This is a genomic window from Psychroflexus maritimus (genome assembly GCF_011089875.1).
Classification (GTDB): domain Bacteria; phylum Bacteroidota; class Bacteroidia; order Flavobacteriales; family Flavobacteriaceae; genus Psychroflexus; species Psychroflexus maritimus.
The window spans coordinates 116042-173712 of record NZ_JAANAS010000050.1 but is presented as its reverse complement, the minus strand read 5'-3'; the positions used below and the strand labels follow the sequence as shown (position 1 = coordinate 173712).

47 protein-coding genes (1 of these 47 cut by a window edge) are annotated in these 57671 nt (G+C 34.0%); 34 read left to right on the top strand and 13 right to left on the bottom strand.

Annotated features, from left to right (window positions below; genetic code table 11):
- From G7034_RS07670 to G7034_RS07660, 3 genes are all read left to right on the top strand, one after another.
- Positions 1-1569: the 3' portion of an ABC transporter ATP-binding protein gene (locus G7034_RS07670; protein ID WP_246166794.1), read on the top strand. It extends 102 nt beyond the left edge of the window; 1569 of the gene's 1671 nt are visible here — the last part of the coding sequence; the start codon falls outside the window, past its left edge; it ends in the stop codon at positions 1567-1569.
- A 122-nt stretch (positions 1570-1691) separates the two neighbouring features.
- Positions 1692-2963, top strand: a complete 1272-nt coding sequence (serS, locus tag G7034_RS07665) for a serine--tRNA ligase (RefSeq protein ID WP_166400371.1) — start codon at positions 1692-1694, stop codon at positions 2961-2963.
- Positions 2963-4606 (top strand): Ig-like domain-containing protein, encoded by a 1644-nt coding sequence (locus G7034_RS07660; protein ID WP_166400370.1) that lies wholly within the window; start codon positions 2963-2965, stop codon positions 4604-4606. The genes serS and G7034_RS07660 overlap by 1 nt, the downstream gene beginning before the upstream one ends.
- Before the next feature lie 24 nt (positions 4607-4630).
- On the opposite strand, the gene G7034_RS07655 is transcribed toward G7034_RS07660, so the two are convergent.
- From G7034_RS07655 to G7034_RS07645, 3 genes are all read right to left on the bottom strand, one after another.
- The gene (locus tag G7034_RS07655; RefSeq protein ID WP_166400369.1) at positions 4631-6679 is read right to left on the bottom strand and encodes a ComEC/Rec2 family competence protein; all 2049 of its coding nucleotides are present in this window, start codon (positions 6677-6679) and stop codon (positions 4631-4633) included.
- 91 nt (positions 6680-6770) lie between these two features.
- Complete coding sequence (locus G7034_RS07650; RefSeq protein WP_166400368.1) at positions 6771-7262, bottom strand: C40 family peptidase; 492 nt, start codon at positions 7260-7262, stop codon at positions 6771-6773.
- Positions 7262-9172 carry a polysaccharide biosynthesis protein gene (locus G7034_RS07645; protein WP_166400367.1) on the bottom strand — a complete coding sequence of 637 codons (1911 nt, stop codon included), beginning with the start codon at positions 9170-9172 and terminating at the stop codon, positions 7262-7264. The genes G7034_RS07650 and G7034_RS07645 overlap by 1 nt, the downstream gene beginning before the upstream one ends.
- A 125-nt stretch (positions 9173-9297) precedes the next feature.
- On the opposite strand from G7034_RS07645, the gene G7034_RS07640 reads away from it, so the two are divergent.
- Complete coding sequence (locus G7034_RS07640) at positions 9298-10533, top strand: IS4 family transposase (RefSeq protein ID WP_166400366.1); 1236 nt, start codon at positions 9298-9300, stop codon at positions 10531-10533.
- Positions 10534-10956: 423 nt separating this feature from the next.
- The gene (locus G7034_RS07635; protein ID WP_166400365.1) at positions 10957-11940 is read left to right on the top strand and encodes a DUF4837 family protein; all 984 of its coding nucleotides are present in this window, start codon (positions 10957-10959) and stop codon (positions 11938-11940) included.
- Positions 11941-12020: 80 nt separating this feature from the next.
- Here the strand turns inward: G7034_RS07635 and G7034_RS07630 are convergent, their stop codons facing one another.
- A complete protein-coding gene (locus G7034_RS07630; RefSeq protein WP_166400364.1) occupies positions 12021-14393 on the bottom strand; it encodes a TonB-dependent receptor in 2373 nt (790 codons plus the stop codon).
- 352 nt (positions 14394-14745) lie between these two features.
- Positions 14746-15147 (bottom strand): alternative ribosome rescue aminoacyl-tRNA hydrolase ArfB, encoded by a 402-nt coding sequence (gene arfB, locus G7034_RS07625; RefSeq protein ID WP_166400363.1) that lies wholly within the window; start codon positions 15145-15147, stop codon positions 14746-14748.
- 60 nt (positions 15148-15207) lie between these two features.
- Between arfB and G7034_RS07620 the strand changes: the two genes are divergently transcribed.
- Positions 15208-15807 (top strand): DUF1684 domain-containing protein, encoded by a 600-nt coding sequence (locus G7034_RS07620; protein ID WP_166400362.1) that lies wholly within the window; start codon positions 15208-15210, stop codon positions 15805-15807.
- A 113-nt stretch (positions 15808-15920) separates the two neighbouring features.
- On the opposite strand, the gene G7034_RS07615 is transcribed toward G7034_RS07620, so the two are convergent.
- Both G7034_RS07615 and G7034_RS07610 read right to left on the bottom strand, forming a co-directional pair.
- Positions 15921-17819: an amidophosphoribosyltransferase gene (locus tag G7034_RS07615; RefSeq protein ID WP_166400361.1), complete on the bottom strand. Its 1899-nt coding sequence runs from the start codon at positions 17817-17819 to the stop codon at positions 15921-15923.
- A gap of 37 nt (positions 17820-17856) precedes the next feature.
- Positions 17857-18789 (bottom strand): PfkB family carbohydrate kinase, encoded by a 933-nt coding sequence (locus G7034_RS07610; RefSeq protein WP_166400360.1) that lies wholly within the window; start codon positions 18787-18789, stop codon positions 17857-17859.
- Positions 18790-19111: 322 nt separating this feature from the next.
- Here G7034_RS07610 and lepA point away from each other — a divergent pair, with 322 nt between their 5' ends.
- Positions 19112-20908: a translation elongation factor 4 gene (gene lepA / locus G7034_RS07605; RefSeq protein WP_166400359.1), complete on the top strand. Its 1797-nt coding sequence runs from the start codon at positions 19112-19114 to the stop codon at positions 20906-20908.
- 2 nt (positions 20909-20910) lie between these two features.
- Here lepA and G7034_RS07600 read toward each other — a convergent pair whose 3' ends face one another.
- Complete coding sequence (locus tag G7034_RS07600; protein WP_166400358.1) at positions 20911-21375, bottom strand: hypothetical protein; 465 nt, start codon at positions 21373-21375, stop codon at positions 20911-20913.
- Positions 21376-21663: 288 nt separating this feature from the next.
- On the opposite strand from G7034_RS07600, the gene G7034_RS07595 reads away from it, so the two are divergent.
- From G7034_RS07595 to G7034_RS07520, 16 genes are all read left to right on the top strand, one after another.
- Positions 21664-21957 (top strand): helix-turn-helix domain-containing protein, encoded by a 294-nt coding sequence (locus G7034_RS07595; RefSeq protein ID WP_166400357.1) that lies wholly within the window; start codon positions 21664-21666, stop codon positions 21955-21957.
- Positions 21954-23048 (top strand): AccI family restriction endonuclease, encoded by a 1095-nt coding sequence (locus G7034_RS07590; RefSeq protein WP_166400356.1) that lies wholly within the window; start codon positions 21954-21956, stop codon positions 23046-23048. Before G7034_RS07595 ends, G7034_RS07590 begins: the two co-directional genes overlap by 4 nt.
- A gap of 2 nt (positions 23049-23050) precedes the next feature.
- Positions 23051-24709 carry an Eco57I restriction-modification methylase domain-containing protein gene (locus G7034_RS07585; RefSeq protein WP_166400355.1) on the top strand — a complete coding sequence of 553 codons (1659 nt, stop codon included), beginning with the start codon at positions 23051-23053 and terminating at the stop codon, positions 24707-24709.
- Positions 24710-24999: 290 nt separating this feature from the next.
- Positions 25000-26532, top strand: a complete 1533-nt coding sequence (purH, locus tag G7034_RS07580; RefSeq protein WP_166400354.1) for a bifunctional phosphoribosylaminoimidazolecarboxamide formyltransferase/IMP cyclohydrolase — start codon at positions 25000-25002, stop codon at positions 26530-26532.
- Positions 26533-26584: 52 nt separating this feature from the next.
- Positions 26585-27613 carry a rod shape-determining protein gene (locus tag G7034_RS07575; protein ID WP_166400353.1) on the top strand — a complete coding sequence of 343 codons (1029 nt, stop codon included), beginning with the start codon at positions 26585-26587 and terminating at the stop codon, positions 27611-27613.
- 210 nt (positions 27614-27823) lie between these two features.
- Positions 27824-28657 (top strand): rod shape-determining protein MreC, encoded by an 834-nt coding sequence (gene mreC / locus G7034_RS07570; RefSeq protein ID WP_166400352.1) that lies wholly within the window; start codon positions 27824-27826, stop codon positions 28655-28657.
- Positions 28650-29153, top strand: a complete 504-nt coding sequence (locus G7034_RS07565; protein WP_166400351.1) for a rod shape-determining protein MreD — start codon at positions 28650-28652, stop codon at positions 29151-29153. Before mreC ends, G7034_RS07565 begins: the two co-directional genes overlap by 8 nt.
- Positions 29150-31018, top strand: a complete 1869-nt coding sequence (gene mrdA, locus G7034_RS07560; RefSeq protein WP_166400350.1) for a penicillin-binding protein 2 — start codon at positions 29150-29152, stop codon at positions 31016-31018. The genes G7034_RS07565 and mrdA overlap by 4 nt, the downstream gene beginning before the upstream one ends.
- Positions 31018-32262: a rod shape-determining protein RodA gene (gene rodA, locus G7034_RS07555; protein WP_166400349.1), complete on the top strand. Its 1245-nt coding sequence runs from the start codon at positions 31018-31020 to the stop codon at positions 32260-32262. Before mrdA ends, rodA begins: the two co-directional genes overlap by 1 nt.
- A gap of 292 nt (positions 32263-32554) precedes the next feature.
- On the top strand, positions 32555-33535 hold the full coding sequence (locus tag G7034_RS07550; RefSeq protein WP_166400348.1) for a ribonucleotide-diphosphate reductase subunit beta: 981 nt from the start codon (positions 32555-32557) through the stop codon (positions 33533-33535).
- Positions 33536-33639: 104 nt separating this feature from the next.
- Positions 33640-36087: a ribonucleoside-diphosphate reductase subunit alpha gene (locus G7034_RS07545; protein WP_166400347.1), complete on the top strand. Its 2448-nt coding sequence runs from the start codon at positions 33640-33642 to the stop codon at positions 36085-36087.
- A gap of 347 nt (positions 36088-36434) precedes the next feature.
- Positions 36435-36980, top strand: a complete 546-nt coding sequence (rfbC, locus tag G7034_RS07540) for a dTDP-4-dehydrorhamnose 3,5-epimerase (RefSeq protein WP_166400346.1) — start codon at positions 36435-36437, stop codon at positions 36978-36980.
- Positions 36977-37816, top strand: coding sequence for a dTDP-4-dehydrorhamnose reductase (gene rfbD, locus G7034_RS07535; protein ID WP_166400345.1), 840 nt, complete (start codon positions 36977-36979; stop codon positions 37814-37816). Before rfbC ends, rfbD begins: the two co-directional genes overlap by 4 nt.
- 6 nt (positions 37817-37822) lie before the next feature.
- The gene (gene rsmI / locus G7034_RS07530; RefSeq protein ID WP_166400344.1) at positions 37823-38491 is read left to right on the top strand and encodes a 16S rRNA (cytidine(1402)-2'-O)-methyltransferase; all 669 of its coding nucleotides are present in this window, start codon (positions 37823-37825) and stop codon (positions 38489-38491) included.
- 134 nt (positions 38492-38625) lie between these two features.
- Positions 38626-38874, top strand: a complete 249-nt coding sequence (locus G7034_RS07525) for a hypothetical protein (RefSeq protein WP_166400343.1) — start codon at positions 38626-38628, stop codon at positions 38872-38874.
- A 270-nt stretch (positions 38875-39144) separates the two neighbouring features.
- The gene (locus tag G7034_RS07520; RefSeq protein WP_166400342.1) at positions 39145-39342 is read left to right on the top strand and encodes a cold-shock protein; all 198 of its coding nucleotides are present in this window, start codon (positions 39145-39147) and stop codon (positions 39340-39342) included.
- Positions 39343-39393: 51 nt separating this feature from the next.
- Here G7034_RS07520 and G7034_RS07515 read toward each other — a convergent pair whose 3' ends face one another.
- Positions 39394-40074: a ComF family protein gene (locus tag G7034_RS07515; RefSeq protein WP_166400341.1), complete on the bottom strand. Its 681-nt coding sequence runs from the start codon at positions 40072-40074 to the stop codon at positions 39394-39396.
- Between the two features lie 155 nt (positions 40075-40229).
- On the opposite strand from G7034_RS07515, the gene G7034_RS07510 reads away from it, so the two are divergent.
- Genes G7034_RS07510 through G7034_RS07490 form a run of 5 tightly spaced genes read left to right on the top strand, consistent with a single transcriptional unit; the run spans position 40230 to position 45712 of the window.
- Positions 40230-41228, top strand: a complete 999-nt coding sequence (locus G7034_RS07510) for a hypothetical protein (RefSeq protein ID WP_166400340.1) — start codon at positions 40230-40232, stop codon at positions 41226-41228.
- A gap of 37 nt (positions 41229-41265) precedes the next feature.
- The gene (locus G7034_RS07505; protein ID WP_166400339.1) at positions 41266-42564 is read left to right on the top strand and encodes an MATE family efflux transporter; all 1299 of its coding nucleotides are present in this window, start codon (positions 41266-41268) and stop codon (positions 42562-42564) included.
- 24 nt (positions 42565-42588) lie between these two features.
- Positions 42589-43497 (top strand): sulfotransferase family protein, encoded by a 909-nt coding sequence (locus tag G7034_RS07500; RefSeq protein WP_166400338.1) that lies wholly within the window; start codon positions 42589-42591, stop codon positions 43495-43497.
- Positions 43498-43503: 6 nt separating this feature from the next.
- Complete coding sequence (locus G7034_RS07495) at positions 43504-44928, top strand: O-antigen ligase family protein (RefSeq protein ID WP_166400337.1); 1425 nt, start codon at positions 43504-43506, stop codon at positions 44926-44928.
- A complete protein-coding gene (locus G7034_RS07490; RefSeq protein WP_166400336.1) occupies positions 44918-45712 on the top strand; it encodes a glycosyltransferase in 795 nt (264 codons plus the stop codon). The genes G7034_RS07495 and G7034_RS07490 overlap by 11 nt, the downstream gene beginning before the upstream one ends.
- 29 nt (positions 45713-45741) lie before the next feature.
- Here the strand turns inward: G7034_RS07490 and G7034_RS07485 are convergent, their stop codons facing one another.
- A complete protein-coding gene (locus G7034_RS07485; RefSeq protein WP_166400335.1) occupies positions 45742-46824 on the bottom strand; it encodes a glycosyltransferase in 1083 nt (360 codons plus the stop codon).
- Between the two features lie 50 nt (positions 46825-46874).
- Between G7034_RS07485 and G7034_RS07480 the strand changes: the two genes are divergently transcribed.
- The 5 genes from G7034_RS07480 to G7034_RS07460 all read left to right on the top strand — a co-directional run bounded on the left by G7034_RS07480 (position 46875) and on the right by G7034_RS07460 (position 53224).
- Entirely contained in the window at positions 46875-47870 is a 996-nt protein-coding gene (locus tag G7034_RS07480) for an NAD-dependent epimerase/dehydratase family protein (RefSeq protein WP_166400334.1), read from the top strand.
- A 229-nt stretch (positions 47871-48099) separates the two neighbouring features.
- Entirely contained in the window at positions 48100-49086 is a 987-nt protein-coding gene (locus G7034_RS07475; RefSeq protein WP_166400333.1) for a UDP-glucuronic acid decarboxylase family protein, read from the top strand.
- A gap of 9 nt (positions 49087-49095) precedes the next feature.
- Entirely contained in the window at positions 49096-50460 is a 1365-nt protein-coding gene (locus G7034_RS07470) for an undecaprenyl-phosphate glucose phosphotransferase (RefSeq protein ID WP_187349881.1), read from the top strand.
- Positions 50461-50748: 288 nt separating this feature from the next.
- Positions 50749-52575: a M1 family metallopeptidase gene (locus G7034_RS07465; RefSeq protein WP_166400332.1), complete on the top strand. Its 1827-nt coding sequence runs from the start codon at positions 50749-50751 to the stop codon at positions 52573-52575.
- A gap of 64 nt (positions 52576-52639) precedes the next feature.
- Positions 52640-53224 (top strand): DUF3332 domain-containing protein, encoded by a 585-nt coding sequence (locus G7034_RS07460; protein WP_166400331.1) that lies wholly within the window; start codon positions 52640-52642, stop codon positions 53222-53224.
- Positions 53225-53290: 66 nt separating this feature from the next.
- On the opposite strand, the gene G7034_RS07455 is transcribed toward G7034_RS07460, so the two are convergent.
- From G7034_RS07455 to G7034_RS07445, 3 genes are all read right to left on the bottom strand, one after another.
- Positions 53291-53626 (bottom strand): single-stranded DNA-binding protein, encoded by a 336-nt coding sequence (locus G7034_RS07455; RefSeq protein ID WP_166400383.1) that lies wholly within the window; start codon positions 53624-53626, stop codon positions 53291-53293.
- Positions 53627-53893: 267 nt separating this feature from the next.
- Positions 53894-54796, bottom strand: coding sequence for a histone deacetylase family protein (locus tag G7034_RS07450; protein WP_166400330.1), 903 nt, complete (start codon positions 54794-54796; stop codon positions 53894-53896).
- A 23-nt stretch (positions 54797-54819) separates the two neighbouring features.
- Positions 54820-56034 carry a metallophosphoesterase gene (locus G7034_RS07445; RefSeq protein ID WP_166400329.1) on the bottom strand — a complete coding sequence of 405 codons (1215 nt, stop codon included), beginning with the start codon at positions 56032-56034 and terminating at the stop codon, positions 54820-54822.
- A 418-nt stretch (positions 56035-56452) separates the two neighbouring features.
- On the opposite strand from G7034_RS07445, the gene G7034_RS07440 reads away from it, so the two are divergent.
- Positions 56453-57671: IS256 family transposase (locus G7034_RS07440; protein ID WP_166399667.1), on the top strand; the 1219-nt coding region annotated here is incomplete at its 3' end.

Here is a 57671-nt window from a genome sequence, read left to right as displayed (position 1 = left end):
ATTCTTGGAATTGTAGGCGAATCAGGATCTGGGAAATCGGTTTCTTCCATGGCTATTATGAAACTTTTATCGCCTAATGCTTCAGTTGAAGGGGAGATTTTGTTTGCTGAAAAGAACCTTGTCCAAACTTCAGAAAAAGATTTCAGAAAGCTGAGAGGAAATGTAATTTCGATGATATTTCAGGAGCCTATGAGTTCCCTGAATCCTTCTATGCGATGTGGGAAACAGGTTTTGGAGATTATTCTTCAGCATCAAAAAATAAGTTCTTCAGAAGCTAAAAAACAAGTCTTGTCTTGGTTTGAAGAAGTCAAATTACCTTATCCCGAACGGATTTACAAAGCTTATCCGCATGAAATTAGTGGTGGACAAAAGCAACGGGTAATGATTGCTATGGCCATTGCCAATCATCCTAAACTGCTTATTGCCGATGAACCCACTACTGCTTTAGATGTGAGTGTGCAAAAAGAGATCCTTCATTTAATTAAACGCCTTCAGAAAAAAAGAGAAATGAGTGTGGTTTTTATTTCGCATGATTTAGAAATTGTAGCTCAATTGGCCGACCGTGTTTTGGTGATGTACCAAGGAAAACTGATAGAGCAAAATACAGTTGATGAAATTTTTAATCATCCTAAAGCAACCTACACAAAAGCATTATTGTCTTCCAAACCTACTACCGAAAAACGGTTAATACCACTTCCTACGGTGAAAGATTTTTTGGAAAATAAAGTAGATTTCCATGAGGAAAAAACAGAAGAACGAGAACAGCGTCATCAAAAAATCTATGGGCAAGCACCACTATTAGAAGTAAAAGATTTAGAAAAAAGCTTTTTTTCGTCCACTTCTTGGTGGAAAAAATCGGAAGAATTTAAAGCGGTGAATAAAGTTAGTTTTAAACTATACGAAGGCGAAACTATGGGTTTGGTAGGCGAATCGGGTTGTGGTAAATCGACCTTGAGCAATCTCATTCTTCGCTTAGACCAAGTTGACCAAGGAAGCATTCATTACAGGGGAACAGACATTACTCGGCTTGATGGTGAAGAATTAAGGCAATTACGGAAGGAAATTCAATTGATTTTTCAAGATCCTTTTTCGTCTTTAAATCCGAAAATAAAAATAGGTGAAGCCATTATGGAACCGATGAAAGTTCACGACTTGTATGCTTCGGCTAAGGAACGTAAGGAGAAATGTTTAGAACTTTTAGAGAAAGTGGGGCTTGAAGTTGGTCATTTTGACCGTTATCCGCATGAATTTAGTGGAGGACAACGCCAGCGAATTGGTATTGCGCGAACCATTGCCGTGAATCCAAAGTTGATTATTTGTGACGAATCGGTTTCAGCTTTAGATATTTCTGTACAAGCCCAGGTGCTTAATTTGTTAAATCAATTAAAGCAAGATTTTGGATTTTCTTACTTGTTTATTTCGCATGATTTATCCGTAGTCAAATATATGTCAGATCAACTTTTGGTGATGCAAAAGGGAGAGATTGTAGAGCAAGGAGAAGCGGATGAAGTGTATGCAAACCCACAACAAGCCTACACTCAAAATTTAATTGAAGCGGTGAAGTTGTAGCTTCAGAATTTTTCATTTACTCTAATTCCTTTTCGGTATTAAATTGCTTGAGAAAAGCTTTTGAAACATAAAATTACTAAATTTGCAACTTCAAAAATCCATACACACCTAAAGGAACAAACATGTTAGAGGTAAAAAAAATCATTCAGCATAAAGAAGCTTACACCGAAGCTTTGAAAAAAAGAAATTTTGATGCGAGTTCGTTATTTGACCAAATCATTTCGTTAGACGAAAAAAGACGGGCAACTCAAGCTCAACTGGATGAATTATTAGCGCAATCCAATCAGCTTTCTAAAGAAATTGGTGTGCTTTTTAAAGCAGGAAAAGCGCAAGAAGCCAACCAGCTTAAAGAGCAAACCGCTGATTTAAAAAATTCTACCAAAACACTGAATGAGCAAATGACACAAGCTCAAAAAGAGTTGGAAAACTTGTTGTATGAAGTACCAAACATCCCTCACCCAAGTGTTCCTGCTGGAAAAAGTGAAGCGGATAATGAAGAGCTTAAACGCGCTGGTCACGTTCCTGAATTACACGAAAAAGCCCTTCCGCATTGGGAGTTAGCAAAAAAATACGACATTATTGATTTTGAACTAGGTAACAAAATTACGGGTGCTGGTTTTCCTGTTTACAAAGGAAAAGGAGCCATACTCCAACGGGCTTTAATTACCTATTTCTTAGCAAAAAATGCCAAAGCTGGTTATACCGAATACCAAGTGCCTTTAGTAGTGAACGAAGCTTCTGGTTTCGGTACAGGGCAATTGCCTGACAAAGAAGGTCAAATGTATCACGTTACGGAAGACGATTTATATTTGATTCCTACTGCAGAAGTTCCACTGACTAATATGTATAGAGGCGATTTACTTACGGAAGAGCAATTACCCATTAAATGCACAGGTTTTACACCTTGTTTTAGGAGAGAAGCAGGGTCTTACGGCGCACATGTACGAGGTTTAAATAGATTGCATCAGTTTGATAAAGTTGAAATTGTGAACTTTGTTGAACCATCAACTTCTTATCAAGTGCTTGATGAAATGGTGAATCATGTGGAAGGAATTTTAACTGAGCTTAAACTTCCCTATAGAATTTTACGCTTATGTGGAGGCGATTTAGGATTTACCTCTGCTTTGACCTTCGATTTTGAAGTGTTTTCAACGGCACAAGATAAATGGTTAGAAGTTTCTTCGGTTTCTAATTTTGAAACTTTTCAAGCAAATCGTTTAAAAATCAGGTACAAAAACAAGGATAAAAAGAAAAATTTAATTCATACGCTTAACGGAAGTGCGTTGGCATTACCTAGAATTTTAGCAGGAATTTTAGAAAATTATCAAACTCCTGAAGGCATTAAAGTGCCAGATGTATTACTTCCATTTACAGGCTTTGACACCATAGATTAATGAACGGATTAAGGCATTTACTCGTTATTCTTTTTTTAGGGCTAGTTACCTATACTTTGTGGAGTTGTGCACAGCGTGGACGACCAGAAGGAGGCCCTGTAGATGAAGAGCCACCAAAAGTAATGAGTGAAAGTCCCGCCAATTTCTCTACTTTATTTAGAAAAAAAGAAGTCAAAATTACTTTTGATGAATACATTAAGTTAAATAACCCTAGGAATCAAATTATCTTTTCGCCACCCATAAATCCTAGGCCAGACGTCCACCCGCTTGGTCCAGCTTCAAAATTTGTACGCTTAGAATTTGATTTAGATTCTCTAGAAGAAAACACAACCTATACTATTAATTTTGGAACGAGTATAGAAGACAATAATGAAGGAAATCAGTTTCCTTTTTACAAGTATGTTTTTTCTACGGGAGATTACTTGGATTCATTAAACCTACAAGGTTACATTGATACGCCAGAAAAACGAGTAACGGATGAATTTGTTTCAGTTATGTTATATGCCGTCGATACCACTTATACAGACTCTATAGTTTTTAACGAAACCCCAAGATATATTACCTATACCCTAGACACGACAAATTATTATCGCTTAGAAAACTTGAAAGCTGGTGCCTACAAATTAAGGGCTATTTCAGATGAAATGAATACCTACAAATTCGACCCAAATCAAGATAGGATTGGGTTTTGGGAAGATACTATTTATCTGCCAGAACAAAACGAAGAGTTCTTCAACCTTTCTATATTTAAAGAAAGCCTTCCTTTTAAATCCGAACGCCCTAAACAAGAAGGTTTAAATAAAATAATTTTTGGTTACCGCGGAGAAATTACAGAAGCTAACCATGAAATAAAATTGCTTTCTGATGCCCCTGAAGACTTTAATTATCAGGTTGTTAAAGAGGAAGATAAAGACACACTTAATTATTGGTTTACGCCTTTTATTGAAGCTGATTCGTTATTATTTAGTTTTGGAAATAGAAAGAAAACAGATACGCTTACAGTTTATCCTAAACAACTAGAAAAAGATTCCTTAACCTTAGAAGCAAAACCTAAGGGAAGCATTGGCTACTATGAAAATTTCAAAATTTATAGTCCAAATGTGCCTATTTCAAGATTCGAAAAAGACTCTATCAGATTTTTTAATAAATCAGATTCAATTCTGGTTGATTATGATGTTCAACTAGATAAATTCAATAACGAATTGGTTTTTGATTTTGAAAAAGAAGAGGAAGTAAGCTATGAAATTACGGTATTGCCTGGTGGGATTTTTAGCCTTTTTGAAAAAACCAATCCAGATACCTTAAATTACAAACTTAAGCCCAAAAAACATGCAGAATTAAGCAATTTGACCATCACTTTGCAAGGCATGAAATCGCATCCAGCAATTGTTCAGTTAATTACCGATCAAGATGAAGTAAAATATGAACAATATGCTGAACAACGTCAGGTTTTTGAATTCGAACTGATAGAATCAGGTCGGTATTTTGTACGTGTTATTTACGATGAAAACGAAAATGGGAAATGGGATACAGGCAATTACTTGAAAGGTCGTCAACCAGAAAAAGTTGATTATTCAAGAGCATCTATTCACGTAAGGACAAACTGGGACATTTCGGAAGTGATTACACTACCCGAAAAGTAAAATTAATAGTCAATTCAACTATTTTTATTGTTTCCATTCTTTAAGCCAAGCGCCGTCTTCATAGGTATAATGAAAATCAATTTTATTTTTTACGGCGGTTGTTCTCCACAGTTCAATAAAACTTCTGTAATTGTTAGCATCAGCAATAATTAATGAAGGTTCAAGAATTTCAATTAAACGATTGAGGTTAATTTTAGGCGAATTAGTAAGTAATACAATGGAGTTTTTTAATTCTGGAAGTTGGTAAATTTCTTTTTCATCAACAACCAATAAAAATTCTTCGTTGGCTAAAGCATAGATGTTTTGCTTCTTATTGAATGAGATGGTTTTGAGTCCTTCTAGTTTTTCATAGTTTTTAACTGCATAATTAGTAGCTATTTCATTAGTATTTTTTGCTGAATAAAAAAGGTCTAAATGGCCAGCAAACTGAGATCCAATTATGGTTTTTCTTGCTTGATCAAATACAATAAATTGATGGGTTTGGTTTGTTTTAGATTGTTCAACTAAGGCGGCAACAAAGAAAGAGCTCAAGCCTAATAACATTGGAGCTAAATTGCCAAAGTTCGGTTTCCTAAAACTAAGTAAGAGAAAGAAAATAGCTATAGAAAGACTTATAAACATCCATTCACTAAAGTTAATGTTCTGAATAACAAACTCTTCTTGATTGGCGATTTGGTTTACAAAAAAGCTAAGAAAGTTCAATACTTGTGCAAAAAAAGCTTGCAAAAATTCAGGTAAAAAGCCGGCTAGACTTAATATTACAACAAGTATTCCTAAACCCAAAATAATTCCAAGTAAGGGAATAATTACAATATTGGCTAGCATAAATAGACCTGGAAATTGCTTAAAGTAAAATAAACTTAAAGGTAAGACACCTAATTGAGCAGTTAGCGTTACACTAGCCACAGACCAAAGGTACTTTAGGGGTTTCCATTTTGGTTGAACTAGTTTAAAAAGAGGAGGTTGCATAGTTACTATTGCAAAAACTGCCGAGTAACTCAATTGGAATCCAACTTCAAAAATTCGGTTAGGTTGAATGAGCAATAAAATTAATAAGGAGATACACAGCACATTAATGGTGTTGGTTTTTCGTTTCATGTTGATAGCCACAGCAAACAAGCTAAACATAGTTACCGCACGTGTAACAGAGGGAGAAAAACCTGCCATTAAGCCAAACAGCCACAAACAAGCAAGGATTAAAATTGTTTTTAAAATTTTTCCGTAAGGAAGCCAATCTAAAGGCTTAAAAATATACTGGAGCAGTAACAGAACAATTCCAACATGTAAGCCAGATACTGCTAAAATATGAACCACGCCAGCTTTTGAAAAATTTTGATAGGTAGTTGCATCGATGTCTTTTTTTTGACCAAGAACAAGCGCCTGAATTAAACCCGATTCTTTTTTTAAAAATCCATTTTGAGCTAGTGAGTCTTTTATTTCTTGTCTTTTGTAATGTGCCCAAGCCGTTAGGTTTCTTTTTTGTTTTACCCCTAGCCGAACCGTGTTTTCAGATTTAAGGTAAACTTGCTTCTTTATTCCACGCCTTTCCATAAACTTCTTATAGTTGAAATCTGTAGGATTTTTAGGTGTTTTAAAATCTTGAAATTTACCAATTGCTTGATATACAACCCCAACTTCCAAGTGATGACGAAGTGAATCCTTCTGATAATGAACCAAACATTTACCTAAACTTTTATGCTGATTAATTTGGTAAATATCAGCCAAGTATTTGTAGTTAAAATCATTGTCTTTTTGAGCTTCAGTAACTTTAAATACAAAGGTTTGATGATTATTTTTAGTTTGATGTATAAAGTGGTTTTCTTGATTTTTGGGCAGGTGATAAGAAGCATTAACGCATCCTAGTTGAAGAATGACAACATACACCAAAGCAGAAAAAGTGTAGGGCGGATGAAACGATTTACGCTGAATTAGGTAATACACCAAGAGTAACGAAAGGCTAAAAGCTAGACCAATTAATTGATGATAAATTTTAATTTCAAAACAAAACCCTAGTAATGTGCCTAGCACAAAAAACAGGCTCAATCGAATTACGATGAAGTTAAGCAGTCTCATTTTAAATAAATTAGTTGAGACTAAATTAACTAATTCTTAGTTAATTACAAAATTTTTTGTGAATTAACACAGCTTTACGTTAAGTTTTGGTTTATAAAACCCTTCTTGCTTTTTTAAAGTTTTTTCTCCAATAAGTTTCTTTTAGTGAAGAAATCATAACTCCTTTACTAGAAGAAGCATGAATAAATTTAATGTCGTTCCCTTTAACTTCGGTAACAATACCCACATGATTTACTTTTCTGCCACGTTTGGCCGTATTGAAAAAAACAAGATCTCCTTTTTTAAGTTTTTTCCTGCCCTTTCTTTTTCCTGTTTTAACTTGTTCTTTGGTTGTCCTAGGTAAATAAACCTCTACTTGTTGAAATGAATTTACTACTAAGCCAGAACAATCAATTCCTTTTTTTGAAGTACCACCCCACGCATAAGGAGTTCCTAAATATTGTTTTGAATAATTAACTACTGTGGTGGCGTTTTTTATTCTTATTTTTTTTGCTGCACAAGATTGTAATTGAATTGCAAGTAGGCTTAAGACTAGGAACTTGAAATAAAGTTTTAGGGAAACACTTTTTTTAAGCGTATTCATTAAACAACTTTAATTTTAGGTTGATTGTCATCGTTATCTGCCTGTTTGTATTCAGGCACAAGTAGCTTCATTTTGTTAAAAGCATTTTCCACATCACAGTTTTCAATAGAAGTAGTCATTTCGTCTAATAATTTGAAATTTTCTGTGCTAAATCGAAAAGAGTTTTTTGCAATAAGGATTTTTTCATGGTGAGTAGGCAGGGTATTTTCTTCATCAGCTAGTAGCTCTTCATATAATTTTTCGCCTGGCCTTAAACCGCTAAAAACGATATCGATTTCTTCATAAGGAATAAAACCTGACAGACGAATCATTTGTTCGGCAAGGTTTAAAATTTTTACGGGTTTACCCATGTCAAACACATAAATTTCACCACCTTTACCCATAGCCCCTGCTTCTAAAACTAACTGGCAGGCTTCATCTATGGTCATAAAATACCGAGTAATATCTTTATGGGTAACCGTTACAGGACCACCATTTTCAATTTGTTTTTTGAAATAAGGAATCACAGAGCCATTAGAACCAAGCACGTTACCAAACCGAGTAGTAATAAAATTGGTTCTACTTAGTTGATTTCTAGCGGCTGCCTGAACGTATATCTCTGCGCTACGTTTTGATGCACCCATTATGTTAGTGGGGTTTACAGCTTTATCAGTAGAAACAAAAACAAAGCGATTAATGTTGTACTTTTGTGCTAAATCAACCAAGTTTTTAGTGCCCATATAATTCACACTAAATGCTTCAAAAGGATTATCTTCCATCATTGGCACATGCTTATAAGCAGCTCCATGAAAAACAATGTCGGGTTTATAAGTTTCAAATACCGAGTTTAATCGTTTAAGGTTAGTAACATCTGCTATAACTTTTTTGTACGCAATATCTGGATGATCATTATCCAAAAACAGGCTAACCGTATGAAGTGGAGTTTCAGCTTGGTCTAATAGAATAATTAATTCAGGTTCAAACGGAATAAGCTGATTAACAATATCACTTCCAATTGATCCTGCAGCACCAGTAACTAGTATAGTCCTAGATTCATAGGTTTTTCTAATTCTATTTTTGTTTAATTTAATAGGGTTTCGTTGTAATAAGTCCTCTAAATTTACCTTTTTAACTTCAGCAGATAAAGACTGAGTATTATCCCAATTTTGAATTTCTGGAAGCTTATATATTTTGTAATTGTATTCTAATAACTGCTGAATTAAGGCTGGATTTTCCCTGTTTATTTTAATTAACTTTTCAGAAGAAATAATAATTGAATCGCCTTTAGTTCGTTTAATAGGAATTTGGTCAACACTAATAATAGGAAGTGTGAAGATTTTATTTTTTTTGGCTTGCTTTTTTTCGGAGATAAACCCAACAACAGTAAATTTCTTTTTGGGGTCTGAAATTATACCTTCGGCAATAGCCACATCGGTTAAATCAGTTCCTAAAATATAAGCCTTTGAAGAATTTGTATTGGCTTGTACAATTTGGTAGGCACGTTTTACAATAATTCTGAAAAAATACAAGGATGAAAAGGCAATAAAACCATAAATGATTACTCCCGCATCATCGATAATTTTTTTTCCCAGGTAATAATACAGAAATTGATTTATAATTAAGACAGTAGCAACTGTTGAAATTGTAGTTTGAAGTTGCCTAAATGCATCTTTAAAACTGGTGTATCTAACAATACCCGCATAAGATTTAAACGCAAAAAAATAAAAAACTTGAATAGCAAACAAACCCCAAAGTCCATTGTTAAAATTGAATAATTCTTGCTGCGCATCAATGGTATCAACTAGAAAAAAACTAACAAAAGCAGCAATTAAGGCAATTGTAGAATCAATTAATAATATAATCCACCTAGGCACATAATTTTTGGATAGTGCCTTAATATTCTTAACGATGGAAAGAGTTATTTTTTTCAAAAAAAATTACTTGGTAAAAGTTAAGCAAATATACAATTATTTTTCTTCACTAGCATCCGAAAGTCGAATTTTTAAAAAGCCCTCAGAATCCTCTATTTTTGTTTTGCAAAATAAAATTTAAAAATATGGGACTCTTCAGGCGAAGCAAAAATACAAAATTACCAGTTATACGACAATTATTAGATTTAATTCCTACTTGGTTATTCCAGAGTTGTGTCCAAAAGTACAAATCAGACAAGTACACCCATAAATACAAGACTTACGATCAATTAGTAGCCCTAAGTTTCGGACAGCTTAATAAATGTGAGAGTTTAAGCGGTATATCGAGTGGAATAAGGATAAACAAAAAATTCATAGAAGACCTTAAATTAGCACAAAGTCCTGCACGTTCAACCATGAGTGATGGCAACAAAAAACGTGACTGGCGCGTCTTTGAGCACTTGTACCATCGACTTTTGTCCCACTACCAAACGGTATTAAAGAAGCACCACAAAACACACATCATTGAAGAGGTTAAAGACAAGGTAATTAAATTAATAGATAGCTCAACTATATCGCTATGTTTGGCAATGTTTGACTGGGCAGAGTTTCGGACAGCTAAAGGTGGCATAAAGCTACATGCCAGTTTTGATATTGGTTTGATGCTTCCTGATGTGGTAAATATTACAGAAGCAAAAGTTCATGACCGCTATGGGTTTGAGCAATTAATCTTTCCAAAAGACACCGTAATTGTTGAAGATAGAGGGTATTTTGACTTTGATTTGATGCTAAACAGAATAAAGGCAAACAACGTGTTTGTAACAAGAATAAAATCAAACACTAGTTACCAAACCATTAAAGAGTTAGAATTGCCTGAGCATAAAGACGGGCATATCCTCAAGGATGAAATCATTCAGCTAAACTCAAATAAAGCTACAAAAACAGGAATAGACAAACATGAATTAAGATTAGTTCATGTGTACAAAGAAGATGAGAATAAAGTGATAGCTATTATAACAAATCAGCTCGACTGGGACTACAATACTATCGCAGAGCTGTATAAAAAACGTTGGGATATCGAATTGTTTTTTAAATCATTAAAACAAAACTTACAAGTCAAAACATTTTGGGGCACAAGCGAAAATGCTGTTAAATCACAGATATACATTGCTTTGATTAATTATTTACTCTTGGAATTGATAAGAAGAACAATAGATAAAACAAATACAGCATTCTCAAATCTCACTGAAAAAATAAGATTCTGCTTGTATCACTATCTTACTCTGGACTACGTTTGTAATCAAGTTAAGGAGGGGGTTAAGAAAGTTCTACCTAATTCACAAATGGAAATAAAACATAGGATGGACTTATTTTCAGGGTAAAAGCTATAGTTGTAACGCATTTGTTGGGCTAAGACTCTGGTTTTAGTCAAAACTAAAAAAGTTTCGGATGCTAGTGATTTTTCTTAACTTAATTCAATAACCTGGGTTCGATTATAATCACAAAATCAATAAGGATATTCAGTTATCAGGCATTTTTTTGAAGGCTAGTGATTTTTGTGAGGATGTTCTCAAATTTTACGATGTTCAAGAAATGCTAGAAAACTTGAAAAAAACTATAGCCAAGTCAAGACTTTCTAATCAACCCTATAAATGTTGACCAACTCAACGAACTTAAAAATAAGCCTTCAATAAAACACTTGTTTTAATTCTATTAAAACTAAATTTGGAATGATTTTAGCTATAGGTGTTTCTGTTACACAATATTTTTCAAGTTTTATAATTAATTAGCATAAATAAATTAAAATGAAAAAAATAATAGTCGGTTTCTTAGTTGTTTTATTCGTTGGTTGTCAGAGTAAGGATAACAAGTCTGATAGCCAAATAGCTAAAGCTAACTCTTCAGGAAACATCAATTTCTTAAATGTAATCATGGATACAAAAGACTGGAATGGAGCTATAGGTGAAAATATTAGAGATGTATTTGCTGCTGAAGTTGATGGACTCCCTCAAATAGAACCACTTTTTAATCTCAACCACTTGCCAACAGAGACTTTCTCCGGTTTTGCTAAGAAAAACAGAATTTTTATCCAAGTAGAAACCAATAAAAAACAAGGCTACAAAGTGCTAGAAAACCCCTATGCAAAACCGCAAAACGGAATTTTAATTCATGGTGAAAATGCATCGCAGATTGCCAATTTACTTGAAGAAAAAGGGGAAGATTTTATAAGGGAGTTAAAAAAAACAGAAATTGCAGAGAAGTCTAGAAGAATTAAAAAATCAACCCAGACGCCTCAGCCATTAATTGATCAATTTGGAATTAGTTTGAGCTTTCCTTCAGCCTACCGTTACGCTAAAGAAGAAGAAAAATTTATTTGGATGCGTAAAGACATTCCTAAAGGAAGCTTAGAACTTATGGTTTATCAAGTGCCTATTGAACTTGTGGATAATGAAAATGAACCCATTGTTAACTTAATAAAAATTAGAGATTCTATTGGGCAAAAACATATTCCAGGTCCTCGTGAAGGACAATTCATGATTACAGAAGAAGCCTACATGCCTTTTATAAAAAACCTTAATTTCAAAGGAAAACCTGCTTACGAAGTGAAAGGAACGTGGGAAGTAAAAGATGCTTTTATGGCTGGGCCGTTTTTGCTTTATGCCATTAAAGACGAAGCTAATCAACGTTACCTTATTGCAGAAGGTTTCGTGTTTAGGCCTTCAAAAAGTAAACGCGATCAAATTTTTGAAATTGAAGCCATCTTAAAATCCTTGAAATTTGAACAATAATCAAGACGTTCAATTCAAAAAAGCTCTTTAAACAATCAATTTAAAGAGCTTTTTTCATAAAAACGAAGATGCTTTAAATTTTAAAAAATCAAGGTGCTACCTATTAAAAAGTTTCTACCCGCCTGAGGATAAAAGCCAGCGCCCTCAATAGTTGTAGTTTCACCAGGTTCAGACCAGGTGTCGTCATACCTGAAAAAATAACCATTGGATACAAATTTCTTGTTGAAAATATTGTTGATTAAAGCATTAAAAACTATTTTTTTAACAAATCCTACTTCCCTAATTTCATACACTAAATTTAAGTCATTCACAAAAAAAGAAGAAAGTTTTGATGTTGGGCTATCAATATTGCCCATGTATTGAGCACCTACATACTTGCTTAAGAATCCTATTTGAACGTTTTCTTTTGGATTCCACATCAACATATTTCCCGCTACAAGATTCGGCGAAAAAGAAATATTAGTTCTTCCTAAATTTACTAACTCACCGTCAGTTTCCGTTGAAAAGTTTCTGTTTTTATTACTGCTCCAACTTAGATTAGGCCGAATAGTAAATTGACCTATGCGCACTTCAGCATCTATTTCAATTCCTCTTCTAAAACTTTCGCCAGAGGTTTCTCGCACAGGTCTTCCTACGTCGTCAAGTTCTCCGGTTAATACCATTTGATTTTCGTAAAGCATGTAGAATAAGTTGACGTTAAAATTGGCAAGCTTACTCTCATAACGCCATCCTAATTCAAAGTCATCTAAACGTTCTGCATCGTTAATTCCTTCTTCAAAATCTGTTCTTCTTGGTTCGCGATGTGCCCTTCCATAGGAAGAATACATTTGAAAATTTTTGTCTAATTGGTAGGTTAGTCCTGCCTTTGGATTAAAAAAATTAAAATCTTGGTCAATCAACAAATTTTCTAAAGAAGAAGTAATTCCAGAGGTTTGATAATTTACATATCTGTATTGCACATCCCCATACACTGAAAATTGATTATTTACTCTATAAGTAGCTTTACTAAATGTGGTAAATTCTCGTTTTGTACCATTTCCATCGTAGTATAAATCGCTTGGCTCTGCTAAACCTGTGTTTCTTGCCCAAATTACTTCCCCAAAATGATTATTGGTATAATAGCTGTAAAAAGCGCCCGTAGTTATATCCCATTCGTTATCCTGGTAATTGATATTGGCATTAATTACATAATAGTCATTATCTAACCAACGTTGTCTAATTAAATCGGTGGTGGTGTTTTCTTCGGAAGTGTTTTGCGGTAATAAACCGTGAAAAATCATATCTGCTTCAGGTCTAAATTGCTCAAAATATCCTCTTCCGTAAGTATAATTTAATCCTAAGTTAGTGGACCAATAGCGATTGATTTTTTCGTTCCAGTGCAGTTGAAAATGGTCTTGCTTATAATCGTCAATTTCATTGTCATAAAAACGAGTATTTCCATTTAAATCAGTGTATTGTCCCGCTGGATTAAACCTTCTGTTTTCCTTTAAAGTAGCTTCATCAATGCCAAACCAAGCTTGGTACGTAATGTTGTGACCACCAAAAGCTATAGCTTTTATCAATCTGTTTTCGTCTTGGTAAGCACCTTGAAGGAAGTAGGATTTTAAATCAGAAAAAGCACGATCAATATACCCATCTGAATTAATAGTAGAAAGCCTTCCAGAAACTTCAAAATGCTCATTCATTAGTCCAGTACTAAACTTTACATTGTGTCTTCGGGTGTTAAATGAACCAAATGAATTTCCAATTTCGGCGTAGGCTTCTTCTGAAACTTCATCAGTTTGAATGTTTAAACTAGCTCCAAAAGCTCCAGAACCATTGGTTGAAGTCCCTACACCACGTTGCAGTTGAAGATTTTCAACCGAAGAAGCAAAATCGGGTAGATTTACCCAAAACGTTCCCTGACTTTCTTGATCGTTGTAAGGAATCCCATTCAAGGTTACATTTACTCGAGAAGCATCACTACCACGAACACGAATACCCGTATAACCAACACCATTACCTGCATCTGAAGTAGAAACTACAGAAGGCATATACTGCATCAAAATAGGAATGTCCTGCCCTAAATTTCGCTCTCTAATCTCCTCTTTAGTCAAATTAGAATGCGTGATAGGTGAATCTGCATCTACGCGAACCGAACGAACAATAACATCCTCTAAGTTAGAGATTGCTTCCGCTAAATTTACATCAACTTCTTGGTCTTCGGTTAAAGTAAGCCTTACTTCTTTTTTATTTCCGAAGGCAAATACTAGGATGTATTTTCCTTGCGGCAAATTAAGTTGGTACTCCCCATCTTGATTGGTGGTGGTTCCCACAGTTTTCCCTTTAGGATAAACACTAACTCCTTCTAGAGGGAGGTTTTCATCTGTAACTTTTCCAGTAACTTGGAAAGTTTGTGCGTGGATTTGCAGGTAACTAAGTACAAGCAAACCCCAAAAAAATAACTTTTTCATTTGTAAAAAAATTTACAAATAAAAGGGGCCATTATTTGGGTGATTATTAAAATAAAAAATCCTGAAAGCTACCTTAGCTAACAGGAGTGTAACACAATTGAAGCCACAAAGATTAACTTTGCGCTTTTTCCCTTGGCAACATTACTTGCCCAGGTTCATTGGGTATAATCTCAGCCTTACTTGCGTAAAACACCCCTTATGAGATTGAAAAAACAAAATTAGTTATTTAATTCTGAACTTCAATAAATATGTTGCCTTTTATTTTCAAACTTGTATGTATAAGTTAATTCAGCTTTAATAGTAATGCCTAAAGAAAATAAGATTAAATCTAAGGCTTCTACTAAAGGGGTTGCTAAATTTTAGGTTTTTTCCGGTTGGCTTTCTTTTCAGAATGTTGTTTCTTTCGTTTTAAGCGTTTTAATTTTGCCGTTTTAGACGGTTTGGTGGGTTTTCTTTTCTTTTTCTGCTGAAGGGCTTTTTCAATTAAATCTAAAAATCGTTCAATGACTAGCTTTTTGTTTTTGTGCTGACTCCTACTTTGCGCACATTGTAATTGAAGCACGTCTTCTTTAGTTAGTTGTGTATTGAGCTTCTCTTTTAATCGGATTTTAGTGGCTTCACTAAAAGCTTCAGTTGAAGTCAAATCCCACACCAAAATCACTTTGGTTTCCGTTTTATTAACGTGTTGTCCTCCTGGACCACCACTTAAAGCGGTTTTAAAACTTAACTCTTGAAGTAGTGTTTTTTTATTCATTTTTCAAATTTATTATTTATAGTTCAATTTTCTTGCTTAAATTCGCTTAAATTACAAGCTATGAAACCAACATTATTTAGTTTATTTTTTTGTTTTTTGTTCGGAATGCTTTCCGCGCAAAGCGAAGATTTTATCACTTCGGTAGAAAAATTTCAGAAAGACTATACAGCACATTACCAAAATCCAGAAACTTCGCCTTACAAAACAAACACCCACTTGTTTAAAGGGCATCAATTTTTTCCAGCCGATGAAAATTTTAAAGTTGAAGCCACTTTTAGTCCGCAAAAAGAAGAATTTACTTTTGCTACAAGCACTTCGCGTTTAGCGGAATACACAAAAATTGGTCGGTTAAAATTTGAACTGAATGACCGGGCTTATCAACTTGCTATCTTTTATGATGATAGTTTTTTAGAAAGTGAAGAATATGCTGATAAAGCTTTTGTGCCATTTCTAGACGAAACCAATGGAGAAAGTACTTACACCAATGGAAGATATTGTTATGTGAAGCTTCCAAAAGAAGAAGGCGAAGTCGTTGTTTTAGATTTTAACCAATCCACCAACCCTTATTGTGCGTATATAAGCGGTTATTCTTGTGCCATTCCACCTGAAGAGAACACATTGAATACTAAAATTTTAGCAGGAGTAAAAAACCCAAAATAAATTTCCTTTTGAGCAAATATTAGTGCTTGATCAATTCCTTTAAAAGAATTTTGTCCATCCGAATAGCGTAAGAAAAAAAACCACACCAATCTGAAATTTAATTAGTTATAAAACTAATAAGCCCTGTCTTTTTTGCCTTCGTAAAAGTTTATAAAAGCTTTATTTACTACACGATTACCGCCGGCAGTAGGATAGTCGCCCGTAAAATACCAGTCGCCTAAATTCTTAGGACAAGCTTGGTGTAGTAAATCTACACTTTGGTAAATCACTTTAATCTCTGCTTTTATGCTTTCATCACCAAGAAGTTCTGCAATTTTATCGGAAACCTCTTCGTCTGTAAATTGTTCGTAAACAGCCTTTACCTGGTTTTGAATTTCAAACGTATCTTTTTGATTTTCAGCTTTACATTTTTGATACACTTCTTCTATTACCTGCCACTGATTTCTTTCTTTAAGCAAGTCTAATGCAGCTCTAAAAGCCACAAAATCTTCTAACCTAGCCATGTCAATTCCATAACAATCAGGATAACGAATTTGAGGGGCTGAAGAAACAATGACTATTTTTTTAGGATTAAGCCGATCTAGCATTTTTAAGATACTCTTTTTCAAGGTAGTCCCTCGCACAATACTATCGTCAATAACCACTAAGTTATCGGTGGGTTTAACTACGCCGTAAGTCACGTCGTAAACATGAGCTACAAGATCATCTCGGCTAGAATCTTCGGTAATAAAGGTTCTTAGTTTAGCATCTTTTACCGCAATTTTTTCGGTTCTAATGCGATGGGACAAAATTTCTTTTAAGCGTTCATCGGTAAGGTTTTCCTTTTCATCGAGAATAGCCTGGTTTTTTTGTCGGTTTAATTCATCTTGAGCTGCTTCATTTAATCCAATAAAGGAAGTTTCAGCGGTATTAGGAATGTAAGAAAAAACGGAATTTAGCGTATCATAATTAATAGCCTCTAAAACTTTAGGCATCAATAAACGTCCTAATTCTTTTCGTTCTTCGTAGATTTCAGCATCGCTTCCGCGAGAAAAATAAATGCGTTCAAACGAGCAAGCTTTTCGTTCTAAGGCTTCCATTATTTTTTTGATACTTACTTTGCCATTTTTCTTGATGATAATAGCGTGACCTGGCGGAAGTTCTTGCACGTCATCAAAATCTACATCAAATGCTGTTTGAATTACTGGGCGTTCTGAAGCTACTGTTACAATTTCATCATCTTGGTAATAATATACGGGTCTAATTCCTGCTGGATCGCGCAGTACAAATGAGTCTCCATGACCAATCATTCCTGCCATAGCATAACCACCATCCCAATCGGTTGAAGATTTTCTAAGAATTTTATGGATTTTTAATTGTTCCATAATATGAGGTGAAGCCTGTTTTTTAGAGTAGCCTTCAGCTTTTAGTTTTTTGTATAATTTGCGGACTTCCGAATCTAAAAAATGGCCTATTTTTTCCATCACGGTAATGGTGTCTGCTTGTTCTTTTGGATGCTGTCCTAAATCAACCAAATTTTGAAAAAGTTCACCAACATTAGTCATATTAAAATTACCTGCTAAAATCAAGTTTCTGTGCATCCAATTGTTTTGCCGTAAAAACGGATGAACACTTTCAATACTATTTTTTCCGAATGTACCATAACGTACGTGTCCTAAAAAAACTTCGCCTATGTAAGGTAAGTTTTCTTTTTGCCATTGGGTATTGTTTTGATGCTCAGGATGAAGTTCTAATTCAGTATTGATGCGTTCATTAATTTTAGCAAAAATATCCTGAATGGGTTGGTCGGCATTAGAGCGCACCCGGCTAATGTATCTCCTTCCTGGTTGCATATCTAATTTAACACTGGCTAAGCCTGCTCCATCCTGCCCGCGATTGTGTTGTTTTTCTAACATCAAATACATTTTATTGATGCCATAAAAAGCAGTGCCGTATTTTTCTTTGTAAAATTCAAGTGGTTTTTGCAGCCTAAGCAGTGCAATTCCGCATTCGTGTTTAATTAATTCGCTCATTATTTATACAAAAAAAGCCCCAAAAACGGGGCGTAAATTATTTAGCTAAGTTGATTTCAAATTGAGTTAAAGCTTTAAAGTGCTTTAAACGCTCATTAACTTCGTCTTGATTTAACTGAAGCATGCGTTCAGTTCCAAATTTTTCAACACAAAATGAAGCTAAATTAGAACCATGAATAATAGCATTTTTCATGTTTTTAAAGGAAATATCACCAGTCTGTGCTAGGTATCCAGAAAACCCGCCAGCAAAAGTATCGCCAGCTCCAGTAGGGTCAAAAACCTCCTCTAAAGGCAATGCAGGTGCAAAAAACATTTCTTCTTTATGGAAGAGCAATGCACCATGTTCTCCTTTTTTAATCACTACATAATCAGGCCCCATATCACGGATAACACGCGCTGCTTTAACCAAGGAATATTCACCAGAAAGTTGTCTTGCTTCTTCATCATTAATGGTAATTACATCTACTTTAGCAATGACTTTTTTTAGTAATTCTAAAGTGGTGTCCATCCAAAAATTCATGGTATCTAAGACAATTAATTTTGGATTAGCCACCTGTTCAATAACACTCAACTGAACACCTGGATGCAAGTTGCCTAGCATAACAATTTCCGCATTTTTAAAACGCTCTGGAACCACAGGTTGAAAATCGGCCAACACATTAAGTTGTGTGTCTAAGGTATCTCTTGAATTCATGTCGTTATGGTACTTACCGCTCCAAAAGAAAGTTTTACCACCTTTTACTTGTTCAAGACCTTCTAGGTTCATCTTTCGGTCTTTTAATAGCTGTATGTAATCTTCAGGAAAGTCTTCACCAATAACAGAAACAATGCCCGTTTCTATTCGCTTAAACTGACTTGCTGCTAGGCCTATAAAAGTTGCTGCGCCTCCTAAAATTTTATCAGTTTTTCCAAAGGGAGTTTCAATAGCATCAAATGCTACCGTTCCAACCACTAAAAGTTGATTTGACATGCTTATTTTAATTTTGTGCAAAAGTACATTATTTTTTGAGAATAGTGTAGAAATCCCAATTTAAGCATCAAATGTAGTTCGTTAGTACATTCTTTTTTAAGGCTCTGTTTTCTGCTTAATTTTAGTTGGCTAGTAGCATAAATTATAGGTTATCTAACAAGGGGCAAAAAACGAAGAAATTTGTTGTGTAGAAAACCTAAAAAAAGCTTTATTTCGTTGCCTATAATCAACACTTCTTAAAAGGAGTAGATAAGTTGACTAAAGCCTATCTAAGCTTGATTTAAAAACGTATATTTGCAGACTTATTAAGGAAGAAAATTGTATGAAGAATATTCGCAACTTTTGTATCATTGCTCACATAGACCACGGAAAAAGCACCTTGGCTGATCGACTTTTAGACTCTACTAAAACAGTTACTGCTCGAGAAAAACAAGAGCAATTGTTAGATAGTATGGACCTAGAAAGAGAGCGTGGAATTACGATTAAATCTCACGCCATACAAATGGTTTATGAATATGAAGGAGAAGAATATATACTTAATTTAATCGATACTCCTGGCCACGTCGATTTTTCTTACGAGGTTTCTCGTTCAATAGCCGCTTGTGAAGGTGCTTTATTAATTGTTGATGCAGCTCAGAGTATTCAAGCACAAACCATTTCTAATTTGTATTTAGCTTTAGAAAACGATTTGGAAATTATTCCAGTTTTAAATAAAGTAGATTTACCCAGTGCCAACCCTGAAGAAGTAACTGATGACATTGTTGACTTATTAGGTTGTGATGCATCAGAGGTTATTCCAGCTAGTGCTAAAACAGGATTAGGAATTGATGAAATTTTAAAAGCAATTATTGAACGCGTTCCTGCGCCTAAAGGAAATCCCAATGCATCGCTTAGAGCTTTGGTTTTCGATTCGGTTTACAATCCGTTTAGAGGGGTAGAAACTTATTTTCGTGTTTTTGATGGTAGCATTAAGAAAAATCAAAAAATCAAATTTATTGCTACGGGGAAACAATACGGAGCTGATGAGGTAGGTACCTTAAAACTGCAACAAGTCCCTAAAAAAGAAATTGGTACAGGAGATGTAGGTTACCTTATAACAGGAATTAAAGATGCCAGAGAAGTAAAAGTTGGAGATACTATTACCGATTTTGAAAACCCTACAACAGCAGTTATTTCAGGATTTGAGGATGTAAAACCAATGGTTTTTGCAGGAATTTATCCAGTAGATACAGAAGATTACGAAGAACTAAGGTCGTCTATGGAAAAGCTTCAATTAAATGATGCTTCCTTAGTATTTCAACCGGAAAGCTCAGCTGCTCTTGGCTTCGGATTTCGATGTGGTTTTTTAGGAATGCTCCACTTAGAAATAATTCAAGAACGCCTAGAACGCGAGTTTGATATGACGGTAATTACTACCGTACCTAATGTTTCTTATCAAGCTTATACAACTAAAAATCCAGAAGAAGCTATTTTAGTTTCTAACCCAAGTGATTTACCTGACCCTTCAACGCTGTCTCATGTTGAAGAGCCTTATATTTCAGCAAGTATTATTACTAAAGCCGATTTTGTTGGCCCAGTAATGAGCTTGTGTATTGAAAAACGAGGTGAAATTAAAAATCAAAATTACTTAACTACAGATCGTGTAGAACTTACTTTTGATATGCCTTTAGCTGAAATTGTATTTGATTTTTACGACCGATTAAAAACGGTTTCAAAAGGCTATGCCTCATTTGATTATTCCCCTATTGGAATGAAGAAATCAAAATTGGTAAAAGTAGATGTTTTATTAAACGCCAATAAAGTAGATGCACTTTCTGCCTTGTTGCATCAAGATAATGCTTATGATATTGGTAAAAAAATGTGTAATAAGCTAAGAGAATTAATTCCTAGACAACAATTTGATATTCCTATACAAGCCGCTATTGGAGCAAAAATTATTGCTCGTGAAACCGTTAAAGCGCTGCGAAAAGACGTTACGGCTAAATGTTACGGTGGTGATATTTCGCGTAAGCGAAAACTCTTAGAAAAACAGAAAAAAGGTAAAAAACGAATGCGTGCTGTGGGTAATGTAGAAATTCCACAAGAAGCATTTATGGCGGTCTTGAAATTAAATGATTAAGACTAATTTAGATTCTTTTTCATAACCTGCATTTGCTCTTCTAAAAAATCAATTTCTTTTTGGTTAAGTAATTCTTTAGGAAATCTAAACTCTACTTCCGAATTTCTAAACACATAATCGCCTACAACATAAGCTATAAATGTAATGTCTTGGTAGGCCAAAAATTTCGGCTTTGCTAGGTTGAAATATCGAGGTTGTAATAGTCCTTCTTCGGTGAGTAAGGAGTAATTATATTTTTCGGATAGTTTAGGAGAAACAAGGTGCAAAATACCAAAAACAATATACCAACTCATAATGTTACTAATGTCGCTCAACAAGCTTGTACTCCCTAAAAGTATAAAAGCTATTCCAATATAATATTGAATATTCTTGTTTTTATTCTTTTCTAAATGAATTTTAAAACCCTTATTTACTAGCTTTTTCTGTTCTTTTGAAGACTTAGAAAGGTTTTGAATTTGCTTTTTCATCAATGAAATATGTGAATTTCAAATTTACAAAAACTGGAGAATTGGGTACTACAACATTAACCAAAATTAACGCGTTGAAGTTTAAGCTGAAATAAATACTGATTTTTTTTAGAATCAGCCTAGCCTATGCTTGTTTTAGATAAGGTTGTTTTTGAGTTATGCCTCATTATAAGAACAGATTAGGATTTACAAACACTGAATAGTTGATTAATGAAAATTTAACAAAAACCTATAAATTGAAATTAATTAGTATATTTGACCAAATTCAGTCAAGACAAAATAAGGAAAATGACAATCGGGCATAAGATAAGAGAATTGCGAGTGGAGGCTCAAATGTTACAACGTGAACTTGCGTATAAATTAAAAGTTGGCGATGCATACTTGAGTAAAATTGAACGTAACCAGAAAAATTTAAAAAAAGAACATTTGAAAACTATCAGTAAACTTTTCAAATATTCATATGAGGAATTGGAAACACTATGGTTAGCAAACAAAGTGTACGACCTAGTAAAAGATGAAAAAAAAGCAATTGAAGTTTTAAAAGTTGCTGAACAAGAAATAAAATATCGAAAATCAATATGACCTACTTTGAAGAATTAAGAGAAATAACGAAATCCATTCCAACTTCTATTGTTGATTTCACAATTCCAAGAGATAGAACTTCACCGCCAACACAGGCCTCATCTAATTTTATTACAAATAAGGAACAAGGAGATTGGGCAGAAGATTTAATCTTTAGAGCAATAAATGAAACCTCAAAAAACTATGTTGCAGTTCGTTATGGTAAATCTGATGATTTAATTGCTGGTGATGCAGGCTTTGATGAATTCTACACCGACTTTCAAGACGAATTGGATACAATTGGAAAACGTCCAGATTTATTGGTTTTTAAAAAAGAGGATTTTGACCAAAATCTTGGCTATGACATCAGTAAATTCCAACACTCTCAAATAACAGAGTATGTAAAAAAGGCAATTGCAGGTCTTGAAATTCGCTCAAGTGCATTTCTTATTGAAAAATACGAAAATGAAATGCAAAGCAGAACAGAATACCACACAAATGAAGCTTTGAAATTAAAAGAACACATCCTTGAAGAGTATATTGACATATTATCTGACAATAAAAGAAAGCATTACATCTCTATACTAACAGGAATTAATGAAGAGACAATTAACGCTCTAAAATATAGGTCACCCAGTTGGAGGTCAACGGATAGGTTGCAAAATTTATCTTCTCTTTTCAAAACATTAAAGAAACACATCAATATCGTCCAAAAAAGAGATTATTTAAGTATAACACCAAAAGTTGAAGACATAAAAGTTGTTTACAAATGGGCTGAAACATTTAACGTTCCTCACTATTATTTCCAAGTATTCTTTGACAAATCTTACGGAATTTCTTTTAGCAATATTTTATCCCTAATTACTGATTCAGATAAAGAGGGCGAACATTATGAAATTTCTAAAGACATAAAAAATCAAAACAAGACTACTATTAAAATTAACACTAGAAACACCAATCAGGTTGCTTATAAAGTTGAAGAGCCAGAACACAAAAGTGTTATGCGTGAAATGGGAAGAGGACGATTATTGTTTTATGTCACTTTTGATAAAGGAACAGCATATTTAGACATTGATAGTCTAAAAGATTTATTAAACATAGAAGATTTTTAAATATGGACTTAGAAAAAATATATACTAAAAAGACTGCTCTCGAACACCGTAAAGAATTCGCTCAATTTTTTACACCACAGCCAATAGCTAATCTTATGGCTGATTGGTTGCTTGGTAATGAAGCATTAAAAACTGTTTTAGAACCAGCTTTTGGATTAGGTATTTTTTCAAGAACACTTTTAAAAAAGAAAAAGAATTTAAAAATCAAAGGTTTTGATATAGATGAGAACATTTTTAATGATGCGTCTGATGTTTTTAAAGAGAATAAAAACGTCTCTTTGAATCTAGAAGACTATATGTATAATGAATGGAAGAACAAATATGACGGTATTATTTGCAATCCACCTTATTTAAAATTTCACGATTACGACAATAAAGAAATTCTCAAAGAAGTAGAAAGTTATTTAAAGTTCAAATTTAACGGATTTACAAACCTATATACTCTTTTCCTACTTAAATCTATTTTTCAATTAAAGAAAGGAGGTCGAATAGCCTATATTATTCCTTCGGAGTTTTTAAATTCTGATTATGGTAAACTTGTCAAGGAATACCTTTTAAAAACAAACACATTAAGACATCTTTTTGTAATTGATTTTAAAGAAAACGTATTTGATAATGCAATGACAACAGCTTCTATTCTTCTTTTATCAAATGATGAACACAATTCTAAAATTCAAATAACCAATATTCAATCAAAATCTGATTTACAATTAATTGAAGGATACATTAATTCCTATCCAAATGGCAATGGTGAATTCACTTTTAAACCTTCTGAATTAGATGCTAATGTTAAATGGAGACAATACTATCAAGTTCAAAACGCTTTAAATTATAAAAATCTCGTCCCCTTTTCTACTTATGCTAAAGTCGTAAGAGGAATCGCGACTGGAGCAAACGAATATTTTACATTTAGAAAATCAAAAGCCGAAAAACATTCTATTCCTAATGAAAACTTATTGCCTTGTATTTGTAGAGCGAAAGACGTTAGAGGCAATTTTTTCACTAAATCAAATTATGAGAGTTTAATCGAAAATGATGAATTGGCCTATCTGTTCAACGGTAAGGATTCTGAAAACAAAATGGTTGCTGAATACATAGTTTTAGGTGAAAATGAAAAAGTAAATGAAAAGTACTTAACCAAAAAAAGAAAGCCTTGGTATTCATTAGAAAATAGACCACCTGCACCAATTTGGGTTTCTGTATTTAATAGAAAAGGTGTTAAGTTTATTAGAAATGAAGCAAACATTTCTAATCTGACGACTTTTCATTGTGTTTATCCTACAAAGTCAGATTTGTTTTCAGATATTCCTATAGATTTATTATTTGCTTACTTGTTAACAGATGTAGCAAAAGAAATCTTTAGTGACAATAGAAGAGAATATGGTAATGGTTTGAAAAAATTTGAACCTAACGATTTGAACAAATCCAAAATGCTCGATTTATCTAAACTATCTCAAAAACAAGTAGAGAGCATTTTAAATCTTTATTCACGTTTTAAAGACACTAAGAATGAACAATGTATCAAACAGATTGATGAAATTTTACGATTGGAATTTGCCATCGCTATAAGTCATACAGATTTGCAATTCGCACCAGCCAATGCTGCACCAAAAATCGCAAAAGAGTATGTCTTACCATTGCTGAAAACCAAGCAGACCTGAAGAAGGCCAACAGAGAACAATGTGCATAAGCAATAACGGGTTTAGTGTAAAATTGAAACGATAAGAATATTAATAAAAATAAGTGTTTAAACGAAAAACTTGCGCATTTTAAGCCCTCACTATAGCAAGCCACAGACCAGCGGGGGGAATGTTTTTATGGCCCACAAAAATAAACGACTCATAAAACTAACGCAAAATAAAATTGAACATAAACCAAAAAACATCTTTAGCTAATGCCTTCATTTTTAATCAAAAAAACTTACTTTTGCGCGCTTAAAGCACAGCATTAAATGAACGCAACAAAAAAAATTAAATCGGCTTTAATTTCCGTATTTCACAAAGATGGTTTAGCACCTATTGTTAAGCAATTAAGCGAATTAGGCGTACAGATTTACTCCACTGGAGGGACCCAAAAATTTATAGAAGAACAAGGCGTTAAGGTTACCGCCGTAGAAGATATAACTTCATATCCTTCCATTTTAGGCGGACGTGTAAAAACACTCCACCCAAAAGTTTTTGGAGGTATTTTAAACCGTCAAGAAGAAGCTTCAGATCAAGAAGAATTGGTCAATTTTGAAATCCCTCAAATTGATTTAGTGATTGTAGATTTGTATCCTTTTGAAGATACTCTTGCCTCAGGAGCAAGGGAACAAGACATCATAGAAAAAATTGATATTGGTGGTATTTCTTTAATTCGTGCAGCGGCCAAAAACTTTAAAGACGTAGTTTGTGTTTCAACAAGAAATGATTACGCTTACCTTTTAGAGCTTTTAAAATCGCATAAAGGAGAAACTACCTTAGCGCATCGCAAAAAATTAGCCACTAATTCATTTGCTACCTCATCGCATTATGATGCTGCTATTTTCAATTATTTCAATGAAACTGAAGATAACCCTGCATTTAAATTAAGTTTTAACGAAGGAAAAAGTCTTCGTTATGGAGAAAATCCACATCAAGAAGCAAAATTGTATGGCGCTATTGATGAAGCTTTTACGCAGTTGCACGGTAAAGAACTGTCTTATAACAATTTGTTAGATGTAGATGCAGCTGTTCAATTAATGGCAGAATTTAAAGATGAAGCTCCAACTTTTGCCATTTTAAAACACAATAATGCCTGCGGAATTGCTCAGCGAAATACGCTTTTAAATGCGTATCAAGATGCCTTAGCCGGCGATCCAGTTTCTGCTTTTGGCGGAATTTTAATAGCCAATAAAGAAATTGATCAAGCCACAGCTACTGAAATCCATAAGTTATTTTGCGAAGTAGTGATTGCACCTTCTTTTTCAGCTGAAGCTAAGGAAGTTTTAAAAGGCAAGAAAAACCGAATTTTATTGGTGTTAAAAGACTTTGAAGCTCCCAAAAAAATAGTGCGTTCTTGCTTAAATGGTATATTAGTTCAAGACCGAGACCACCTTACCGATACTTCAGAAATACTCAAAACAGCTACTCAAAAAGAGGCTACTTCAGAAGAGGTTGAAGATTTGCTTTTTGCTTCAAAAGTATGCAAGCACACAAAATCAAACACTATAGTCTTAGCTAAAAACAAGCAGTTACTAGCTAGCGGTACAGGTCAAACTTCTCGTGTTGATGCCTTAAAGCAAGCCATAGAAAAAGCTACTTCGTTTAAGTTTGATTTATCGGGAGCTGTTATGGCAAGCGATGCTTTTTTCCCTTTCCCAGATTGTGTAGAAATAGCTTACAATGCAGGAGTTCGAAGTGTAATTCAGCCGGGAGGCTCCATAAAAGATCAATTGAGTATTGATTTTTGTGACGATAAAAAAATGGCAATGTTAATGACTGGAGTGAGGCATTTTAAACATTAATTTATTACTTTTAACCTTTTAAGAATTATCACACAGATTTAGATATAAAATTATGGGCTTTTTTGATTTCCTTACTGAAGATATAGCAATTGACCTTGGAACTGCTAATACACTAATTATTCATAACGATAAAGTAGTGGTAGATAGCCCGTCTATAGTTGCTCGAGACCGTATTTCAGGGAAAATTATAGCGGCGGGAAAAGAAGCAGCTATGATGCAAGGAAAGACCCATGAAAATATAAAAACAATTAGGCCATTAAAAGATGGAGTAATAGCCGATTTTGAGGCAAGTGAACAGATGATTTCTATGTTTATTAGAGAAATTCCAGCACTTAAAAAAAGACTTATTACCCCGTCTTTGCGAATGGTAATTTGCATTCCTTCAGGAATTACTGAAGTAGAAATGCGCGCTGTAAAAGACTCTGCAGAACGAGTGAACGGAAAAGAAGTTTACCTTATTCATGAACCCATGGCCGCAGCCATTGGTATTGGGGTAGATATTATGCAGCCCAAAGGAAACATGATTGTTGATATTGGTGGCGGTACTACAGAAATTGCTGTAATTGCCCTAGGTGGAATTGTGTGTGATAAATCAGTTAAAATAGCAGGTGATGTTTTTACTAACGATATTATCTATTACATGCGTACGCAACACAATTTGTTTATAGGTGAACGCACTGCAGAAAAAATTAAAATCCAGTTAGGAGCAGCAACCGAAGAATTAGAAAATGTACCTGAAGACATGAGTGTTCAAGGCCGAGATTTGCTCACAGGGAAGCCAAAACAGGTTGAAATCTCTTCTCGAGAAATAGCTAAAGCCCTTGACAAATCAATCTTAAGAATTGAAGATGCAGTCATGGAAACCTTGTCGCAGACTCCACCAGAATTAGCCGCAGATATCTATAATACCGGTATTTATTTAGCCGGAGGTGGTTCTATGCTTAGAGGCTTAGATAAACGTTTATCGCAAAAAACAGACCTCCCAGTATATATTGCTGAAGACCCTCTACGGGCAATTGTTAGAGGAACTGGAATTACCTTAAAAGACTTAAATAAATACAAAGCTGTATTGATGAAATAGTTGTAAGATTGAACTTCGTTTTTATTTGTTTCTAAATCCTTTTTTTAATTAGTTGTATTTATTTGTATTTGTTTTGTAATTCTTGTCTATTTTTGAACTGAAATTTCAAAAGTAAATCCTAATTATACCAATTTGATTATTAAATGTCTTTTATAATGCTGAATTTGGTGGTTAACTGGTAATAAATATAGAAAAATCGCTTTTTAATAAATGCAACAACTTATAAACTTCTTTTTAAAGTTTAAAACTGCCCTTGTTTTTTGGGCTTTATTTGTGCTTGCAATTGCGTTGACAATTAACGCAAATACATACCACCAAAATAAATGGCTTAGTTCTACTAATACAATAAGCAGTTTTGTTTTAGGAAAAGGTGCAGCAATTTCCGATTATTTTTACCTTAAACAGGAAAACAAAAAGTTGATGGATGAAAATAAAAGGATGAAGCACTATTATTTGTTTCAACAGCATCACGCTCAGGCCCTAGATTCCTTAACTTTTGATCATAACCAACCCTTAGATTCTTCATTTGAGATTATCAACGCAAAAGTGATTGCTAATTCTTATCGAAAAATCAACAATTATTTATTGATTGAAGCCTTAGAAGATTTTGACTTATCGGTTGATGTTGGAGTAGTTTCCCCCCAAGGAATAGTAGGCGTTGTTGAAGACCACAAAGCTAATTTTGCACGAGTAATTTCTGTTTTGAATCCCAGTATTTCAATCAATGCTCAATTAGCCAAAACCAAACATTTTGGTTCTTTAGTTTGGGATGGCAAAGACCCTAATGTAACCAGTTTAATTGATGTACCACGTTCGGCAAGCGTAGCCGTTGGAGACCTAGTTGAAACGGGAGGAAATTCATTAATTTTTCCGGAGGGAATTCCAGTAGGCGAAGTAATCGATTTCGAATTGGATCAAAACAGAGGCTACTACAACATTCAAGTAAAATTGCATACAGATATGACTAATGTAAGAAATGTTTATATGATTCAATGGAAAGATAAAGAAACAATTTTAGAATTAATCCCAGAAAGCAATGAATAAGTCAATTACCAATAGCATTCGCTTTGTTTTTTTTATCCTTCTACAATTATATCTGCTGGATAATTTCTTATTTCTAGATTACATCAATCCGTATGTTTACATTATATTTATTCTACTACTTCCTATATCTATGAGTAGTATTCAGGTCATGTTACTTTCATTTTTGTTAGGCTTGACCTTAGATGTCTTTCATAATTCAGGTGGTGTTCATGCAGCAGCTTGCCTAGTTTTAGGATACTTTAGACCTTTGGCATTAAGAAACGCATTTGGCGTAAATTTTGATTTCCAAACACTTAAGTTTTATGGCGAAGGCTTTAAGCCTCTCTTAGTTTACGTCTCAATAATGGTAGGCATACACCATTTAGTCATGTTCTCTATGGAAGCATTTAGCTTAGCCTACATTCCTCGAATTTTAACCAATACCTTGTATTCTGGAATTTTTTCTATAGCTTTAATTATTTTGGTCATTTACTTTCTAAAACCAAGTAAAAAATGAGAAAGCTACTTCCCATTTTATTAGTAAGCCTAACGGCAATCTTATTTATAGGAAGGCTGTTTTACCTCCAACTTGTAGATGATACCTATGACCAAGTTTCAATGAACTTAGCAGTAAAAAAAATCTACGACTACCCCCAACGGGGTTATATTTACGACCGTAATAGCCAATTGTTAGTGGCTAATCAACCCGCTTACGATGTAATGGCTATTCCTCTTCAAATCAAACCTTTTGACACTTTAGCTCTTGCTGAAGTTTTGAATATTTCCGACCAACGTTTAAAACATCAAATTGAAAAAGCAAGAATCTATTCTCCTTGGTTACCTTCAATAATTACTCCACAACTTACCAAAAAAGAATATGCTTCATTACAAGAGGTCTTGTATAAATTTCAAGGTTTTTATATTCAGAAAAGACAGTTAAGAGATTACCAAACCACACATGGCGCTAATTTTCTAGGCTACATTGCAGAGGTAAACAATGCTGATTTAAAAAGAAACCCTTATTTTAAATCGGGGGAGTTGATTGGTCGTCAGGGTATTGAAAAACAATACGAAGAACTATTGCGTGGTGAGCGAGGTGTGAAACATATTCAACGGGATAAGTTTAATCGAGAAATTGGTCCGTTTAAAGACGGAGCTTTTGATACGCTTCCCAAAAAAGGAGCCGACTTGCACCTTACCATTGATATTGGTTTGCAAGCTTATGGAGAGCAATTGATGGAAAATAAACGAGGAGGTATTGTTGCTATTGAACCTTCTAGTGGTGAAATTTTAGCCTTAATTACTGCACCCAATTATGAACCAGACGAATTGGTTGGAAGAAAGCGTTCCAAAAATTTTACTAAAATGTATTACGATACGATTGCTAAGCCTCTTTTTGACCGCGGCTTACAAGCCATGTATCCACCAGGATCCCCTTTTAAAGCTTTTACAGGTTTAGTAGCTAGGCAAGAAGCTGTGGTAGAGGTTGAAGAAAACTTTAGTTGCAACGGAGGTTATTCCTATGGAAGACGTTCAAGAATGGGCTGCCATCCTCATAAAAGCCCCGTAAGTTTAGTCAATGGTATTGCACATTCTTGTAATTCCTATTTTGCTCAAATTTACCGAAGAACTATTGAAAAATACAATACCCCTCAAGAAGGAATGGAGGTATGGAGTAATCACATGAAAAGTTTCGGTTTTGGAGATTATTTGGGTTATGATTTACCTGTGGGAAGAAAAGGAAGAATACCTGATGCCGATTATTACAATTCGGCTTATAATTATCCTACTTATAAATGGTACGCTACTGCAACACTATCTAATGCCATTGGTCAAGGAGAAGTAGAATCAACTCCCATACAATTAGCTAATGCAACAGCTGCTATAGCGAATAGAGGTTGGTTTAAACGACCGCACATACTTAAAGGAATAGACGGTAATCGGATTAAAGACAGTATTTACACAGCAAAAAATTTTACGACCATAGACAAGGAACATTTTGAACCTGTTGTTCAAGGCATGAACGACGTATATAATTACGGAACCGCTCAGTTTTTGCAAATTCCTGGCATTGAGGTTTGCGGAAAAACAGGAACCTCAGAAAACTTTATTAAAATTGATGGAGAACGCGTGCAGCTCACCGACCATTCAATTTTTGTAGCTTTTGCTCCAAAAGACGACCCAAAAATAGCCTTAGCAGTATTTGTTGAAAATGGCTATTGGGGTGCTAGATACGCAGGAAGAATAGCTAGCTTAATGATTGAAAAATATTTAAAAGATGAAATTTCTAGAAAAGATTTAGAAAATTGGATCATGTCGCATAGCTTAGAAGAAGAATATGCCAAGCCTTATTCTGGTGAACCCTTTAAAATAAATCAATAATGCCAAAGACCTTTTTAAAATTAGACTGGTTCACCATCATTCTGTTTGTTTTATTGGTGGGTTTTGGGTGGATTAATATTTATTCTACTTCGGTAACTAACCTAGAAGCAAGTTGGTTAGATTTTAATGAAATTCACGGGAAGCAACTGCTTTGGATAGCCCTAAGTGTAATTCTAATTGTTTTGGTACTAGCTTTAGAAGTTAAATTTTATCAACAATTTTCAAGTTTAATTTATTTAGGAGCGTTGCTTTCTCTGGTAGGTTTGCTGTTTTTTGGAAAAACCGTTGCTGGTCAAACCGCCTGGTATTCCTTTGGAAGTTTTAGTATTCAGCCTGCCGAATTTGTGAAAGCAGCGGTTGCTTTAGCCATGGCCAAATACTTAACAGGAATAAATATTCACCTAAAAAACCTTAAACATCAGGTGCAAGCGCTTTTCATTATTGCTATTCCAATGTTGTTGATTTTACTTCAGCCAGACGCAGGAAGCGCACTCATCTATGTGGCATTTATTATTCCAATGTATAGAGAGGGCTTGCCCGATTTATATTTAGTCTTGGGTATTTTTGCCGCATTGATTTTTGTCCTTACGCTAAAATTTGGACTTTATTATATCAGTTTTGTTATTATTCTAATTGCTTTCTTGGTCTATTTTTTCAACAGAAATAAAAAGCCTAAATTATTCAACTATGTATTATTAACTTTATTATGTGTTGGTTTTTCTGTTTCGGTTGGATTTATTTACAAGCAATTGCAGCCTCATCAAAAAGATCGATTTGATTTAATTCTTGGTAAAATTGATGACATTAGTGGAAAAGGCTACAACACTTACCAGGGTAAAGTAGCGATAGGAAGCGGAGGTTGGAGCGGAAGAGGCTGGCTCAATGGCACCCATACGCAAGGAAATTTTGTGCCAGAACAGCATACCGATTATATTTTTGTTACTGTAGGAGAAGAATGGGGCTTTGTAGGAAGTAGTCTAGTGGTGTTGCTTTTTGTTTTTCTCATGATTCGATTGGTGTATTTAGCCGAGCGTCAAAAATCAGCTTTCAGTAGAATTTATGGTTACAGTGTAGTTGGAATTATCTTTTTTCACTTTTTTGTGAATATTGCTATGGTGCTTGGTTTGTTTCCCACGGTTGGTATTCCCCTTCCATTTTTTAGTTATGGTGGATCAAGCTTGTGGGGCTTCACCATACTTATTTTTATCTTCCTTAAAATGGATGCTAAACGCATGGATGTTTAATAGCAAATAAAATCAATTGAACTAAACAATTTACGAATTTTGATAAGCTCATTTCAAAGTCAAAACTTTAACATTCTTTGTCAAGCCTTACCTTTATTAGGTTTAGCACTTTTTTTATTCTAAGTTGTTGGTTTTCAGTTCACGCTTGATTGGGCTAGTGTTTTCAAGGACTTACATAAATTGTTGAAAACTCTGTTGAAAACCTTTTTAAGGTAAGCCCAATTCATAGCGATTTATTTTACATATTTGTTAGTCCTAAATTGAAAAAGTTAACCCTTTAATTTGTAATGCTATGAATAAAAATGAACCTATTTTAGAAGAGAATAAAGATCGATTTGTGGTGTTTCCTATACAACATCATGATTTATGGGAATGGTATAAGAAACAAGAAGCCAGTTTTTGGACAGCAGAAGAAATTGACTTGCACCAGGATATTACAGATTGGGAAAACAAGCTAAGTGCAGATGAACAATATTTCATCAAACATATTTTAGCTTTCTTTGCCGCTTCCGACGGAATCGTTAATGAAAATTTAGCTGAAAACTTTGTCAATGAAGTGCAATATACCGAAGCTAAATTCTTCTATGGTTTTCAAATCATGATGGAAAATATTCACTCAGAAACCTATTCCTTATTGATTGATACTTATGTGAAAGACGAAGCTGAAAAAAGTAAACTCTTTCAAGCTATTGAAAATTTCCCTGCCATTAAAAAGAAAGCAGATTGGGCACTGAAGTGGATTGAAAGCCCAAGTTTTGCTGAGCGCTTAATTGCTTTTGCCGCAGTTGAAGGTATTTTCTTCTCGGGCGCTTTCTGTTCTATTTTTTGGTTAAAGAAAAGAGGACTTATGCCAGGATTAACCTTTTCTAATGAATTGATTTCAAGAGACGAAGGCTTACATTGTGATTACGCTGTTCACTTGCATAACAATCACTTAGTTAATCAGGTACCTAAAGAACGTATTAAAGAAATTATTTTAGATGCGCTTACCATTGAACGAGAATTTATTACAGAATCACTTCCTGTTAGTTTAATTGGTATGAACGCTAAATTGATGACTCAATACTTAGAGTTCGTGACCGACCGATTATTGGTTGAATTAGACTGCGAAAAAGAATTCGGCTCTTCTAATCCATTCGACTTTATGGATATGATTAACCTACAAGGAAAAACCAACTTCTTCGAGAAAAGAGTAGGGGAATACCAAAAAGCAGGCGTAATGTCAAAAGACAAAGAAAAAGATAGTAAAATTAGCTTTGACGCAGATTTTTAAAGTGATTTATGGAGCTATGCAAGCTATGCTTACTATAGGTAGTATGTAAATACAGAAACCAAAGAAACAACAACAATTAAAGATTAAAATAAATACCAGAGATTATGTATGTAGTAAAGAGAGATGGGCATAAGGAGCCAGTAATGTTTGACAAGATTACCGCACGAGTTAGAAAACTTTGTTATGGATTAAACCCATTGGTAGAGCCAACCAAAGTAGCTATGCGAGTGATAGAAGGATTGTACGATGGAGTGACCACAAGCGAGTTAGATAATTTAGCGGCAGAAGTAGCCGCAACAATGACCACAGCTCACCCAGATTACGCCCACTTGGCAGCACGTATATCCGTCTCTAATTTACACAAAAACACTAAAAAAACCTTCTCTGAGGTAATGGATGACCTATACAATTATGTCAATCCAAGAACTAAATCAAAAGCACCGCTTTTATCTGATGAGGTTTATCAAGTAATTCAAGAAAACAAGGATTTACTTGATTCCAGAATTATTTATAGTCGCGACTTTAATTACGATTATTTTGGTTTTAAAACTCTTGAACGTTCCTATTTATTAAAGCTGAATGGCGAAATAGCAGAACGCCCTCAACACATGTTAATGCGTGTGGCTGTTGGTATTCATTTAGATGATTTGGATAGTGCATTAGAAACTTACGACTTGATGTCTAAAATGTTCTTTACTCACGCAACACCCACCTTGTTTAATTCAGGAACTCCTAAGCCGCAAATGTCTTCATGTTTCTTATTAACCATGAAAGACGATAGTATTGAAGGAATTTACGATACGCTAAAACAAACTGCTAAAATTTCTCAATCGGCTGGCGGAATAGGCCTATCTATTCACAACATTAGAGCCACTGGTTCTTATATTGCTGGAACCAATGGAACCTCTAACGGGATTGTTCCTATGCTGAAAGTTTTCAATGATACTGCACGTTATGTAGATCAAGGAGGAGGAAAAAGAAAAGGGTCTTTTGCCATGTATGTTGAACCTTGGCATGCCGACATAATGAGCTTTTTAGACCTCAAGAAAAATCACGGAGCCGAAGAACTCCGCGCACGTGACCTTTTCTACGCCATGTGGATTCCAGATTTATTTATGAAACGCGTAGAAGCTGATGCTGAATGGACCTTGATGTGTCCCAACGAATGTCCAGGTCTTTTTGATATGTATGGCGACGAATTTGAAGCGGCTTATGAACGTTTTGAAGCCGAAGGTAAAGGCAGAAAAACAATTAAAGCTAGACAGCTTTGGGAGAAAATCTTAGAATCGCAAATTGAAACCGGAACTCCTTATATGTTGTATAAGGATGCGTGTAACCGAAAATCAAATCAGAAGAATTTAGGAACCATTCGCTCTTCAAACTTATGTACTGAAATTCTAGAATATACAAGTCCAGATGAAGTAGCCGTTTGTAATTTAGCTTCAATTGCCTTGCCTAAATTTGTGAAAAATGGTGATTTTGACCACAAAGAATTATTCAAAATTACCAAACGTGTAATTAGAAATTTAAATAAGGTTATTGACAGAAATTACTACCCCGTTAAAGAAGCTGAAAACTCCAACTTCCGTCACAGACCAGTAGGTCTAGGAATTCAAGGTTTGGCAGATACCTTTATTAAAATGAGATTGCCTTTTACTTCAGATGAAGCCAAAGCGCTTAATCAAGAGATTTTTGAAACCCTTTATTTTGCTTCAGTTACCGCTTCAATGGAATTAGCGAAAGAAGAAGGCCCTTATTCAACTTATAAAGGTTCACCAATGAGTAAAGGAGAGTTTCAATATAATATGTGGGGCATTAAGGACGAAGAATTAAGTGGTAGATGGGATTGGACAAAACTGAGAAAGCAAGTCCTTAAAAATGGCGTAAGAAACTCTTTACTACTTGCACCTATGCCAACTGCTTCAACTTCGCAAATTTTAGGAAACAACGAAGCTTTTGAGCCTTATACCTCAAATATTTATACCCGAAGAGTACTTTCTGGCGAATTTATTGTAGTGAACAAACACTTATTAGAAGACCTTGTTAAATTAGGCCTTTGGAATGATGAGGTAAAAGATGCTATTATGCGAAATAATGGCTCTATTCAATCTATAGATATTATTCCAGAAGACATTAAAGAACTGTATAAAACAGTTTGGGAACTTTCTATGAAAGACATTATAGACATGGCTAGACACAGAGGCTACTTTATTGATCAATCGCAGTCTCTTAACTTGTTTATGGAAGGAGCTACCTTTGCTAAACTTACCTCCATGCACTTTTACGCTTGGAAAAGTGGCTTAAAAACAGGAATGTATTACCTAAGAACAAAATCGGCAGTAGATGCCATCAAGTTCACCCTTAATAACGAAAAAAAGAAAGTAGAAATACCTGCTGAAAAAGTAGCCAAACAAAACGCACAACGACTACAACAAGAACAAGCTAAAGTCAATGTGACTTCAGACTCATCGTTAAGCCCAGAAGAATTAAAAGCTTTAATTCAACAATCAAAAGACGCTGAAGGAGATGACTGCTTAATGTGTGGTTCATAATTCTATTTTAAATTAAACATTCCAAAAACCTGTAAATACATAGTGTATTTGCAGGTTTTTTTATTGCGGTAATATCAAATGATAACTGATATAAGAACTATTCCAAAAACGAATAACCACCAACCCCAAATCCCCCTACTTTTACCTTATCAAATAAAATATTAATACCAACAATATCCTTTCTTCAGCAAGCCAGTCTATTACTAATTCATTGCAGTAAACGAAATACCTCAGTGGGATTTACAAAGTTTAAATTATTCTAATAACTTTGTAGAAATTAGCAAAACCAGAAATATTAATGTAGCCATTTCAAAAAAGTGGCTTACTAAACTATAAATTACTAAACATTGACTTTAGAAAAAACCCCTTTAGCCGGATGTGTATTAATACAGCCCCATGTGTTTAAAGACCAACGCGGTAGCTTTTTTGAAAGCTTTAATCAGCAAAAATTTGCGCAACTATACGGCAAATCTGTTCATTTTGTTCAAGATAATCAGTCTATTTCTTCTTACGGCACTTTACGCGGATTGCATTTTCAGCAAGGCGAATACGCACAAGCTAAATTGGTGCGTGTAATTAGTGGTAAAGTCTTAGATGTGGTGGTAGATGTACGAAAAGATTCGCCTAGTTTTGGTCAGCATCACAGTGTAGAACTTTCGGGCGAAAACAACCTGCAAATTTTTATTCCTAAAGGCTTTGCACATGGTTTTGTTGGCTTGTCTGAAAAAGTGATTTTTGAATACAAATGCGATGCTTACTACCAACCTTCAGCAGAAGCTGGAATACGATTTGATGATCCCGATTTAAATATCGACTGGAAAATTCCTTCAGAAGACATGATTCTTTCAGCAAAAGACCAAAAACTTCCACTCTTTAATCAGCTTGAGTTATGATAAACGTACTACTTACTGGAGCCAACGGCCAATTGGGCACTTGCCTACAAAAGAAAGTGAATCAGTTTCCTAAAATCAGTTTAGACGCTAAAAACTCTTCTGAATTAAATTTGCTGAAATTTGATGAAGTTGAAGCCTACTTTCAAAACTATCAACCTGATTTTTGTGTTAATGCTGGAGCTTATACGCAAGTAGATTTAGCCGAAGATGAAGCAAAAAAAGCATTTTCTATCAATGCTGAAGCGGTAGAGCATTTGGCAAAAATGTGTGCCAAGTACAATTGCAAATTAATCCACATTTCTACCGATTACGTGTTTGACGGAAAGAAAAAATCACCTTACCTAGAAACCGACCTTACTGGGCCTATTAACGCTTACGGAGCTTCCAAATTAATAGGCGAAAAAGCTATTGAAACTCATCTAGAAGCCCATTATATTCTCCGTACGTCGTGGTTGTATTCAGATGTAGGGAAGAATTTTTTCACTTCCATGAAGAATTTGTTGAATAAAGGAACCCAACTAAAAATTGTGACTTCGCAAAAGGGTTGCCCAACCAATGCTTATCATTTGGCTGAAGTGATTTTGAAGCTAATTGAGAAGGCTGAAGTAGCTTACGGAATTTATCATTTCTCGAATTCTGAAGCCACAACTTGGTATGCGTTTACCAAAGAAATTGCTCGCTTAATAGAAGTTGATGAAGATTTGGTTTTACCCACCCAGCATTATCCAACAAAGGCAGAGCGACCAGAAAATTCGGTGTTGTCTTGTGCCAAAATTGAAAATGCTTTAGGCTATAAGATAGCCGATTGGAAAACAGCTTTAAGCGAACTAAAATAAGTTAGAATGGCGAAATTAATTTTAGTCCCCACTCCCATAGGAAACCTGCAAGACATGACGTTTAGAGCGGTTGAAGTCTTGAAGGAAGTCGATTTAATTTTGGCTGAAGACACGCGCACAAGCGGTAAGTTGCTCAAGCACTTTGGTATAGAAACACCCATGAAGGCCTACCACATGCACAATGAGCACCAGCTAATAGAAGATTTAGTACAACAGATGATGAGCGGAACAAAAATGGCGTTGATTTCGGATGCGGGAACGCCAGGTATTTCAGATCCTGGATTTTTATTGGTGCGTGCTTGTGTTGAAGCCGATGTAGAAGTTTCCTGTTTGCCTGGAGCAAATGCTGTTTTACCGGCATTGGTAACTTCTGGATTACCTTCTAATAAGTTTGTTTTTGAAGGATTTCTTCCACCTAAAAAAGGCAGAAAAACACGCTTAGAATTATTGGCTCAAGAGGAACGTACCTTAGTATTTTACGAGTCGCCTTATAAAATTAATAAGACGCTAAAAGACTTGATTACGTATTTTGGCGAAGACCGAAAAGCTTGTTTATGTCGAGAAATATCAAAAATCTATGAAGAGCAAATACGTGGAACACTAAAAGAAGTACTAGCCATTTCTGAAGCTAGAAAACTAAAAGGAGAAATGGTTTTGGTGGTGGAAGGGAGGTAGGTGATGCTGAAGTTTACATTTTTCAAGTGAGTAGTTTTTTCTATCAGCCTCAATAATTGCCATAAATCCAACCTCACCTAAAAGAGCGCTAAGCAAAAACATATATTTTCAGTAAATTTGCAAAAAATAAACCCATGAAGTACATTATACGAATATTAGCTGTGCTGGTTTTACTAAGTTTATTTTCAGGTTTCTACTTAAGCTTCTCAGAAGAACACAAAGAATTAGGAGAAAAACTGATTGGTTTCAGTGTTTTAGGAACCGTTCTTTTTTTAATGCCGCTTTTTATTTACCACAGTTGGAAAGGAAAAAAATTCTCTGATTATACCTTATCTAAAGAAAATCTCGATAAAATGAGAGAAAAAGGCATAGATAAATTTTAATTCACTTAAAATAAGTTGCTTAGCCTGTAAATGCGTCTCATTATGACAAAGGTCATTTTTATGAATTTACTAAGTGATTTTTTTTCTGACCTATAAAAAGCCTGTCAATTGTCCATAAAGCTTGATAGAATAAGCTTTTAAAAGACTCATTTTACAAAAAACACAAAAAATTAACATTAAGAAAATGAAAATAAAACATATAAATTCATTTAGTTGATGATTTTTATATGTATGTTTGCATCATATTTAAATACAATATTTTATTACATTATGGAAGGTACAGTTAAATTTTTCAACGAGTCAAAAGGTTACGGATTCATTACAAATGAAGACACCGGAAGAGACATTTTTGTTCACATCACTGGTTTAGGAGATGAGACAATAGCCGAAGGAGACCGCGTTGAATACAACGAAACAGAAGGAAGAAAAGGAATGAACGCTACAGAAGTACGCGTAATTTCTGAATAATATATAAGTATTATTTAAGCCTTTAAGCCTCAGAGAAATCTGAGGCTTTTTTTATGCAACAATAGCCATAGTAGCCACACTAATCTTTATGTCTTTCGCTTCTTTTAAAACATTTCCGCAGGCTTCTAAGGTAGCCCCTGTAGTCATTAAATCATCTACTACTAAAATATGTTTTCCTTGAATTTTATTTAAGTTTTTTGCAAAGTAATTTTTATCAATTACAGCTGTTCTTGCTAGTCTTCCTTTAAATACTTGAGAAGAATTTGAAGAAGCTCTCCAAAGTACATCTTCAATCAATGGAATATCAAATACTTCAGCAAAAGCTTTAGCATAGCCTTGCACTTGATTAAAACCTCTTTTTTTTAGTCGAACTTTACTCACTGGAACAGGAATTACAGCTTCAATATTATTATTCCAATGCACGGATTTTAAAAGTTCGGCATGCCAATACCCGAGGTAAGGGCTTATTTTTTCATTTCCACGGTATTTTAAATCATGTATTAAGGCTTGTACAATACTTGCTTTTTCGTAATAAAATAAGGAGCTTGATTTTTCAACAATTAATCTGCCCCTAAGCGCTTTTTTAATGATGAAGTCTTTGGTGGTATAATCATTAGTGAGGGGTAAATCGTGTAAGCAATGAAGGCAAATCACATTTTCCGTATCAATTAAGCTTTGGTCACAACAGGCACAAATGCGAGGAAAAAGGAGTTGAAGAAAATCGTTTATCATAAGTAAGTTGGTTTTAGTGACTTAAAATTACTAAATTTTTTCAAATTACTTAAACAACATAAGCAACTTTTTAAAAACCAAACATCTAATAAATGGAAATAAGAATGTAAAAATTGCGTTAAAAACCCGTACTTTGTATTTTTAAACTGAAAAGAATGAACCCACAAGAAAACAATCGATATTCAGATGAAGTTGATTTAGGCTATTTGATTTCCAAAATAGGTAATCTCTTCAAGAAAATAGCCAAGGCTTTTGTTTATACAGTAGATTTTTATCTCAAATTCAAATGGATTGTACTTGCCATGCTTGTTGTAGGCGGAATAGGAGGTTATTTGTTAGACGTAAATACGCCTTCACAATCCAAAATCGAAATGCTTGTAGAGCCCAATTACAATACGCACAGGATGTTTTACAATACCGTTGAAAATATACCTGCGCTTTTTCAAAAACAACATACCGACCAAGAGGCAAAAATTGAATTAAAAAAGCTATTTGGTGAAGATTACAAGTATATTAGAAATGTTGAAGTAAAACCACTTCGGGATTTTAATTATTTGATGAAAGGAGAAGAGTTTATAGAGAGGATTGAAACGCTTTCAGAAATCAATGATTTAGATTGGGTTTTTGAAGATTTAGAAAAGGGTTTTTTTAATAAACAACATCTTTTACAAATTGTTGTTATTGATGAAAACGGCTTAGACAAAAATAGAATTGCGCAAAATTTTGTGGATTACTTCAATCAAATTGATTATTTACAGGAATACCGAAAAGTGAGCTTAGACAATACAGAATACTTGCTTACTCAAAATGACCAATCCATAACTCAGATTGACTCGGTAATGCTAGCTGCCGGTAGTTTAGCTAGTTTGAAATCAATACAACAGGGGGTTTTGTTATCAGATAATTCGCAGTTAGGAAATCTTCTAGAGCAAAAGACAGAAATTTTAGACCAACGACTCGAGCTTTTTAAGACCGTAAAGATGCAAGAGCAGGTACTTGAAATTGTACATTTAAATCTCAATGCTAAGTTTGATTCTGCAATTGCTTCACTTAGTAAAAAAGTTTTATTTCCTGTGCTTTTAATTCTTGGCTTTTCTTTAGTGATGTTTTTTGTGTTTGTTTACAAACAACTTAAGTCTTATACAAGTGATTAATTAATTTACTTCAAATTTTTTAAATAGAATAGCCTAATTGAAAATAGTAAACCAAAAAAAAGGAGGTAAAAATAATAGCTTAAGCATCTTAATTGTACTTATACTTAAAGTTTTAGGTGTTTCTTTATTATTTGGAATCACCTTTTTTCTTACCAATAATTTTGAAGCTAGTTTAGTAGGAAAGTATGATTTTACGCGTTCTGTATTGCTAATTGTTGGTGGTTTAACCGTTTTAGGAATGAACCAATCAATTGTTTATTATGGAGGGTATTTAAAAGCTAAAAACGAACTCAATAACCTAAGGTTAGTTTATTTCAAGATGCTGAGTATTATTCTGGTTTTTTCAGTACTTCTTGCTGTACTCTATTCCATCATCCCCAATCAGGTTATTGACTTACTGATAGCCGACCAAGAAACTACTAGACTTTTGTTTAAAGTAGTGCTTAGTCTTGGTTTTTTTGCTGTAATGATGCTTAATTTTGATACGCTAAGGAGCCTAGGACAAATCAAAACTTCAGAAGTTTTTAAAAATATTATTAGGTATATTCCCTTTGGATTAGGGGCTATCTATATTTATTCTGTCAATTTATCCTTTTATTTGGTTGAGGTATTTTTACTAAATTTTGTTTTTCTAGCTATTGTAAGTAGTGTTTACGTCATTTTTCAATTGCAAAAATTAGAAGCACCTAATCAAGCTCTTTCTATTTCAAGAAAAGCCATTATTAAACGTTCTTACCCAATGGCCATTAGCTTTATTGCGTATATTTTATTACAAAGTACAGATATTATTATTTTATCAAGGTTAAAGGGCTTTGAACTAACTGCTTATTACGCCGTGGCTGTTAAAATTGCAACGGGCTTATCCTTGGTTTTACTTGCTGTTAATACTGTAATTGCTCCTCAAATAGCTCAATTTTATGAAGAACAGAAATTAGGTAGAATTAATCAAATTATAAGCAAATCAACGCGTCTAATTTTTTTATTAACGCTCCCCGTAGTAATTGTACTGGTGTTTTTTGGTACTTATGTTTTGGGCCTTTTTGGAGAAAATTACAGTCAGTCTTATTGGGCATTAAATATTTTATTGTTTGGCCAAATAGTAAATGCGTTTTTTGGGCCTGTGGGCACCTACATGAACATGACTGGAAAGCAAAACACGCAACAACTTATACTTATTTCGGCTGTTCTTATTAATATTGTACTTAACTTTATGCTTATCCCTATCTACGGTATGGAAGGGGCTGCTTTTGCTACAGCAACCACAACCGTATTATGGAATATAGCCGCCAGTAGTTATGTATATAGAAAAGAAAAAGTAAAAACTTTTTTAAATTAACGAATAAATACAATTTAAAAGAAAATGAAATTACCTAATTTTTTAGTAGTAGGTTTTCCAAAATGCGGATCTACAGCTTTACATTATTACTTGGAGGCACATCCCGATATTTTTATGCCTACGCAAAAGGAGTTGCATTTTTTTACCTCAGATAAATTACTTCAACTTAATCAAGGACCGGGCGATAAAGAAGTAAAAAAGTTCATGATTACTGAAGAATTAGCCTATCAAGCTGCTTTTAAAAAGGCTGATCAACAGCAGATGATTGGAGACGCTTCGCCTTCTTATATCAATCACCCCGATAGAATTCCTCGAATTAAATCAATGCTGGGTGAACCAAAAATAATTATCTTGCTTAGAGACCCTATTAAAAGAGCTTATTCTAATTACCTTCATCTAAAGAGAGAAAAAAGAGAGCACTTGAGCTTTTATGAAGCATTAAAAGCAGAAGAACAAAGAAAGAAAGAGAAATTTTCAGATTTTTGGTACTATCATTTTAATTCTACTTACTTTGATAAAGTAGATGCTTTTACACAAGCTTTTAAAGATGTCTTAATCATTACTCAAGAGGAATTAAATAGTGATACAGCCCGAACAGCTTTAAAGGTGTACGAATTTTTAGGAGTTGAAAAAATTACTCCAAGTAACATCGAGCAACGCTACAACGCTGGCGGACTTTATAAAGATAATTTGATTACGCGAACATTTTTAAAGCAATCAAAACTAAGATCAGGAATTAAAAGCCTTCTTCCTATCACCCCAAAAATGAAGAAAATAAAGGAACGTTTGATGGCTAACTACCAAAAATCAGCTCCTCCAATAAGTATAGAAGCAGAGAACTATTTAATTGAAAAATGCCAAGAAGACGTTAGGAAAATTAATGATAAATACAAGATTGATAGTAGTCATTGGAATAAAAAATTTATAAATTAATTCTTTTTGAAAAAGAGAGCTTCAAAATATAGTCTAAGCCTAAGCTTATTGTTTGTTTTAATAGGCTTCTTTTTTATTCCTTTTAATTCTGGAATATACATTGGTTTTATGGGCGAATTTGCCCGTGAAGCACCGATTATATTTTTTAGTGTAGCCGGTATTTTTCTAATTGTAAAAACACTATACACCTCTAAATTATATTTCCCTAAAACGCATATTATTACCACTTTACTCATCGCTTTTCTCGTTTGGGTTGCTCTTGGTTTTTTGTTCAATATTAAGAGCATTAGCGAAAATGAGATTAAACATACCAACGGAATTCTTAGATTTATTAAACAGTACCTGGCATTCATCTTAAGTATAGTTTTTTTTATAGTTTATTATAATGCTTTTAGAACAAAATCAGTTGGGACTTTAATCAAGTGGATTAGGTTGTTTTTTACATTATCACTTGGCGTGGTTTCTGTGTATATTTTTCTTGAAACGGCTGTGGTCAAATTAAAACTGGGTTTTCTATTACCTGTTCTCTACCTTTTTGATTATTTTCCATTTACTAATTCTTTTATCGACACAAACTTGGGTCGTGTTTCAGGGCCAACTTTTGAGCCACCATCACTAGCTACCTACTTGGTTACATTAGCTCCGTGGATGTTAAGTTATATCATTACGCATAAAAGTTTCCTGAAATATTTACCCAGCTTACTTGTACTTGTGTTTGCTTTACTTTCTGGTTCTAGAGCAGGTATTTTCATTGTTTTGGTTCAGTTTGTTGTTTTTTTCTTGAGTTTTGTCAACATCAAAAAACTTCAACCTCACCTTATAAAAGTCCTATTGATTACAAGTATAGGCCTTAGTTTAGTAGTTCTTATTAAAGGGAAAAGCATTGGTAATTACGTCTATGAAAAAGCAACTTCTTTTAGCACAAAAGATGATGATCATTCACTTTCTAATAAATCTAGGTTGGGTATTCAATACGCTAATTTTCAAGTTTTTAAAGACCATCCGCTTACGGGAGTAGGATTTGGTCAACAGTCTTACCATGCCATTCATTATTACCCTAAATGGGCTACTGAAGATAACTGGGAATTTAAGTTTAAATACCTCAATGAAAAACATCCTAATTTTGTTCCAGGTTATAACCTTTATATTCGGTTATTAGCTGAAACTGGAATAATTGGCTTTCTTTTGTTTGTCGCTATTTTAATCATAGGCATATACATTTGCATAAGTGCAATTGTTCAGAAAAACAAAAACAGCTTAATTTATATCATTATTTTAACCAGTTTAGTTGGCGCCTCCCTTAATTGGTTAAAAATGGATTCATTTAGAGATTATGTCCTTTGGATTAACTTAGCGCTATTAATTTATTTAACCACAAACCAGCTTATTTCAAAAACCAACTCAAAATTATCATCAACTAATGAAGAATAAAATCTGCACTTTAATTACCCATTACAACAACTTAGAAGGTTTAAAGCTAAGTGTGGCTTCTATTGAAGAAGATATTCCTGTAGATTTAATTATAGTAGATGATGGAAGCAAGCATTTACCTCAAGATTCAGATTTTGATTATACCCAAGGAAGCCTTGAAATTATCTACTTAAAAACTAACCAAGGAGCACAAATTGCTGCAAACACCGGACTTCAACTAATCTTGTCAAGAAATTACAGCTACGTGGGCAGACTTGATGCAGGCGATACCTGTTTGCCTTTTCGTTTTACTAAACAATTAGCTTATTTAGAGGAACATAAAGAAACTCATTTATTAGGTACTTGGGTAAATATTGTAGATGAAAACTTTAACTTTCAATACACTTTAAAACATCCGGAAGATTACGAAACCATTCAGAAAAAAATGTATTTTAATTTGATGTTTGTTCATCCAAGTGTAGTTTTTAGAACGAGTGTTTTAGAGGAAGTAGGGCTTTATCCAGAAAATTTTAATGTGGCTTTAGATTATGCATTTATATTTAATGTAGTTAAAAAGAAAAAAGTAGAAAACCTACCAGAAATTCTTCTTAACTATGTAATTGATCCAAATTCAATTTCAACCCAACGAAGAAAAAGACAAGTTTGGAATAGAATAAGAGTGATTACAAAACATTTTTATTTTGGGTATTATCCTGTTGTTGGTCTGCTTAGAAATTTTGTGTTACTATTTGTTTCTAGAAAACTAAGTGAACGTTTAAAAAGAATCCTTAAGAAGAAAAATTAGTTTATTTCTAAGCCTTTGAATAGTCAAATTTAATTGGAAGAGGATAAGTAAAAATTGATTAAATCTTTAAAATTACGATTTCTATCAAATAACTTTCTAGCTCGTTCAAGCGATTTAGCACTCATCTTTTCTAAACTTTCAGGTTGCTTAATTAAATCTGAAATATATTTTTGAAAATCGCTTAAATCTTCACAGAGATAGCCATTTTCTCCGTGAGAAACCGCATCTTTATTTCCTACAACATTGGTGGCTACAACAGGTCTTTCTAAAGTCATAGCTTCAATAATGGTAAACGGTAAACCTTCCCATAATGAAGTTTGAATATACAAATCAACTTTTGCTATTTCTTTTAAAGCATCTTCTCGATCAAGCCAACCCAAAGACTTGATGTTGCTCGCTGTAAGCTTGTCTTGCATTTCGCCTCCACCTATCCAAATAAATTCAACTTCTGGAAAACTTAAAGCTATTGCATTAAATAATTCAGGATTTTTCTGCGGACTTAAACGACCAATAGTTCCAATTTTTTTTACTTGAGCAGGAATGTTTCTAGGAATATGATTTAGACTATTCGTATCAATTCCATTCCTCACTAAAAAGGATTTTTTTATTTTAGTTGCGTGTTCATACTCAGTATCACCACAGGCAATGCTTGTTCCTCCAAAGATTTTTTGAGTGTATTTTTCAATTAACCAGTAAAACTTCTTCTTGTTTTTACTCACATCCTGCCTCAAAAATGAATACCCATTCGGGGTATAAAAAACCTTGGCTTCTCCATATAACCTTGCTGCTATTCTTCCAATAACGCTAGCTTTAGATGAATGAAGATGAATAATATCAGGTTGAATTTGCCTAATTTTCTTATAAATAGAGAGGGTAGATTTGAAGTCTTGTAGCGCATCAATTTCCCTTGACATTTGTACCTGGTGCAATTGGGCTAATCCCTTAAAATCGGAAGTTATAAATTCTAGATCTGTTTCTTCACGTTCTCCACTAAAAATTACATGACTTTCAATTTCATCAATTTCATTACAATATTCACAAATATCTTTAATATAGGTGTAAACACCAGTGACAAAAGTTTCAGTAATATGTAGTACTTTCTGTTTTTTCATTACTGCAAAAGTAATATTAATTTTGTTTCTTTGCCCTTTTAAATTTTAAAATGAAAACAGCAATACTTTTTGGAGGCTCAGGCTACATTGGTCAATTTTTGTTGAAGGATTTAATGGCTAAACAAGTCTTTGAACAATTCATCATCTTTGATTTAAAAGATTTTAATAGAGATGATCAAATCCTGCATTCTAATAAGCTTCATTTCATTCAAGGCGACGTTAGACAACCCATTCAACTAGATGAGTTTAATTTTTCTTCCGATTCTTGGATTTTTAACTTAGCCGCTATTCACCGTGAACCTGGCCATGAGGAACATGAATATTTCGAAACCAACCTCAAAGGCGCTCAACATATCAATGATTTTGCAGAGCAACATCAAATCAACAATATTTTTTTTACTAGTAGTATTGCTCCCTACGGAAAGTCACGTGAGAAAAAAGTGGAGGATTCGCCACTAAACCCTGCAACTCCTTATGGAATTTCAAAAGCAAAAGCCGAAAAAATTCACCAAGAATGGTTGGCCAATAATAAAAACCGAAGATTAATCATTGCTCGCCCTAGCGTTATTTACGGCCCAGGAGACCCAGGAAACGTGTACCGAATGATTAAAACCCTGAGTAAAGGTACGTTTATTATTCCAGGAAAAGGAGACATTATAAAAGCTTATGGTTATATTTATGGGCTCATTGATTCTATTAACTTTACAATGCACCAAAATAAACCTTTGATTATTTATAATTACACAGAAAACAACCTTCTTACGCTAAATGAAATGACTGTCGAAGTCAAAAAATTTATGCAAATTAAAAAGCCAACACTTTCTTTACCTATTCCTATTTTGGTCTTGATTGCTTCAATGCTTCAACTGCTAAGTAAAGTACTTGGAAAAACCACAGATATTCACCCAGTTCGCGTAAAAAAAGCAGGCTTCCCAACCCATATTGAACCCGCTTATCTTAAGGAAAACAATTTTCAATTTAACTATGAATTTGCCGATTCATTAAAGCATTGGAAGTCGGTTAAAGCATCCGATTTTCATTTATAAATCTTCCTTTTTCATACTTATATTTTTGATACTGAGTTAAGAAAATTCACCTCAGAAAGTTTCGTTCAAAAAGAATCAAAACAAAGCTAATTGCACAATTCAAAAGTTGATTAAATTATTGTAATTTTGTTTCTTTATAAAAAATTAACAATTTAAAGATTGAAATAGAAAGTGATTTGATAATGTAATTATACTTACTTTCTGAACAATTTAAACTAAAAAAATCATTTTGAAAAGGATTTTAATTACAGGAGCAGCAGGTTTTTTAGGTTCACATTTATGTGATAAATTTATTCAAGAAGGTTATCATGTATTGGGTATGGACAACCTGATTACAGGCGATTTAAAAAACATTGAACACCTTTTTGGGAACAAAAATTTTGAGTTCTATCATCATGATGTTACTAAGTTTGTGCACGTTCCTGGTCAACTAGATTACATTCTACATTTTGCCTCTCCTGCAAGTCCTATAGATTATTTAAAAATCCCGATACAAACCCTAAAAGTAGGTTCTTTAGGAACTCACAATTTGCTAGGCTTAGCCAAACAAAAAGAGGCTAGAATTTTAATAGCAAGTACTTCTGAAGTCTATGGAGACCCCTTAATTCATCCGCAAACGGAAGATTACTACGGAAATGTAAATACCATTGGACCAAGAGGTGTATATGACGAAGCTAAACGTTTTCAAGAGTCTATTACAATGGCTTATCATACCTTTCATGGCTTAGAAACTCGCATAGTAAGAATATTTAATACCTACGGCCCAAGAATGCGCCTCAACGACGGACGAGTAATTCCTGCTTTTATCGGTCAAGCGCTAAGAGGAGAGGATTTAACGGTTTTTGGTGACGGTTCTCAAACGCGTTCGTTTTGTTATGTAGATGATCAAGTTGAAGGAATTTACAGGTTGTTGTTAAGCAATTACGCCCAACCAATTAATATAGGAAACCCACACGAAATTACCATTTTAGCCTTTGCTGAAGAAATCATTAAACTTACAGGAACCAATCAAAAAATAATATTTAAAGACCTGCCTAAAGACGACCCTATGCAGCGCCAACCTGATATTACAAGAGCTAAAGAACTACTAGGTTGGGAGCCTCAAGTAAACCGAGCTGAAGGAATGAAAATTACTTATGACTACTTTAAAACACTAACTGAAGAAGAATTGCGTTATAGTGAACATAAAGACTTTAGTAAGTACATCCAAAAGTAAACAAAGTGCATGAAAACTATTGGAAACAAAAGGTATTCCATTTACCTCAGACCTATTTCTTATACCATAGATTTAGCTCTAATTTTATTATTTGCCTACTTTAGCTTTCAGTTTAATTTCAATCAGTTTTCCTTGTTAGCGCCTGCCTTGGTTTCAGGTTGGGTAATACTTTCCTTAAACTCTAGTTTTTACGAAGTTTACCGATTTACTAAAGTAAGTAGAATTATCTCTCTTTCTATTACGCATTTTTTAGTTTTCGCTTTTATGGTCTTTACTTTTTTCAGATTCTTTTTTGAAGAGGTTGAAAATCGATTAATTATTGTCTTTTTACTTTTTTCCTTTAGCTTTATTTTATTGGCTAAGTTTACTTTGTTTTATTTTCTTAAACGCTACCGAAGTGTTTATGGGAAAAACTTCAGAAAAACAATTATTATTGGAAGCTCGCAAAAAACCTATCAATTAAAGAATTTTTTTGTTGAAAACCCAGAATATGGGTATCAATATGAACGTACTTTTTTTGTTGGTAGAGGAGACAAAGGAAAACAGGATTTAGAAAAAATATACCGCTTTATAGAAGAAAACGAAATCCATGAAATTTATTGCTCAGTTTCAAACATTGATAACCAGTGCATTAATGAGCTAATCAATTTTGCAGATAATAACCTAATTGTGATTAAGTTTTTACCCGATAATAAAGATGTTTTCTCTAAAAAGCTTAGAGTAGATTATTATGGTGTTCTTCCTATTTTGAGCTTGAGAAATATACCTTTAGACGATTCCATCAAACTATTTCAGAAGCGTATTTTTGATTTACTAATAGCTAGCTTTGTCATTGTTTTTTTCTTATCTTGGTTTACCCCGCTTATCGCTTTATTAATACGCCTAGAATCTAAAGGACCAATTTTTTTCAAACAAATAAGAACAGGCTTAGGAAATGAAGAATTTAATTGCTTGAAGTTTAGGTCAATGGTTCCTAATAAGGAAGCCGACCTGCATCAAGCACAAAAAAATGATAGCCGCATAACTAAAATAGGGCAGTTTTTAAGAAAAACTAGCTTAGATGAGATGCCACAGTTTTTCAATGTATTTGTTGGTGAAATGAGTGTAGTTGGCCCACGCCCGCACATGATTAGCGATACCAACACTTATGCTAAACAAGTAGATAAATTTATGGTACGTCATTTTATTAAACCAGGTATTACTGGCTTAGCTCAAGTAAGTGGCTTTAGAGGCGAAATTGAAACCGAAGCCGATATTGTAAATCGCGTTAAATACGATATTTTTTACATTGAAAACTGGTCTATTTTTTTAGATTTAAAAATTATCTTACTTACTATATCCAATATTTTTAAAGGCGAAGAAAAAGCTTATTAAGCTAACTCCAACTATAATCACCAAGTCAAAATTAATAAGGATATTTAGTTACAACGTATTTTTTGATAAATAGGATTAGCTATTGAGATAAAAATTAACCTAGAAAGTGATTGTTATTATTGAACGAAATAGATGATTCAGTTTTGACAAAGTGAGAATAATTGAACTCAGTCTCCCAAAAAAAGTCTTTTACTGATCCTTATTTTCTTTAAGAACAAACATAATTTAATCATCACTCTTTTTTTAAACTAGAAAAACATATTTTAGCTATCTAAACAATTATAGAATATGTATTGCAAAAGACACTTTTATTTAAGTTTATTGATTGGTTTTTTTATAACCAGTTTAACTGCTCAAAACAACACTTCATATTGGCAACAAGAAGCCAACTACGAAATGGATATTGATATAGACGTAAAGAAATATCAATACCAAGGAAAACAAAAACTTAGCTATACCAATCATTCGCCAGATACGCTGCATAGAGTTTTTTATCATTTGTACTTTAATGCTTTTCAACCTGGAAGCGAAATGGATGTGCGTTCAAGAACAATAGCCGACCCCGACCCAAGAGTAGGTAATCGAATTTCAAAATTAAAAGAAGATGAAATAGGTTACCTTAATGTTGAAACCCTAAAACAAAATGGGAAAAAAATCAAGTACGAAGTTGTAGGTACTGTTTTAGAAGTTGAACTTCATCAAGCTATTCTTCCAGGTGAAGAAGTTGTTTTTGATATGGAGTTTGAAGGCCAAGTTCCCCTACAAATAAGACGCTCGGGAAGACAAAATAAAGAAGGGGTAGAATTATCAATGACGCAATGGTATCCTAAAATAGCAGAATATGATTTTGAAGGTTGGCACGCGCATCCTTATATTGGAAGAGAGTTTCATGGAGTGTGGGGCGATTATGATGTCAAAATAAAAATTGATAAAAATTACACCATTGGTGGTACAGGCTACTTGCAAAACCCAAATGAAATTGGACATGGTTATGAAGATGAGGGCGTTAAAGTAAAAAACCGCGGCAAAACCAAAACTTGGCATTTTATAGCCCCTAAGGTGCATGATTTTGCTTGGGCTGCCGATCCCGATTTTCTTCACGATCGTTTAACTGCTGAAGACGGAACCGAGCTTCATTTTATCTACAAAGACAATAAAGATAGTATTGAAAATTGGAAAAAATTACAACCTGATACTGAAAAATTATTGCAGTATTTTAACAAACATATTGGGAAATATCCTTATAACCAATACAGCATTGTTCAAGGTGGTGATGGCGGAATGGAATACGCCATGTGTACACTCATAACTGGTGAACGTGCTTACCCAAGTTTATTTGGTGTAACCGCTCATGAATTAGCTCACTCTTGGTTTCAGCAGGTATTGGCTACCAATGAATCTAAACATGAGTGGATGGATGAAGGCATGACGACTTACATTTCTTCTTTAGCTGAAAACGAAATCCTAGAAAAAGGAGAAGACTTTCCGCTTTCAAGAGCTTATCAAGGGTATATTGCTTTGGCTAATTCTGAAGCCCAACAGCCGCTTTCTAGTCAAGCCGATCGTTGGAAATTTAACCAAGCTTACGGAATTTCTGCTTATTCTAAGGGAGCGCTGTTTTTAAGTCAGTTAGATTATTTGATAGGTGGAGATTTATTAGCTAAAACCTTGAAGAGATATTTTGACGAATGGAAGTTTAAGCATCCTACTCCTAACGACTTTAAGCGCGTAGCTGAAAAAGTTTCTGGAGCTGAATTAGATTGGTACTTAATTGACTGGACACAAACAATAAACACCATTGATTACGGAATTAAAAATGCTTCTCAAGAAGGTGATTTATTAAATGTTGAATTAGAACGTATTGGAATGATGCCAATGCCTATTGAAGTCGAAATTACTTATGCAGATAATTCAAAAGAATTACACTACATTCCTTTACAAATGATGCGATGGAAAAAGCCTGGCATGGAATATATCCACCCAAGATGGGCTTGGGCCGTGCCTACTTACCAAATAAGTATTAATACAGCAGAAAAAATAGTAAAGCAAATAGAGATTGACCCTTCTCAATTAATGGCCGATATCAATCGCGAGAACAATCTGAAAAAATTATAGTCAATAAATTATTGTTATATCTCGTTTTTTATTAATTTAGTACAATAACTTAAAACTTTACACAATGAAAAGAAAAATGATTATTTGCGCAGCTTTGTCAATGACATTATTAAGCACATCCTGTTTAGGGTCTTTCAAAGCGTTTAACAACTTAAGAGATTGGAATGATGGTTTAACAAGCAATAAATTTGTTGATAACCTTGTTTTTTGGGCTTTAAATATTGTCCCTGTTTATGGCCTTTTTTTCTTGGCTGATGCAGTTGTATTTAATTTAATTGAATTCTGGACAGGAAGCAACCCAATTGCTATGGCAGAGGGAGAAAAAGAAACTCAATATGCTGAGGTGGATGGAAATAAAGTTAGAATGACAGCAGAGAAAAACAAATTTACCATTGAAAAATTAAATGGAGAGCAAGCTGGAGAAAAGGTAGTAATGATTTACACACCCGATAACCAAACTTGGAATTTACTAGGAGAGAATGGCGAATTACAAGAATTAGCTTCTTTTGATGATGGTTTCTATGTGCTTCACCTTCCTACTGGAGATGAAGTGAAATTAGATGCAAATGCATCCTTAGAGCAAAATCAAAATATTTTTAATTCAGAAATGAATAAATATGAGCATTTAATGTATGCTAAAAATGAATAAATTTAGTTATAACTAAAAAAAAGCCCATAATTTGAAAAATTATGGGCTTTTGCTTTGCAGGTGCCTTTATTTACCACCAAGCATAACTACTTCGTCACATATTACTTCCGTAATATATCTTTTCTCACCTTCTTTAGTTTCGTAAGCTCTTGAAGTAAGTTTTCCATGAATAGCTACTTCTTTTCCTTTGGCCAAATATTTTTCTACAATATCTGCAGTTTTCCCCCAAGCAACTACGTTATGCCATTGGGTTTCTGTTGCCTTTTCACCATCTTTTTTGCGGTAAGTTTCGTTGGTAGCTATAGAGAATTTAGCTAGTTTGTTGCCATTCTCCATCTTTAAAACTTCAGGGTCGTTCCCTAAGTTTCCAATTAATTGAACTGAATTTCTTAAACTCATAATTCTAAGGTTTTAGTTAATAAAATTGTTATTAGATAAACTTAAATCAACTAATTGAGAAGGGATAGACAAAGTCTAATTGATGCGGTTAGCTTATGGATTTATCTTTCACTTTCAATTAGTTACACAAATATATAAAAAAAGAAAACTGAAACCCAAAAAAATTAACATAAAAAATAAGACTTTCGGATTATGCGAGTAAATTTTTTTTTCTTTCTCATAACAGCAGCTATTCTAGATAGATTCCTTTAGCAGCATTACAGAGCTAACTCAAAAACATATATCCTGAACTGTTCTAAACGTGTTTGCATGGGATTCAATGATGCTTTTTATGTCGGGAGAATAACCGCCACCCATACTTATTTCTACAGGAATTTCCAGTTGATTGACTAAACCTAACACCAGTTCATCTCTTTCTTTACACCCTTTAATGCTACAACCTAATCGGCCTAACTTGTCGGAGGCTAAAATATCTACCCCAGACAGATAAAAGATAAAATCTGGTTTTTGTTGATTGATTAGTTTTGGTAAAGTTTCCTTTAAAATAGTGAGGTATTCATCATCTCCACAATTATCTTTTAAAGCAATATCTAAATCTGATTTCTCTTTTTTAAATGGATAATTGTTTTTACCATGCATAGAAAAAGTAAACACCTTTGAGTTGCCTTGAAAAATTTCGGCAGTACCATTACCTTGATGCACATCTAAATCTACGATTAATATTTTTTTTATGCTTTTCTTAGAAAGTAGATAGGTAGCACCAATAGCTTGATCGTTGAGCATGCAAAAAGCTTCTCCACGATTAGTATAGGCGTGGTGAGTTCCTCCTGCAATATTCATAGCTACGCCATGGTCTATGGCAAATTCACAGGCTTTTAAAGTGCCATCCGTAATGATGCGTTCTCGTTTAACCAAAGCTTCAGAAAGAGGAAATCCAATTTTTCTGGCTGCTCTTCGTTCGATAGATAATTCATATAAGCTACGAACATAGTTGGCTTCATGTGTATTATAAATGTACTGATCATCTGCAAGATTAGGTTCAAAAAAATTTTCCTTTTCACAAGTGCCTTCATGCAAAAGCTGATGGGGTAGCAAATCGTATTTTTCCATAGGAAAGCGATGCCCTTTTGGAAGCGGATGTTGGTAAATAGGATGATGAGCAATTTTTAGCATCTTGTTTGTTTTGTTCTATTCAACTATGTTTTTCTTAATTTAATCACAGTAATTTCTGGCCACATCCCCACTCTTCCAGGGTAGGCTAAAAATCCAAAACCTCTGTTTACATGTAAAAAGCGTTTGTTTTCTTGATATACTCCTGCCCATTGCGGATACCTAAATTGTACAGGAGAGAATTTAAACCATCCCGGAATTTCAATTCCAAATTGCATTCCGTGAGTATGTCCACTCAAAGTTAATTGAAAATTTTTAGGGTGATTTTTAGTCACTTCATTCCAATGCGAGGGATCATGTGAAAGCAATACTTTGAAGTCTTTTTCTGAAAGGGATTTACTGGCTTGGTCTAAATCTCCTTTTTGTTGAAAGCCTCCTTTTCCCCAGTTTTCAACCCCTACCAAATGAATTTGATCATCTCCTTTTTGAAGGCTTACGTGTTCATCCAACAACAAGCGCCATCCCATTTCTTGTTGTATTTCTTTTAAACGATTAAAATTTCGTTGTTTTTCAGTTTTGGATGCCCAAGAAAAGTAATCGCCATAATCATGATTTCCTAAGATGGAGAATACGCCATCTTTCGCTTTAATTTGCCCAAAAGCATCTTTCCAGCCTTCCATTTCTTCCGAAGTATTATTTACTAAATCGCCTGTAAAAACAACTACATCGCTTTGTTGTTCATTAATTAAACTAATGCCGTACGTTACTTTTTCGGCATTGTCAAAACTACCACTATGCACATCAGAAATTTGGGTGAGTGTATAGCCATCAAAAGCTTTTGGCAAATCTTCAAAGGTCAATTCGTAGGTTAAGACTTTGTAGTTGTATTTGCCTTTGTACATTCCGTAAAGTAAACTAAAAAAAGGAATAGCGCCAATACCTAAAGCTAGCTGACTAATAAATTTTCTTCTAGAAGAGAGGCTAAATTTTTCTTCGGAGGTGCTTATTTTTGAAAAAATAGCTTGGATGAACCGGTAAATATCTTCAGCAAACATACCGAATACTAAAACTAGTTTTAAGCTCATTAGGCTAAGAAAAACACCTATAGAATAAGCTCTAATTCCAGTGAATGTTCCCTTATTTGCGGGCTGGTTAAAGCCATAAACGATGAAGGCTATAATGCATAGACTCACAAAAATATAAATGTACAAGAGGTACTTCGATTTAAATGCTACCCTAAAAGCTTGATAGGCGTATATTTCAACTAGCAAATAAATAAATAGCGGAATAATCCAGCGCATATTTTTTATAGCAAATTTAAGCTTAGCATAAGATTGAGTAACTTACTTTAGCTTTAATTTAATATCCATTATAGATTCAAACTGTAGCTGTTTGAATTTCAATCTTTATAAAAAAAAACTAGCTGCGATATGCAGCTAGTGTAGTTAAACAACCTTCATATTAACCTTTAAAATAAGGATTTTATTTTATCAAAGCCTTCTTTAAAAGAGTTAGATGCTTCAGAAAAAACACTTTTTACATCATCCCATTTATCATCTGTTGTATTTTCTAATTCTGCAAGTTTAGCCTCTATTTCTGATTTTTGCGCTTTTAATTCTTCTAAGGTATTTTCGTATTTTGATTTTGCATCCTCTTTAAGGGTGTAATTTGAACTCTGTCTAAAATTTATTAAATTAAACCTTTAAAATTTAGATAGAGATGAAAAAAGTAGAACAATCCGAATTAGAACAAAAAATATTAGACCAATTTTTGTCAGGCAAAAATTTATTTGGAGAAGACGGAGCTTTGGCTCCCTTATTAAAAAATGTTTTAGACAAGGCTTTACAAGCCGAGATGGAGAACCATTTGAATGAATCAGAGCGAAGCTCTGGCAACAAGCGCAACGGACTAAAAACTAAAACAGTAAAGAGTAGTTTGGGTAATTTTGAATTAGAAGTACCCCAAGATCGTAACAGTAACTTTGAACCTGAAATAGTGAAGAAACGTCAAACTGTTTTAGCTGATCAATTAGCCGATAAAATTATTGGTTTATATGGTTTAGGTATGAGTTACAGAGACATCTCTTCTCACATTAAAGAGATGTATGATACAGAGGTATCGCATAGTGTTTTAAGTCAGATTACCGATAGAATAATACCTGAGATTAAACGATGGCAAAATCGTCCTTTAGAATCGATGTACTGCATTGTTTGGTTAGATGCAATGCACTACAAAGTAAAAGTGGATGGACTCATAAAGAGCAAAGCTCTTTATAACGTGCTTGGAGTAAACAAAAATGGCTACAAAGAAGTTTTAGGTATTTATTTATCCGAGAGTGAAGGAGCTAACTTCTGGTTAAGTGTTTTAACAGATTTAAATAATCGTGGATTACAGGATATTTTAATTGCTTGTACAGACAACCTAAAAGGCTTTAGTGAAGCTATTTTAAGTGTATTTCCAAAGACTGAAATACAGAAACGTGTTATACATCAGATTAGAAATTCCCTAAAGTACATAGCCTCTAAAGACAAAAAAGACTTTATGAAAGACCTGAAAGAGGTCTATAGAGCAGATACCAAGGATTTAGCAGAAGAAGCTTTAAAAGCACTCGAAGAGAAGTGGGTACAGAAATACCCTTTAGTGATAGAAAGCTGGAAAAACAACTGGGAAGAACTCAGTACCTATTTTCAATATACTAAGCCAATACGTAAGCTTATTTACACGACAAACACCGTAGAGGGTTATCATCGCCAAGTAAGAAAAGTAACAAAAACAAAAGATGCATTCCCAACTGATATGGCTCTTCTAAAGATAGTTTACTTAGCTACAATGAATATACAAAAAAAGTGGAAAGCACCACTGCACAATTGGAGTTTGACGATTCAACAATTATATATTAAATTTGGCAACAGAATCCCATTGGATTTGGAACTTCGTT

What these genes read in the sequence shown, in the direction of transcription:
- G7034_RS07635 (WP_166400365.1), top strand. Translation starts at nt 10,957, where the DNA reads ATGAAAAAAATAATAGTCGGTTTCTTAGTTGTTTTATTCGTTGGTTGT.
- G7034_RS07510 (WP_166400340.1), top strand. Translation starts at nt 40,230, where the DNA reads ATGAACCCACAAGAAAACAATCGATATTCAGATGAAGTTGATTTAGGC.
- mreC (WP_166400352.1), top strand. Translation starts at nt 27,824, where the DNA reads ATGCAACAACTTATAAACTTCTTTTTAAAGTTTAAAACTGCCCTTGTT.
- serS (WP_166400371.1), top strand. Translation starts at nt 1,692, where the DNA reads ATGTTAGAGGTAAAAAAAATCATTCAGCATAAAGAAGCTTACACCGAA.
- G7034_RS07615 (WP_166400361.1), bottom strand. Translation starts at nt 17,819, where the DNA reads ATGAGCGAATTAATTAAACACGAATGCGGAATTGCACTGCTTAGGCTG.
- G7034_RS07450 (WP_166400330.1), bottom strand. Translation starts at nt 54,796, where the DNA reads ATGCTAAAAATTGCTCATCATCCTATTTACCAACATCCGCTTCCAAAA.
- G7034_RS07640 (WP_166400366.1), top strand. Translation starts at nt 9,298, where the DNA reads ATGGGACTCTTCAGGCGAAGCAAAAATACAAAATTACCAGTTATACGA.
- G7034_RS07565 (WP_166400351.1), top strand. Translation starts at nt 28,650, where the DNA reads ATGAATAAGTCAATTACCAATAGCATTCGCTTTGTTTTTTTTATCCTT.
- mrdA (WP_166400350.1), top strand. Translation starts at nt 29,150, where the DNA reads ATGAGAAAGCTACTTCCCATTTTATTAGTAAGCCTAACGGCAATCTTA.
- G7034_RS07460 (WP_166400331.1), top strand. Translation starts at nt 52,640, where the DNA reads ATGAAAAGAAAAATGATTATTTGCGCAGCTTTGTCAATGACATTATTA.
- G7034_RS07445 (WP_166400329.1), bottom strand. Translation starts at nt 56,034, where the DNA reads ATGCGCTGGATTATTCCGCTATTTATTTATTTGCTAGTTGAAATATAC.
- lepA (WP_166400359.1), top strand. Translation starts at nt 19,112, where the DNA reads ATGAAGAATATTCGCAACTTTTGTATCATTGCTCACATAGACCACGGA.
- G7034_RS07480 (WP_166400334.1), top strand. Translation starts at nt 46,875, where the DNA reads ATGAAAACAGCAATACTTTTTGGAGGCTCAGGCTACATTGGTCAATTT.
- G7034_RS07595 (WP_166400357.1), top strand. Translation starts at nt 21,664, where the DNA reads ATGACAATCGGGCATAAGATAAGAGAATTGCGAGTGGAGGCTCAAATG.
- G7034_RS07545 (WP_166400347.1), top strand. Translation starts at nt 33,640, where the DNA reads ATGTATGTAGTAAAGAGAGATGGGCATAAGGAGCCAGTAATGTTTGAC.
- G7034_RS07600 (WP_166400358.1), bottom strand. Translation starts at nt 21,375, where the DNA reads ATGAAAAAGCAAATTCAAAACCTTTCTAAGTCTTCAAAAGAACAGAAA.
- G7034_RS07575 (WP_166400353.1), top strand. Translation starts at nt 26,585, where the DNA reads ATGGGCTTTTTTGATTTCCTTACTGAAGATATAGCAATTGACCTTGGA.
- G7034_RS07470 (WP_187349881.1), top strand. Translation starts at nt 49,096, where the DNA reads ATGAAAACTATTGGAAACAAAAGGTATTCCATTTACCTCAGACCTATT.
- G7034_RS07515 (WP_166400341.1), bottom strand. Translation starts at nt 40,074, where the DNA reads ATGATAAACGATTTTCTTCAACTCCTTTTTCCTCGCATTTGTGCCTGT.
- rodA (WP_166400349.1), top strand. Translation starts at nt 31,018, where the DNA reads ATGCCAAAGACCTTTTTAAAATTAGACTGGTTCACCATCATTCTGTTT.
- rfbD (WP_166400345.1), top strand. Translation starts at nt 36,977, where the DNA reads ATGATAAACGTACTACTTACTGGAGCCAACGGCCAATTGGGCACTTGC.
- G7034_RS07590 (WP_166400356.1), top strand. Translation starts at nt 21,954, where the DNA reads ATGACCTACTTTGAAGAATTAAGAGAAATAACGAAATCCATTCCAACT.
- G7034_RS07500 (WP_166400338.1), top strand. Translation starts at nt 42,589, where the DNA reads ATGAAATTACCTAATTTTTTAGTAGTAGGTTTTCCAAAATGCGGATCT.
- G7034_RS07465 (WP_166400332.1), top strand. Translation starts at nt 50,749, where the DNA reads ATGTATTGCAAAAGACACTTTTATTTAAGTTTATTGATTGGTTTTTTT.
- G7034_RS07650 (WP_166400368.1), bottom strand. Translation starts at nt 7,262, where the DNA reads ATGAATACGCTTAAAAAAAGTGTTTCCCTAAAACTTTATTTCAAGTTC.
- G7034_RS07520 (WP_166400342.1), top strand. Translation starts at nt 39,145, where the DNA reads ATGGAAGGTACAGTTAAATTTTTCAACGAGTCAAAAGGTTACGGATTC.
- G7034_RS07490 (WP_166400336.1), top strand. Translation starts at nt 44,918, where the DNA reads ATGAAGAATAAAATCTGCACTTTAATTACCCATTACAACAACTTAGAA.
- rsmI (WP_166400344.1), top strand. Translation starts at nt 37,823, where the DNA reads ATGGCGAAATTAATTTTAGTCCCCACTCCCATAGGAAACCTGCAAGAC.
- G7034_RS07585 (WP_166400355.1), top strand. Translation starts at nt 23,051, where the DNA reads ATGGACTTAGAAAAAATATATACTAAAAAGACTGCTCTCGAACACCGT.
- arfB (WP_166400363.1), bottom strand. Translation starts at nt 15,147, where the DNA reads ATGAATAAAAAAACACTACTTCAAGAGTTAAGTTTTAAAACCGCTTTA.
- purH (WP_166400354.1), top strand. Translation starts at nt 25,000, where the DNA reads ATGAACGCAACAAAAAAAATTAAATCGGCTTTAATTTCCGTATTTCAC.
- G7034_RS07550 (WP_166400348.1), top strand. Translation starts at nt 32,555, where the DNA reads ATGAATAAAAATGAACCTATTTTAGAAGAGAATAAAGATCGATTTGTG.
- G7034_RS07630 (WP_166400364.1), bottom strand. Translation starts at nt 14,393, where the DNA reads ATGAAAAAGTTATTTTTTTGGGGTTTGCTTGTACTTAGTTACCTGCAA.
- G7034_RS07610 (WP_166400360.1), bottom strand. Translation starts at nt 18,789, where the DNA reads ATGTCAAATCAACTTTTAGTGGTTGGAACGGTAGCATTTGATGCTATT.
- G7034_RS07485 (WP_166400335.1), bottom strand. Translation starts at nt 46,824, where the DNA reads ATGAAAAAACAGAAAGTACTACATATTACTGAAACTTTTGTCACTGGT.
- G7034_RS07655 (WP_166400369.1), bottom strand. Translation starts at nt 6,679, where the DNA reads ATGAGACTGCTTAACTTCATCGTAATTCGATTGAGCCTGTTTTTTGTG.
- G7034_RS07660 (WP_166400370.1), top strand. Translation starts at nt 2,963, where the DNA reads ATGAACGGATTAAGGCATTTACTCGTTATTCTTTTTTTAGGGCTAGTT.
- G7034_RS07620 (WP_166400362.1), top strand. Translation starts at nt 15,208, where the DNA reads ATGAAACCAACATTATTTAGTTTATTTTTTTGTTTTTTGTTCGGAATG.
- G7034_RS07525 (WP_166400343.1), top strand. Translation starts at nt 38,626, where the DNA reads ATGAAGTACATTATACGAATATTAGCTGTGCTGGTTTTACTAAGTTTA.